We start from the raw sequence: 57,277 nt of genomic DNA on the forward strand, positions 1-57,277 counted from the left end.
GTTGCCAACATAACGATGTAAAGCATGTTTAGTCAAATCCATCGTCACCGTTGCTACCTTATCGAGAAAATAGCGATCATGACTTACAAGAATGAGGGCACCACTGTAATTAACCAAATAGTTTTCAAGCCAAGCAATCGTTTCGATATCAAGATGGTTTGTCGGCTCATCTAGCACGAGTAAATTTGGTTTTTCAAGAAGCATCTTTGCTAAAGCCAGACGAGTATTTTGTCCTCCTGACAAATCAGAAATCTTCACTCCCCACATACTTTCATCAAACTGGAAACCATTTAAAATTGTCCGAATATCAGACTCATAGGTAAAACCACCAGCTTGTCGAAATTCTTCTGATAACCGATCGTAGTCCGACATCAAACTCTCTAATTTCGAACCAGTAACTTCTCCCATTTGTTCTTCCATCTTACGCAAAGACTTTTCTGTTTGACGAAGTGTCTCAAAAACCTGTAGCATTTCATCATAAATACTCCGATCTGACTCAAATCGACTATCCTGTGCAAGATAAGACAAGGAAATATCCTTTTTTCGATTGACTTCTCCAGAAGTCGGCTCTTCTTCCCCAATAAGTATCTTTAATAAGGTTGACTTGCCAGCACCATTTTTCCCTACAAGGGCAATTCGATCACGTTCATCTACTTGTAAACTAATGTTATCAAAAAGAACCTCCCCAGAGAAAGAGCGTTCTATTTTATTTGTTTGTAAAATAATCATAATCTTATTTTACTATCTTTTTCATTATTTGACAATCGTAATGAAATCATTCACCTTTTAAATAACTTCACTAGCTTTTTTCACACCCGTGGTCTCAATTCTACCTAAGTTTCAAATTTCTTTTAACTTCACATTAAGACAAATCACAATAACAGGTTTAAACAAAAAAGTTGAAACATATTCGTTCGTCGCCCCACCTCCAAGGATAATTAGGAATCCTTTTGAGCTTAAAGGAGGATGGAGACACAGAAGACTCGTTTTACCAATTTTGATTTTCAACTTAATTCAGTAGTTTTGGCAATTCCTCACAATATTTAGCCTTTTACCTATTAATCAGCAGGACTAAACATTTTTCACCATTTTCCTCCATTATACCAATGACAGAATGTAAAGAAATGAAAGTATCTGACCTAGCCGACAATCAGTTTTAAGCTCCTCAAACTCCTTCTCATTAATCGGGTCTTCTTCCACATGCTATCCAACTCTTTCATTCAATCAAAATAAGATAAAAAAAGCAATGGAAGGAATTAAAAAACCAATCCATTACTCTTAAGATTTATCCCATTACTGTACTGCACGAGTCGATGGTGTCAAACCACGTTCTCCTGCTGATGAAGGCCCCTGCACATCTCCAACGAATAGACGAATTTGTGCTCTAAAGCGTTCCACTTCTGCACGGTCTTCCATAAAGTTAACAAATTCTTTCAAATTAGCATTTTTATATTCCCAGATTGGTTTAACACCCGCTGGAGTGACATCCGTACGTACGCTCCATTGGAAGATATTATTTTGTTGCGTTTCTTTATCAAGCAACCAATTTTCAAATAGTTTTGCACCTGCTGGGTGTTTAGCATCCTTCAAGATAGCCATGCGCTGCGCCCAAGCAACAAATCCTTCCTTCTCAGGAATGACCAAATGACTTTCCGCACTTTGATCTAAAAGTCCGGCTGTTCCAAGAGTCACAGCGTATTCACCTGCTCCAACTTTATCACCCGGTTCTTGAGTTCCTCGAACAAACTTCGGATCTTGTTTCATAAGATTTTCCATCCATTCCCAACCGTTTTTATCAATCATTTGCTTATACCAGAAGAGAACAGCATCATCATCGTTTGGATAGGTTGAAATCAATTTCCCTTTCAATTCAGAATTCAATAAATCTTTAGCTGTTTTAGGTTCAGATGTTGAACCAAGGGCCTTGGTGTTAACGACATTTCCAAAAGCTAGAACATAGCCACCAACCCAAGTACCATCAGGATCTTTAAAGTCTTTGTAAACTTTATCCCAACCAGCAGGTTTATAAGTTAATAGCTTGTTTTGTTTTTTCCAGTATGTGAAATCGTTCAGAGTTTGTAACTGAACAACATCAGCTACCACATTATTGGTGGCCATTTGATACTCCAAACGACCATTCTGAACCTTACTATAATCTGTAACAACTTCTAATTTCATCCCTGGGAAACGTTGCTCGAAAGCAGTCTTGGTGTCATCATTTTGCTCAGCAGTATCACCACCAGCATAATACACGACTGTTCCGCCCTCTTTAAGTGCTTCTTGATACAAGGTATTCAAACTCTTCGTTTCAACCTCAACCGTTTGACTAAAATTGGCTTTCTGTGAAGAAGAGGTACATGCCGCTAGAGCGACAACGGAAGCTAGTGTAACGACAGAAGTAGCAATCATTTTTGCTTTTTTTGAAAATTTCATTTTATTCTCTTTTCTATTTTTTATAATTCCAATTTGAATTATAAAAAATATTATAATCCCATTTAGAATTTTTGTCAATATTTTTGTTTCGGTAATTTAAAAAAATTGAAAAAAACCTCAACTTTAAGACAAAGTGAGGTTCCTCCTTCTATGATAAAACGCATATTATCAAGTTTTTTAATCACCCAATAATATGAGTTTTTGATTTTAGGAGCTTTTTATTCATCCTTTCCTAATTAAGCTCATCTTCTTAGGTCACATTACTTCATTTTAAACTATCCTTATTTCATAAGACTCTATGTGTGAATGACGAAAACTCTAATTTTCAGAGTTAGCGTTAGATAATTTACGAATCCCTCCGTCCACTTCTAACTCTAATTGCTTCGAGAAATAATCCATTACTTCCACAAAGTGAGCAGAATACTTTTCAGAAGTTTCTTTCAAAGCCTTATCTTCCATTTCGACATAAGGTGTTAATATGTTTTTCGCTTCATTACGTCCCTTATCAGTAAGAACAATTACTAGTTCTCTCCGTGTATTTGGAACCTTTTGCAACTCAATATAACCCTCTTCCTGCGCAATTTTAACCGCAGCATTTAAAGTCGATCGCGGTATCATCCAATCCTTGGATAATTGTTTTTGCGTATGAGCTTGATCATCGTCCAACATATACAAGAGCCATCCAAGTTTCCCTTTATCCCCCAAGGATTTTTGAATTTCTTCAAAAACATAAATCACACGATTGACTGATTTCATTAAACTACGAAAATTTTCTCTCATAAAAACTCCTTATAAAAATTCTTAAATATACTTTTAAAAAGTTTACTCTTTTTTGTATCTTTTGTCAATTTTTTTCTGATACGAGATTAAGTAAACAAATAGATTGGTCTAAAAAAACAAGCCATTAGTGAAATAACACTTTGGACTGCTTCATTTTTGTGAATAATTAACTTTTTGTTAACACTCTCCTTCCACTTCAAAAGATTTTCTTTTATTATTTGTTTTAGGAATACTAACATTTCATGTAACAGCTAATCAAAAAAGACAAGAACTATTTTAGAACTTGTCTTTTTCTATAAAATATGACTATTTAAGCGTAAAATATTTCACTTTCGTTATCCTAAGACCGTTTACAGAGAATTAAAACAGCCCATTTCGAACAATAGTAAAAATTTAGCCTCCTAAATAAGCTTTTCGAACTTCATCAGAAGCAAGTAACTCCTGACCAGTACCTGTAAGTACGACTTTCCCAGTCTCAAGAACATAGCCACGATCAGCGATTGCCAATGCCTTATTCGCATTTTGCTCGATGAGAAGTACTGTAGTTCCTTGTTTTTGAATATCTTGTATAATGTCAAAAATTTCTTGAATAAAGATTGGTGCAAGTCCCATTGACGGCTCATCTAGAAGCAATAGTTTAGGAGTAGACATCAGCGCCCGTCCCATAGCAAGCATTTGTTGCTCACCCCCAGAAAGAGTAGCCGCATCCTGATTTTTTCTTTCCTCCAAACGAGGGAAGCGAGAGAAAACTTTTTTCAAGTTCGCTTGATTTTCCTCTCTATCCTTTTTAAGAAAAGCACCCATTTCTAAGTTTTCCAACACCGTTAATCCTGGGAAAACATGACGTCCCTCTGGCACTTGAGATAGCCCTGCTGCTACAATTTTTTGCGCTGGAACTTTCTGAATTTCTTGATTTAAAAACTCAATCTTACCAGCACTTGGTCTCACCAATCCTGAAATAGTCCTTAAGATGGAAGTTTTTCCGGCACCATTTGCACCAATTAAGGTAACTACTTCGCCTTCGTTAACCTCAAAGTTCACATCACGTACCGCCTGAATCATGCCATAGTGAACGGATAGATTTTCAACTTTCAACATTGACATTAGGCTTCACCTCCTAGATAAGCTTCGATAACACGTTGGTTGTTTCGAATTTCCTCTGGATTTCCATGAGCAATCAAACGACCATATTCTAGTACATAAATTCGTTCAGTCACATCCATAACTAGACTCATATCATGCTCGATGAGCATAATTGTAATCTTAAATTCATTTTTTATGCGACGGATGAGTTGAGTTAGTTCAGCAGTTTCTTGTGGATTCATTCCTGCTGCAGGTTCATCAAGAAAGAGAATCTTCGGTTCAGTCGCTAAAGCACGGACAATTTCTAAATGACGTTGCTGCCCATAAGCAAGATTTTTAGCTAGTGTATTCGCTTCACCTTCAAGCCCAAAAATAGCAAGTAATTCTAAAGCCCTAGCTTTTAACTCATCCTCATTCTTATAGTAGGCTGGTAAACGGAAAAAACTTGCAAATAGATGTGGTTTGTGATGATTTCCAAAAGCAATCAAAACATTATCTAAAACAGTTAAATCCTTAAACAGACGAATATTTTGGAAAGTACGTCCTAGGCCAGCTGCAGCAATCTTATAAGGCGCTTTTCCATTAACTACTTGCCCATCTAATGTAATAGTTCCTTCACTTGGTTCATAGACACCTGTCAAAAGGTTAAAAAGTGTTGTTTTACCAGCTCCATTAGGTCCAATTAAACCAACTAATTCTCCTTCATTTAACTCCATTGTCACATCACCAACTGCCGTTAAACCACCAAAGTTTTTTGTTAAATTTTTTACATCAAGAAGTGCCATTATTTAGTCTCCTTCTTATCAAATAGTTTTTTCAGACTCAGTTCCCAAGTTCCTAATAAGCCACCTGGTCGGAATATCATCACTAAAATAAGTGCAAGGGAATAAATAATCATCCGAATACTTGAAAAATCCTGTAATACCATATTTAAAATTCCCAACACAACTGCAGCTAAAATGGTCCCTGTAATCGAGCCAAGTCCACCAAATACAACAATAATTAAGACATTGATTGTATTTGAATAAGAATAATCATTCGGAACAACTGAACCTATAAAACCTGCTTGAAGTGCTCCTGCAATCGCAGCTGTCATCGCACCAAAAACAAAAGCAATTACTTTCACTTTTGTAGTGTTCACCCCCATAGACTCCGCTGCAATTTCATCCTCACGAACAGATAAAGTAGCACGTCCCATAGGGCTTCTCAAAAAATTAACTGTAAAAATTGTAGTTACCACCGCAAAAAGATAAACCATTTGCCAGTTCGTAAAAGCAGGAATTCCTAAGATACCCGCTGCACCATTTGTTAAACTACCACCATTTACAATAAGAATACGGATAATCTCGGAAACACCTAGTGTAGCGATAGCCAAATAGTCCCCTTTTAAACGCAAAGTCGGTACACCCACTGCTAAGGCTACTGCTCCTGCAATTAGGGCGCCCAAAACCATCGCACCGAAAAATGCGCCATACGTTGGAGATTGTTGTCCTAAAATCGCTGCTGAATAAGCCCCTATTGCCATAAACCCAGCATGCCCTAGAGAGAACTGCCCTGAAAAACCAACAATAAGATTCAAACCAACCGCTAAAATAATGTTAATCCCAATTTGTTGAATAATTTGTACATAAAAGAGATTTAAAACACCTGCAGAAACTAGAATTGAAATCAGAGCATATCCTGAAATCAGAAGACCAGCCCAGATTAAATTAATTTTCAAATTTTTCTTCATTGTTTACACCTTCTCCTTCACATTTTTACCAAGAAGACCTGCTGGACGAATCAAGAGGATAACAATCAAGATAGCATAAACAATTGCATCACGAAAATCTGACAATCCAATCGCTGTAGCAAAAGTTTCTAACAGACCTATCACAAAACCACCTAAAGCAGCACCTGGAATAATACCAATTCCACCAAGAACTGCAGCAACAAAAGACTTAATTCCCGGTGTCATTCCCATAAGTGGTTCCAAAGAGTTATAGTAAAGGGCGATTAAGACACCTGCTGCACCTGCTAGAGCTGACCCTAAGGCAAAAGTGAAGCTAATGGTTCTGTTAACATTGATTCCCATCAGTTGAGCAGCATCACTATCCACTGACACCGCACGCATCGCTTTCCCCATCTTAGTTTTTTGAACGATAAACTGAAGAGCTATCATAAGCACCACCGAAATTCCTAAAATCATCAATTGAATATTAGAAACAGAAATAGGACCCAATGTATAGCGAACTGTTTGGATAACTTGAGGGAAAGGTCGCGTATTGGCTCCTACAAAGAAGACCATTCCATACTCCAAGAGGAATGAAACACCTATAGCTGTGATCAAGGCTGCAATACGAGTAGAGTTACGCAAAGGACGATAAGCCAAAAACTCAATCACAACCCCTAATAAAGCTGTACCAATCATAGCCAAAATAAGTGCTACAAAAAAATTCATTTGTAGTGAATTGATCAAGAAATAACCAATAAAAGCACCCATCATATAGATATCACCATGGGCAAAATTAATCAACTTAATAATCCCATAAACCATGGTATAGCCTAGTGCTAGAAGTGCATAAACACTTCCTAGAATTAAACCATTAACTAGCTGTTGTAGCATGTTGTACCACACTTTCTATTACGTAATAAAGGGGAGTGGGATAAAAATCGATAACTCTCAGAGTTCGATTTCCCCCTCACTCCCTATTTTTTTATGTTCAGGTTAAAAGAATCACAAAACTGTTTTGTTCTATCTATCAATCGCCAAGTGATCGAAACCATTTATTATGGTTGAACAGTTTCAGCAGCTTCAACGACACCATTATTCATTGTCATCATAAAGGCTGTCTTAACAGTGTTATGATTTTCATCGAAGCTTGTATCTCCTGTAACACCTTCAAAGTTCTTCGTTTTTGCAATATTGTCTTTGAGTTCTACAGAGTTTTTAGCTCCTTTTGCTGCTTGCGCAACAATGTTCACTGAATCATAAGCAAGAGCTGCAAAAGTTGATGGCTCTTCATTATATTTAGCACGGTATGCTTCAAGGAAGCTTTTCGCTTTTTCAGAAACATCTACAGTTGTTGAAAATCCAGAAATGAAGTAAATGTTTGAAGCTCTTTCTGCTGTTGCTTGCTGAACAAATTCTTCACCGTTAAATCCATCTCCACCAACGATTGGTTTATCAATTCCCATACCGCGTGCTTGGTTTACAATTTTTCCAGCTTCAGTATAGTAACCTGGAAGAACGATAGCATCAAAATCCTGATCTTTAATCTTAGTTAGAGCTGCTTGGAAATCAGTATCTTTCGATTGGAAAGTTTGTTCTGAGACAATCTCTCCCTTATAAGATGACTTAAAGGATTCTGCAATTCCTTTTGCATAGTCACTTGAATTATCATAATATAGAACAACTTTTTTCGCACTTAATTGATTAGTTACAAAGTTAGAAATAATCTTACCTTGGAAACTATCTTGGAAAGTAGCAATAAAGAGATACTCTTGACCTTTTGTCAATCCATCTTGAGTAGCACTTGGTGAAATTAAAGGAACACCCGCTTTAGTGGCATTGGCAACTGCCGCTGCTGTAGCACCAGATGTCGCTGGCCCTACAATTGCGTTAACTTGAGATTGTGTTACCAAGTTTGTTGAAACTGTTGCAGCTTCCGCAGTTTCTGATTTATTATCTTTATCAACAACTTCGATTTTTTTTCCATCGATACCACCAGCTTCGTTGATTTGATCAACAGCCAGTTGTGCTCCTTTTTGTTCTGAGATTCCATAAGAAGCTACTGCTCCTGTTTCCTCAAAGTTAAAACCAATTTTAATCGTATCTCCAATTGATGTACCAGTAGTGCTGGAGCTACCTGTAGAGACCTCTCCACAAGCTGCAAGAAAGGCTACACTTGCAAAAGTTAGCATTGAAAACGCAATTTTTTTCTTCATTTTTTCTCCTTAAATCTTTCTTAAAAAATATATATGTTAAGAATATACAAAATTATCTGACAATTGTCAAGCAACTTTGACTAATTTTCTAAAATTGTTGTTTCTTCCTGCTGTAAAATGCCAACAAAATGACACCCTAGCTCTTTTAGAGGAGAAAACATTACCTTCTTAACAAATTTTTCAGCCTGAAGTTTTTCAGCCGTTTTCTCTAACTGTTCTAAATTTAAATAGATTTGAATATAGCGATGTTTCTTTGAATGATAGACAATATCACCATAATGTTCTAGTTTTTTTCGGTCACGATTATAATAAAGATATACAATCAAACTTGCACGTTCCTGTTTTTCAAACATAATCTTCCTTCTAGCATGGCTAATTTTAGTCAATTCTTTTATACCAATGTAGTTTTTAGTTTCATCACTATAAAAAAAGAACTTGACTAGTTTTAATGATATTTTTCCATACGATTATACCAAATTTCTGACTAATTTTCCATAAGAAAAGAGCTGGTTTCCCAGCCCTATTCCTAGTTCACTAGCTCAGATTATTATTAGCCATAATTTCATCAATAAAACCATATTCTAGTGTTTCTTGAGCGCTCATCCAATTATCACGTTCAGCATCTGCATGAACTTTTTCAATAGATTGACCTGAGTTCTCTGCCAAGATTTTTTCTAAATTATTGCGTGTCTTAAGCAAATGTTCAGCTGCAATCGCCATATCCGTCTGCTGGGTTCCCCCACCTGTTCCACCCATTGGTTGGTGAATCATATATTCTGCATTTGGCAACATAAAACGTTTGCCTTTCGTACCACTCGATGCAATAATCGTCCCCATTGATGCTGCCATTCCCATAACAATGGTTTGAACATCAGATTTGATGAAGTTCATCGTGTCAACAATAGCAAGTCCAGCTGAAACGGATCCACCTGGGGTATTGACGTAAAGATAGATGTCTTTTGTATTATCTTGTGCATCTAGGAATAAAAGTTGAGCAATGATGGAATTCGCCATATTGTCTTCAACGGCCCCTGTTAGCATAATAATCCGATCTTTCAGCAAACGAGAGTAGATATCGTAGGAACGTTCTCCACGACTTGTCTGTTCTATAACTACTGGAATCATGTATATTCTCCTTTAAGTCTTAATAGGTGCAGAAGGAACTAAATCATCAACACTTCTGTCCCTTATTATATCTTATTGGTCAAAAAAGGTCAAATATTTGCTTCGTATTTAAATCGATAACATAAACAGTAAAACTTCATATCAAAATACAATAACCATTCATACCTTGACAACTTCTTATCAGGTAGCAAGCTTATTTTGTACCGAAAAGACGGTCACCAGCATCCCCCAAACCTGGAACAATATAGCCATGTTCATTCAATTTTTCATCAAGAGCAGCCGCAAAAATTGGTACATCTGGGTGAGATTTTTGAAAGGCAGCAACCCCTTCAGGAGCAGCAACCAAGCAGACAAATTTTATATTAGAAGCACCACGTTTTTTTAAGGAATCAACTGCCAAAATAGCAGAGCCACCAGTAGCTAACATCGGATCCACAACGAAGATTTGTCGTTGGTCGATATCTTCTGGCAATTTCACCAGATATTCAACTGGTTGCAAGGTTTCTTCGTCACGATACATCCCAATATGACCAACTTTTGCAGCTGGAACGAGACTTAAAAGACCATCGACCATTCCGATACCCGCTCGAAGAATTGGAACAATTGCCAATTTCTTCCCTGCAAGTTGTTTTTGTACAGTTTTTGTGATTGGGGTCTCAATTTCAACATCCTCTAGTGGCAAATCACGCAAAACTTCATAACCCATCAGCATTGCTATCTCATCGACTAATTCTCGAAAAGCCTTAGTTGAAGTATCTGTACGACGTAATATAGATAATTTGTGTTGAATCAGGGGATGTGAGATTACTTGAATGTTTTCCATTAGGGAACTCCTTTATTTAATATTTTCTCCTGGACAAGCATTTCAACTCCTGTTGTAAGATTGTCTCGAAGTAGTATCACTTCATTGTACCATAAGTAAGGAGAAAAGGCTTGCATCAACAAACCTTTTTTATTTTTTAGGAAAAGTCGTTATCAATCGGTGACAAATTTGCTCAACCAAACTCTTTGGAGCAGCAATATTTAAACGAGCATGTTGGCTTCCTTCTTTACCAAAATCCACTCCCTGATTGAGTATAATTTTAGCTTCATCATGTATCTTGTGATACAAGTCATCGTCAGACAAACCATAGGCAGAAAAATCAAGCCAGATTAAGTAGGTGCCTTGTGGTTTCATGACCTTTATGTCTGTCTTTTCCTCCAATACTGTCACAACATAGTTGATATTTTCTTCCAGAATTATTTTCAAATCCCTTAGCCACGGTTTTCCATTACGATATGCAGCCTCAGTCGCAATGAAACCAAGACCTGAAATTTCATGCTGATTATTAACCAGTTGCTGACGTTGGAAACCTTTTTTTAATTTAGCATTCTCAATAATTGCATAGGAGTTTTTCGTTCCAGCTATATTAAAAGTCTTTGTTGCACTCGTTAATATAATGGTAAATTCTTTAAATTCCGGTGCAATGGTGTTGAAAGAAATATGTTGATGACCAAATAAAGTCAAATCTTGATGAATTTCATCTGAAACCAGTAAGACATCATATTTTTGACAAAGACGACCAATTTTCTCCAGGGTTTCTTTATCCCAAACACGTCCACCAGGATTATGCGGATTGCATAAAACGTAAAGCTTGACATCATTCTCAACGATCTCTTTCTCAAGCTGTTCAAAATCAATCTCAAATAAGGCGTTTCGCTCAACTAATGAGTTGGTAATGAGTTTTCGTTTGTTTAACTTGATAGTGCGAGCAAAAGGTGGGTAAACAGGTGTGTTAATCAACACACTATCACCTTCCTCGGTATAAGCTTGAATGGCTGTCGAGATAGCTGGCACGACTCCTTCTATGAACACGAGTGCATCTTTTGGAAACTCGTAGCCATGTTCAGTTCTTTCCCAATCTATGACAGACTGATAGAGACCATCACTTGCATATGTGTAACCATACACCAACTGTTCTGCATAAGCTAACACTGCTTCACGCACTTCAGGTAGAACTTCAAAATCCATATCTGCTATCCAGGCAGGAATCAGTTCTCTATTTTTTTCCGTTTCTTGCCATTTATAAGTATGATGACCTAAACGATTAGGAAGCCGAGTAAAATTATAATCTGTCATTTTTAATCCTCCAAGGCTTGTTTTAAGTCTGCAATCAAATCCTCACTATCTTCAATTCCAACTGATAACCTTAGTAAATCGTCGGTCAAACCATAAGAATGACGAATCTCTGTAGGAATATCCGCATGTGTCTGTGTCGTTGGATAGGTAATTAAACTCTCTACACCACCTAAACTCTCCGCAAAAGTAAACACTTCTAATTTATTTAAAATTTGAGGAATGTTCCCTTCATCTTGAACTTTAAAAGAAATCATTCCTCCTTTCCCTGTGTAAAGAACTTCTTTAACTGCTGGTGAAGTTTTTAAAAATTCTACAACCCGAAGGGCATTCTCCGTTGAACGCTCCATACGAAGAGCTAAAGTCTTCAAACCACGAATCAATTGATAACTATCAAAAGGTGATAGAACAGCACCTGTCGTGTTAAGATTGTAAAATAACTGGTCATACAGTGCTTGGTCATCAGTTACTACGACACCTGCTAAAACATCATTGTGTCCAGCCAAGTATTTAGTAGCAGAGTGTAGAACGATATCAGCCCCTTGCTCGATTGGTCTTTGGTAAATAGGACTATAAAATGTGTTATCAACTACTACTTTTGCTCCCTTTTCATGAGCTAAAGTTGCCAACTTCTCAATATCAAACTCAAGCATGAGTGGATTGGTTGGGGTTTCGATATAGAGCACATCAATATCTTCTTGTAGATGTTGAAGTAGCTCTGCCTCGGTATTGGCGTAAGTAAAATGGAAACGTCCTTCCTCCTCTACCTTGTTAAACCAACGAAAAGAACCGCCATAGAGGTCACGTACTGCAAGAACTCTACTCCCTACAGGAAAAACACTAAAAGCCAGAACGATAGCTGACATCCCTGAACTGGTCGCAAGGGCAAATCGAGCACTCTCAATTGCTGCCAAAGTTTCCTCAGCTGTTACGCGAGTCGGATTTTTAGTACGGGTATAATCAAATCCTGTAGACTGTCCAAATTCCGGATGCTGATAGGTGGTTGAAAAATGAATCGGCGCCACTAGAGCACCTGTTATTTTATCTGTTTTAATCCCCGCTTGAGCTAAGATTGTGTTCAATTTGCGCTTGTCTACCATGTTTGAATGCCTCCTAAATCTAGAAATACTTGCTACTATTATACCACTCATTTTAGAAAAGTGATTTTCGATTTTTCAAGAGCTGGTTATAGTTTCAAACTATAATAAAAAACGATTTACTTCTCTAGTGGCAAAGTAAATCGAATTATACTAAGTGAAAACACACAGACAATCAATGAATTAATACGTCACAACACGTAACAATCCTTTATCGTACTCAGCGATAAAAATGTCTGATACAGTCTCATAACCATCCTTGGATAAGGTTTCAAGAAGCCACTCTTCGTCCTTTCCAATAGTATCTAAAACATCCTCTTGCACCACTCCATCTGTGATAAGTGGATACTTTGGATTTTCATCTCCCATTTGAACCACAATCAGTTGACCATTTTGCTCCAAAACTGCCCTTTTTACTAATTTCAACTGATAAATCCCTTGTCCCCGTAACTTTAAGGCGATATCTGCAGCTGTTAGACCTACTGAACGACAAGCTTCTGGATCAACCTTCCCATGCTGAATAAGAATGGTTGGTTTCCCATCGATCATCTTTTTAACCATGTGGTTATTTGTTTTTAGCCATTTAAGCAATAGTACAAAAATTGTCCACATTAAAAGGATAATACAATACTGCAAAATCGAGATAGACGGACTGTAAATAACTCCTCCAATAATTCCCCCTAGGACATAGTTCTGAACCTGATCACTAGCTGAATTCGGTGCCAAGTTCCCTTTCCCTGATACATTAATCACAAAAATAAGAGAAACTAGACCCAAAGCCAGTTTTATGGCAACATCTAAATAAGAAAGCGTCATTTTTCTACCTCCACTAGTTCAACATCTGATCGATAGAGTTCCATTTTTTCTAACATATAGGTATCCTGATCTGTACCACTAATCGCACGGTAGAACTGATCTTTTACTTTCACAATCGCGCCATCTGTTGCGGCAGAAGTATTGACATAGACTTCCTCTCTCTTAACCCCTAACTGTTCAGAGACTAGCTCAATAAAATGAAGTGAGGTCCGAAATTGATTATCTGAACTTTGATTTTTACTATAATCACCAATACTAATGAGTACTAACGTTAAAATGCCAAGACCTAGGATAATGACTAACTCCCTATATTTACTCTCTTTCTGAGCCTTATAGGACTTAAAAGCAAAAAATATGGTAATCAACAATAATATAACTAGCGTAACAAGCATAACCCAATTTTGCTGACTAATTTGACTCAATACATAGTCGTACGAGTAAAACTTCATTTTTCAACTCCTTCTAATTACTTTCTCTATTATAATGTCAATTTTATACATTTTCAAATCTTATCTAATCAGTTTACCTCATTTTTTGGTATAATATGGTCTAGAATAACTAAAAAAGGAAACATTATGAAACTCATTTCTTGGAATATCGATTCTCTCAACGCTGCATTAACAAGCGATTCAGCTCGTGCAAAGCTATCACAAGAAGTTTTAACGACCTTACAAGCAGAAAATGCGGATATCATTGCCATTCAGGAAACAAAATTATCTGCCAAAGGACCAACGAAAAAACACCTAGAGGTCTTAGCAGAACTCTTCCCTGGATATGAAAATACTTGGCGCTCCTCTGTAGAACCAGCCCGCAAAGGATATGCAGGAACCATGTTCCTCTACAAAAAAGAATTGACACCAAGGGTAACCTTCCCAGAAATCGGTGCCCCTTCTACCATGGACGTCGAGGGTCGGATTATTACCCTAGAATTTGATGACTTCTTTGTGACCCAGGTCTATACTCCGAATGCTGGAGATGGGCTCAAACGCTTGGAAGAACGCCAAATTTGGGATGCCAAATATGCAGACTACTTGACAGAACTAGACCAGCAAAAGCCTGTTCTGGCAACAGGAGACTACAACGTAGCCCACAAGGAAATCGACTTGGCCAATCCAGCTAGCAACCGTCGTTCCCCAGGCTTTACCGATGAAGAGCGCGCTGGCTTTACTAACTTGCTAGCCAAAGGATTCACTGATACCTTCCGCCACTTACATGGGGACCTTCCAGATCAATATACTTGGTGGGCACAACGTAGCAAGACATCTAAAATCAACAACACAGGCTGGAGAATCGACTACTGGCTCACTTCTAACCGCATTGCGGACAAAGTGACTAAATCAGCTATGATTGACTCAGGTGCCCGTCAAGACCATACACCAATTGTCATGGAGATTGATCTGTAAAAAGAATTTCTATTATACCTCCTCCAAACCAATTTTGAAATAGTTCAAATCATTACCACCCGTCTAACGGGTGATTTATACCAGGGCTATAAGCCCAAATTACCAGCCAGCGCCTAAAGACGCTGGCTTTCACGTTATTCAAGCCTCATTGCTCTTGACTCGTCACTTGCCTCTTAAAGAGGCTTTAGTATTACTTACCACTATCCCTAAAGGGATCCTCATATTCTTTTACACTCAAGAATCTAGTGCTATATCATGCTTTACTCGTTCTCAAATTTTTAGACTCGTGAAGAAATCATCCACTGGATAATTTTTCTTTTCCTTTCGCTTTACAATTGGCTTGAACACCTTTATTGTATCGCGTTTGGAGTTTTTTTGTCTTGCACCTAACGGAGCGAGACGGACTAATAGTCGCATGATAAAACTTTCGACAATAGTCAGAAAGCAGTGTCAATTAAAAATATTATATCTTTCGATAGATGGCTGATAGAGCAAAACCCAAACTTTAAAACGGACGATACTCATCAAAACACCCACAACAAGTATACCGACCGATCAATGACTACTTATATCAGAAATTATTTAGACCATCCTAGTGAAGATACCAATTTACCTTCTAGTAAAAGTCGTAATTCTCCAACACCAGAAGAAATTAGCCAATCAATAGAGAATGTGATGAAAATCTTAAAAAATAATTTTCAAGCAAAGAAATCAAAATAAGTAGAAACCTATAAACCTTACGAAAAACAACTCATGCCAATTAAACATGAGTTGCTTTTTACTCTATCTCACAACTATACTATATTTAAGCCTTAATATCACTTCGCCATTTTTTATAGGCTTCCTGTGCTGAGGTTGCCATAATAAACTTAAAAATCTCCTCATTTGAAAATAGTTTTTCAAATGTTCCCTCACTAGATTGAGAAAGGTTAATAATTAAATCCTCGAATTCTTTTGGAAATAGCGAGTTCTTAAACATCGCATAATCATTGCTTTTAGCTATCGAACGTTGGCGTTCACTTGGATTTTGAACGACTTGTTTGACAATCAAGTCCAAAATAACTTGGTCTTCTTCGGTAAATACATCTGGAAATTGTGAGTTGATTTTATTTAAAATTTCCGTCAACGTATCTTTTTCTTCTGGTGGTTTTACAGCAGGGTTGATACTTTTTTGCTGTTTATAAATCGAACCTTCCTTTTTAATCAAAAGAATAGATTCTTCATTATCCTTGACTAGCTTATAGTAATCCATGCGAACTTTATCTGAAATATCAACAACTTCTTGACTATTTGTCGGAAGTAAAGAAATCAAATAGTTGATAAAAATATACTCTGAAAGCAGTTCTTTATCAAATAAACGAACTAGCTGGGAAATGTAATTGTATTTTTCTCTAAAACCTCGCAAAAGAGTTCTAAACTCATATTTAACTGAATCTTCCAGTTGATTATATCTTCCAATTATAGATTGAAAACTATTAGCCAATCTCCCCAATAACTTCTCATCCTGTATATAGTTTGAGGATTGGTAAAGAGCGATAACTTTCTCAACATCATCAGTATTATATAGATGGTATTTCCTGATTTTTTCCTTAGCATCATACAGAAGATTTGGGTCAATAGCTTGGTCAAGGGTTGAAGATTCATAAAAAGGCTGAAAGGCTTCTTTAATGTCTTCGGCAGTATTTTTAAAATCAAGTACAAAAGTATCCGTTTTTCCTTGCATCGTTCGATTTAAACGTGAAAGAGTTTGAACAGCCTTAACGCCACGCAGTTTTTTATCAACAAACATGGTGTGAAGCTGTGGTTCATCAAAGCCAGTTTGGTATTTTTCTGCAACAATCAGCACATTATACTGAGAGCTAGCAAATACCTCTTTAAGCTGATTTTCTTTGATACCATTCATTTTAGGCTCAGTATATTCTTCTCCATCATCACTTACTTCACCTGAAAATGAAACCAAGGTATCCATATCCGTATAACCTTTTTCTCCAATGTAGCGTTTAAACTCTTTCATATAACGAACCGCTGCCAAGCGAGACGAAGTCACAACCATAGCCTTCCCTTTACCGCCAATCGCATGACGCGTTTTCTCTCTAAATAGCTCAACCATCACTTCTGTTTTTTGTGCTAAATTATAAGGATGTAGGTCAGCATATCGAGCAATGGCACGTTTAGCTTGTGAAGCTGGTAATTCAGGGTCATCTGGAACTAATTTCGAAATCTGATAAGCCGTATGATAGGTCATATAGTTCTGTAAAACATCCAAAATAAAACCTTCCTCAATCGCTTGACGCATCGAGTAGACATGATAAGGATGGAATGTTCCATCTGGCATTTGCTGACCAAATAATTCAAGTGTTTTTGCCTTTGGGGTTGCCGTGAAAGCGTAAAAAGAAATGTTACCGTGCCTTCCTTGTCCAAGCAGGGTGTCATTAAGTGCATCTTCCTTATCTCGTGCCTTACTTGCCTCCTCCTCGTCAAATTCTTCCCACTCTTTCAAAGCCTCCTCTCTATCTGATAAGGCTATTTTTAACTTTTGTGAAGCCGAGCCAGTCTGTGACGAATGGGCTTCATCGACAATAACCGCAAATCGTTTCCCAGCTGTCGATTCAACTTCTTGATAAATAACAGGGAATTTTTGCAAAGTAGTAATGATAATTTGCTTTCCATCATTGATAGCCTTTAGCAAATCTTTAGAAGATTTATTATCTCCAATCGTTTCCACCAAACCTGTCGTTGCATCAAAGGAAGTGATGGTTTGTTGCAATTGACGGTCTAAGACGGTCCTGTCTGTAACGATTATAATCGAATGAAAAATCGGCTGATTATCATCGTTGTGCAATTTTTGTAAATGGTAGGACAACCACGCAATGGAGTTTGATTTCCCTGAACCAGCCGAGTGTTGAATCAGAAAATGTTGACCAGAGCCTTTTTGCTTGGTATCCGCAACCAACTTTCGTACCACATCAAGCTGATGATAACGTGGGAAAATCAATGTCTGTTTTTCTACTGTTTTTCCGCTTGTATCCTTTTCATGCTTGACTTCTAAGTTGATAAAGCTTTGCAAAATATCCATCAGAGCATCTTTTTGTAGTACTTTTTCCCAGAGATAGGCGGTTGGGTAGCCTGATGGATTTTCTGGGTTACCAGCCCTACCAACATTCCCAGCTCCGTTTGATCCTTGATTAAAGGGCAAGAAAAAAGTTTTCTCCCCAGCTAGTTTGGTTGTCATCCATGCTTGGTTCAAGTCTACGGCGAAATAAACTAATATACGGTGATTAAACTGAAAAACTGTTTCTTTGGGGTCACGGTCAAACATAAACTGTTTTTTGGCGTGTTCAACGGATTGCCCCTTCAATTGATTTTTGAGTTCAAGTGCAACCAGCGGGATACCATTGATTGAGAGAACCATATCAAGGGTGTTATGATTATGGGGGCTATAGGCAAATTGCCTGATTACTTGCGTTTTATTGGCTTGATAAGCCTTGATAATGTCGTCATTTAAGGCAGATGAAGGGCGAAACTGAACTACCTTAAAATGAACCCCTCTGTCTTTAATCCCCTTTCGAAGAATATGCAAGATACCATGTTGAGAGACCTCCTGCTCAAAGCGTTTATAGAAACTTTCCACAGGGTCAGCTCCAACTATTTTTTCATATCTCGCCCACTTCTTTTCTTGGGTTTCTTTGACAAACTGAACAAGTGTTTCTAGCTCCAACCCCTTAGTTGCATCATAGCGCGACTCCTGAAAGGTCGTTTTTGTCCAACCTCCAGATGGTGAGGTCAGCCATGTTTCGATATCTTGCTCAAAGCGTTTTTCATTATCTTCCATATTATTCCTTATCTTCTTCATCGTTTTCCGATGAACTTTCTTGCTCATCATTTCCTAACACGCCTATCTGAGAGATAGTTGTATTTTGCATTATTTTTGATATACGTTCAGCATGAGAATTAGCAATCTCTGCCATAGTAGGTGCAATGGTTTTGGAAATATCTATTCTAGGAATAGTTATACTATTCATTGCCTTTGCTATTATTTCTCCTAACAGAATTGCATTGTGGACCGGTATTGTCTTTGTGTAGGCTTCAACCGCTTTTTGAAATTGTTTCGACATTTCAAGAAGTCCTTGTAGCGCAACAGTTGAAACCTTTGTATTTTGGTAAAATTTCCTTTCAAGTAGCTCAGCTTGGATTTCGTGAAATCTGTTAGCATAGGTTCGAACTTCATTTCTACAGAACTGTAAGTCCTTAAAACTCATTTCTTTATGATGGGCAACCTTGTTTCGAACATTTCGAATCTTCGTTATGACTTCTTCATCAATATCGTGCCTTGGTAATAAAGGTTTTATATTTATTTCCCACAGACTTCGAAATTCTATCTTTTCAGTTAGCTTTTGAAGTTTCTCGTATAGATTTCTATTTTTACTAATACCACAAAATTCATAGGAGTCCCCGACTGCTAACCAATCTTTCGCAAACAAAAATTTTTCTAGCTGGCTCAAATCCAAATCTTCAACATAATCATTTAGGGTTTGTTTTTTTCGTTCATCAGTGGCAGCGGTCACATCATAAAAATGGTAAATGAAGTAAAAAATTTTTCTTAAGTTGGTTTCATAATCAAGGAGAGTCGAGTAACATTTTTTCGCATAATAGGCTGATAAATCAGCAGAATATTGAGTTACTTCAAAATATTGACTCAAAATCCCACTTATCCTTGCTCGAAACTTATCATAGAAATACGCCTTTCTCCAATGAACATCAACCATTGCTTTTAATCGACAATGGAGGATATTATCTGATTTTCTAATGATTGTTTTAAATTGTAGCGGGTTATCCTCTGGGAAAGTACAAGCAAGCGTATTGGTCTGCTCTAATTGACTAATCTCACGATTATTTTCGAAGGATTTCCAAAATAACTGGCATAAATCTTCATCATTAGTTTTTGGTTTTAGCAATAGTTCAAAATCAACCTTCATCTTCTTCTACCTGCTTTTTGCCTGTTACATACTCATAAATCATCGACTTCTTATAGCTTTCGTATTCGGAAATAAGGTTTTCCTTTTCTGTTATAATAGCATCTATTTGGGCTGTTTTTAGGTCGAGGAAGTCGGCAATCATCTCGCCATCTTCAAAAGATAAATCTGGGATATAATAATTTTGAATAAATTGAGTAGAAATACGTTTCAAACCAGCTACACCAGTCATTGTTGATGAACCAATATTTATAAAATTACTATTTTGTAGATAATAAAACAAATATCTTGAACTGAACTCCCCCTTTTTTTCATTCCTGATGGTAAATATTTCTGATGTTCCGAAACCTATACCATTTAACAAATTTGAAACAATTGCAATGTTTCCATTCTCAAAAGAAGGACGAACCTTAGCTAGAACAATATCTCCATTTGCAAAATAATTATATTTTCCCCTCAATGAACCAATTTCTTGCTGTAAATCATTAATAGTATAGCCGTTTTTCAATCTGTCCATAGGTAGAAACGTAGCCAAGTCATCATTTGAAAAATTATCGTTGTATTGAGGGTTGATTTGCACAATATACTTTATTTTTGTATAATCCCACCCCTCTGGAATATCCCCTATCCAATCGATACCAGACGGCACCATCGTCACACTTGGGTCAAGTCCTTTTGTGACAATTTCTGTAATCAGCGATTGTTTATAGGCTTTTAACTCCTCGATGGATTTCTTACTATCACTGATAATCTCATCAATCAAAGTTATTTTTTGGTCGAGAAAGTTGGCAATTTTTTGTTGTTCGGAAATAGGAGGGATTGGAATTAACAACCGATTTAATTTCTCGGATGGGATTCTCATTCTTATAGTGTTTAATTTCCCATTACCCGACTCTTTAATCAAAATACCATTTCCTAATCCCAGCAAACTTCTTTGAAATTGTTCAGATTGAAAAAGGTAGCAATAATAGTTGATGTCATCTCTATCATTATCCGAGTAATAAGTATAATATACTGGACTTACTGCCCCTAACCAACTAGAAAGACCAACTGCACCAGCCAAAATATTCATACTATTCACGACAATATCGTTTGGTCGTGCTACTTTATAAGCAGATAAATCTTCTTTAGCCTTATTTCCTCCCCCTGTTTTTTCTGAGTATGGAAAAACTCCGTTTTCTACTGACAAAGATAGGATAAAATTCGTAATAATTGGGTCATTTTTTTCTTTACGTTCACTGAGTACATATTTCCATCGTCTTAATTCCCACTCCTCAGGAATCTCTCCTATCCATTCAACACCACTGTTTTTCATCTTTCTCATCACAAGTCCTCCAAGTCATTGCTACTCAGAGATTCGAAGTTTTTTACAATTTTCTCCTCTAAGGCTTTGATACGCTTTGCGATAACCTCTGATCTTTCTGGTGCTTGGTATTTATAAAACAAGCGTGTAAAGGGGATTTCATAGCCAATCTTGGTTTTCTTTTTATCCACCCAAGCGTCAGGATTAAAGGGTAGCACTTCTCGAGCTATATAGGAGTCAATATCCTCTGTCAGTGGGATATCCTCGGTATCTCGTTTGCTGGTGTCGGCTTCTACTTTCCTATTTTTCTTGCGGATGATTGTTCCATTTTCATCATAGAGAGGGGTTTCAACGGTCACTTTTTGATAACCAAAAAAGTCATTATCAAAGATTTTAGACTCTACCATGGTATCACCTTCGGTATAGGTTTTATTGGCAAATTCTCCGTAAGCCTGTACGATGAGTTCTCGCTGAGCTTTTTTGATATCCACCCTCTTATCACCGATATTTTTCCGCCGTTTGGCAAAAGCCTTGCTGGCATCCAGCAACTGCACTTTCCCATGACGCTCCTTAGCCTTATTTTTAGTGATAATCCAGATGTAGGTTGAAATTCCAGTATTATAAAACAAGTCTGTCGGTAGCTGAATAATCGCCTCCAACCAGTCGTTCATGATAACATGCTCACGGATTGCAGACTCCCCACCGCCAGCATTGCCAGAAAAGAGAGCCGAACCGTTATGAATAATTGCCATACGACCTGTATCTTTCAGCTTAGAAATGCCATTTAGCTGAAAAAGAAGCTGACCATCTGATATTTTGGGAAGCCCCACGCCAAAACGACCTTTTTCTCCTAATTCAGCCTCTTCTTTTACGGCATTTTGGTCTTTCTTCCAGTCAATACCAAATGGAGGGTTTGAAATCAAGTAGTCAAAGGTATAACCTGAAAAAGCATCCTTGGAAAGAGTAGAGCCCAAAGCCATATTATCAGGATTTCCACCTCGAATCATGGTGTCTGCCTTAGCAATTGCATAGGTCTCTGGGTTTATCTCTTGACCAAAGGTTGTAACGTCTGCATCGGCATCAAGATCTTTGATTCTCTCCATCATGGCTGAAAGCATCTGAGATGTTCCCATAGTCTGGTCGTAAATCGTCCGTACGATAGGCTTATCTGATGGATTTTCATCGATTAGGAGAATGTCTGTCATCAAGTAGATAATATCCCTACTGGTAAAGTGAGCCCCAGCATCCTCACCGTAACTCTCAGAAAATCGACGAACCAGCTCTTCAAAGATATACCCCATGTCCGTCGAAGTGACAGTATCCGCACCTAAATAGGCTTTCTGGCTGTTAAACTCTTGAATAACTGCAAACAAGGCATCGTTAGTTGCCATCTTTGAAATCTCTTTGTCGAACTCAAAATTGTCAAGAATGTCTCTAACATTTTCAGAAAAGCCATTAAGGAAGGCATTGAAATTGTCGTAGATATTTTCAGGATCGCTTAGCAGATTCTCAAAGGTAAAACGACTTGTATTGTAAAATTTATAACCAGAAGCATCTGTTAATTTTCTGTCTCTGATTTGCGTAACCTTGATATTTGTCACTGATTTCGCAACCTCAAGTACATCATCTCTTGTCGGTAGCAAGGTGTCGTGCAACCGTTTAATGACCGTCATCGGCAGAATAACCTTACCGTATTCATGTGGCTTATAAAGCCCTCGTAAAATATCAGCGATATTCCATATCAAAGAAGCCTTCTCTTTGATATTCGTCGCCATCCTTTCGTGGTGCATTTTTTCATTTGTTATCTGTTCTACCATACTTTATTCCTTCTTGAAATTTTTATGAAGGGCTGATGGGATTCCTTTATTATGAATATAATAAAGGAAGGGTACCCTTCCTTTATTATGAATATAATAAAGGAAGGGTACCCTTCGGGTTTCTTAAATTTTCTAGTTCTATTATAGCATATTTGAGGATATTTAAAAAAATCAGGACCACCCGTCAAACGGGTGGTTTGTACCAGGGCTATAAACCCAAATCACCAGCCGGCGCCTAAAGACGCTGGCTTTCACTTTGTTCAATCCTTATTTCATTTGACTCGTCACTTACCTCTTAAAGAGACTTTAGTATTACTTACCACTATCCCTAAAGGGATCCTCATATTCTTTTACACTCAAGAATCCAGTGCTATATCATGCTTTACTCGTTCTCAAATTTTTAGACTCGTGAAGAAATCATCCACTGGATAATTTTTCTTCTCCTTTCGCTTTACAATTGGCTTAAACACCTTTACTGTATTGCGTTTGGAGCTTTTTGTCTCGCACCTAACGGAGCGAGACGGACTAATAGTCGCATAATGAAAAGGACTTAGCATTTATTCTACACAAAGCTAAGTCCTTTACTTATATGATATGCTAAATTTATACATCTATTTCTGTTGACGCTACTATTAGTATAACTTACTAAAATCATACAGTTGCGGATAGTGATCGCACTCGGGATTTTTAGGATGGCAGATAGCTCGACCAAAGTATATCATAGCTTGATGTGCTGCTAACCACTTATCAGGTGGAAGAATTGAACAAACATAATCTTCCACTTCTCTAGGGGTAGCCGACTTCTTCACAATATCATGATGCTTGCAGATGCGCTCCACATGAGTATCGACAGCAAAAGCAGGAATCCCAAATCCTACACTCATAACGACATTTGCTGTCTTACGTCCTACGCCAGCTAAACTTTCCAGTTCCTTACGAGTATGAGGAACTTTTCCACCAAAGTCTACTACTAACTGTTGAGCACACTTTTTCATAAACTTAGCCTTATTTCGATAAAGACCCAATGTTGAGATATAGCTAGCTAAATCACTCTCCGAAGCTACTGCCATAGCTTCAGGGGTAGGATAAGCTTCAAATAGAGCTGGTGTTACTTTATTAACAGCCTTATCAGTTGTCTGAGCAGATAAAAGAACTGCAATTACTAATTCAAAATCATTTCGAAAATCAAGGCTAGGTTGAGCATCAGGAAAAAGAGCAATAATTTCTTCGATAACATACCTAGCACGTTTTTTTGATAATACCATAGTTTTTCTTTCTAAGATGAGGGTAAGTATATTATACCATGAAACAAAGATGACTCCTAGATTAATGAACTAAAATATCACTAACTAGATGACTAAAAAGGGGATTTTCAATCCCCTCTTTTTAATCTTAATCTATTTTTGACGAAGACGACTCCTTCTTCTTCCCTCTAACCAAATAATCAGGAATAAAATCCCTGCAGGTAAGAGACAAACGAACCAAATAGGAGAAAACGTAACTTGTGAACTTTCTGTCTTACTAGTACTGCTAACACTTGATGCACTCGAGTCAGCAGTTTTATCTCCTCCAAAATCAAAGATACCTTTTACTTCTTCTACTTCTTGACTGTTAGAGATTAAAGGCGACACTGTTTCAAGATTGTTTTCTACTTTTAATTGATTCCCTTCAACAGAAAAACCGACAGGCTGATCCTTCTTCACAACACCGTAAAAATCCTTATTTAACTTATACTTTTTCCCATTAATAGTATGCTCACCAGCAGTTAGTAATTTCTTATACTCATAATCACTATACATCTTTTCAATGAGAGCATTTCCAAAAGGATGTCGATAGTATTCCCCATCTTGATCCGACCAATCTCCAACTCCCATAATGATTGCAATCATCCTCTGTTCCCCACGTTTGATAGTGGCAATATAATTGAAAGCACCCTCCGGACTAGAGCCAGTCTTTAAACCATCTACCCCTTCGATTCCATACTTAGCTCCAGGAAGGGAATAGTTATAGGTTTCAAACGTTTCTTCATATGGAGTACCTGCCTTAACTGTCACAACAGGTTTGTTCGTATAATTCAGAATACCTGGATAATTTTTTACAAAGTTATAGGTTAAAATTGCCAAGTCACGTGCTGTTGTTTTGTTGGAGGAATAATTATCATAACGTTGTGGATTATAATATCCTTTAAAAGCTACAGCTGCAGCACCCGAAGCATTAAACCACTGGGTATTTGTCATCCCCAATTCTTGTGCTTTCTGATTCATACTGTCAAGCCAAGCATCAGGATCATAATTAGAAAGATAGTTTGCTAACATGATGGTAGTTGCATTTGAGGATGGTACGGCAGTCATTGTAATCAGCTCTGACACCGTGTAGTCAACCCCTGCAATGATTTTGTTATTGGAAATCTCATAAATCTTAGCTGTAGCCTGATCAGCTGGAGTCGCAGTAATCACCGTATCTTCACTTATCTTACCTTGATGAATCGCTTCAAATACCAAGTAAAGCGTCATTACCTTGCTCATAGAGGCAGGATCTCGAATTTCATCTGCATTATCCTGCCACAGCACATCTCCAGTATTGCCATCAATAAGAATGGATGACTTGGGACGATTGATTTCTTGAACATCTGTATAACCTGCCGCACGGGTAATGTCCATTAGTTCATCCGCTGAAACAAGAGATGGTTGAAGCAAACAACTAAAGATGATAGAATAAATTCCTATTAGATATATCAGCTTAGCAAATACTTTTTTATTCACAACAATTCTCCTAAAATGTACTCTCTTTTAGTATACCATAAATTCTATAATTACAAGCATGATTTCAGAAAAAGTAGGTAAATTCAGTCATTATTTTCTAAAAACAATACAAAACAGTCAGAAAATCACCTGCCTAATGGCAAGCGACTTTCTGACTATTTAATATCATCTGTAGCTACATCTTCACCAAACCATTTTTGAGAAATCTCTTGAAATTTACCAGTTTTATATAGCTCTTTAAAAGCTTCATTGATTTTACTTACAAGAGTTGTATCTGCTTTTCGAGCCCCAACAGCAAAGGATTCTGTATTAAATCCAGCAGAGAATACGTTATAATCGTTTAAGATGCCTTCTTGTTCTAGATAATAGTTGGCATAAACACGATCAATCAAAAGGGCGTCAATACGGTCATTTTGCAAATCAATCAAAGCTTCATTAAAGGTTTGATATTGAGTGGCTTCCTGATTTGCAACCTGATTCTTTAGGATATCTGGATTTGCTTCAAAATCTGAATAACCGGATGAACCAGCTTGAGCACCTAATTTTTTATCAGTCATGTCTTTAACACTTGAGATAGTTGAGGTTTTTTTACTAACTAAAACTTGCTCATTTTTCATATAGGTGTCAGTAAAAAGAACCTTTTCACGACGCTCATCTGTAGCAGAATAGCCATTCCATATCAAATCAATCGTTCCTTTGTTTAATTCAGACTCCTTCATATCCCAATCAATTGGTTGCCACTTGACTGTAATCCCATACTTCTCAAAGACTGCCGTAGCCAAATCAATATCAAAACCAGTATAAGAGCCATCCTTTTGCTCAAATCCCATGGGGACAAACGTGTTATCAAATCCAATTGTAATAGTTTTGTTTGTTTCATAATTCGACCAATTATCTGAACTCACATTACTAGCTGACTGACCACAGGCAACGAGAATCAGAGAACTTACAAAAGTTGCAATGATTAAACTTAATTTTTTCATCTGCATTTCCTCCTATTTAGGCTCTACTTTTAATAAAACATCCGCAATATTTTCTGCAAACTGCATATCATGAGTGACAACAATTTGCGTAATCCCTAATTCACGGTTAGCTAAAATTAGTTTTTCTACTTCAAGTCGGAGTTCTGGATCAAGTGCCGACGTCGGTTCATCATAGCCAATAATTTCTGGGTTAATCATCATGGCGCGCGCTAAAGCAACTCGTTGCTTTTGTCCTCCTGAAAGTGAGAATGGATAAGCAGAAGCATGTTCAGCTAGTCCCAAGCGTTCTAAAAGCACACTCGCCTTTTTTTCTGCTTCTTCTCTAGTTTGATGCATCGTTTTTGTTGGCGATAGGATTAAATTTTCAAGAACTGATAAATGTGGAAATAACTGAAAATCTTGAAAAACAAACCCTAATAAATTTCTCTTACCAAGTTCATCCAAAGCTAGCCTTTCACCATTATAGATAATTTCTCCCGAGTCAATACTCTCAAGACCAGCTAACATTCTAAGTAGTGTCGTTTTACCACCGCCAGATGGACCAACAATTACAAGAATTTTCTTTTCAGGGATAGTAAGGTTAAACTCAGATAAGATTTGTTTGTCACCAAATCGTTTACTAATATTTTTTAATTCTAACATAAGCAGCTCCTATTTATAGTAGCTAAATTTCTTTTCTACTTGCTTAGAAATAATGGTCACAAGTCCAATCATAATCAAATAGATAGCTCCAGCAATAAACATGGGGGCAAGACTAGCATCTCGATTAGCAGCCGTCCGACTAGCCAAAATCAAATCACTTACACCGAGGGCATAAACTAAGGAAGTATCTTTGACCAATGTCATCACTTCGTTAAATACACTTGGCAAAACTAGTTTTGTCACTTGCGGAAGAGTAATAAAACGAACTGTCTGCCAGGAAGTCAATTTTAAAACTTTAGCTGCTTCATATTGTCCCCTTGGGATTGCAGCGATTCCCCCACGAAAAATTTCAGCAAAGTAAGCCGCGTAATTTAGCGTAAAAGCAATAATTACCGCAGGCATTCGATCCAAACGAATGCCAACATTAGGCAGGACATAATAAATAAAAATGAGCTGGAGTAAGAGTGGAGTTCCCCTCATTATCCAGATGTAGATATGGATCAGCCAGTTTAGCGGCTTAAAATGGACTTGCATCAAAAAAGCTACCGCAATTCCTAAGGGAATCGACAGAATCAAAACCCAAGCAAATACCTGTAAAGTGATGCTCGCCCCGCTCAATAAACTAGGCAATATCTCAAAAACATAGGACATAGAGATCCCTCCTTAATATAAAATCCAGTCCAAGTCAGCAAAAACAATAAGAAAATCCCTTCTCATGTTGGAAACTTGTAGACTTAAAACTATTTCATGAGAATGAGGTGCAAATTCTCTGAAAAAGTTTGATTGCACTATCATATCAAAAATGGGGAAAGTTTTCAAGTATTTTTTTACTTATTATTCATAGTTTATGAAAATATATGCATCGTAAAGTGGGTTTAGGAACTGAACTATTTATCTTTTATTAAAACTAGGAGAAACCGTTTAATTTCTTGCATTTTCTCCCCTTTTTTTGTAAGATATAGACAAATCAAAATGACCGGGAGTTAGCTATGGCTTTTACAAATACAAGAGGACGTTATGCAAGCTTTGGAGTAGCTGCTTCCCTCTCTAGTGAAGTGATTGATGATATTTGGTATGTAATTGACAATTTTTTAAAAGGAGTGTTCCCATTACAACACTGTATTCGCTTTGAAATCCTCAATAATCACGGCACTGTCAGTCTACGTTTTTCTCAAGAACAGATGCAAACAAGCATTGGATTTGACTTCTCCCAACACTTCGACCCTTTTTACCCTATGGAAGTGTATGTCGTTGATCGACAAGGAAGGGAGACCGTACTTCTCCCTGATGAATATGAAATGTTCTAATAAGGTCAGGCTATGTTCTCTTTTATGTCACCAACAAAAAGAGGCTGGGACAATAGTCTTCAGCCTCCAAATATGCTCAGTAATAAACTAATAACGCAGGAGATGACTGGAGTCTTTCTTCGCTTTTCAAGATTGTAAGAACTCCTAAATATCCTTGCGGGGGTGGGACTAGGAACTAAAAATTTCATTTTTGAGTTCTGTCCCACTCCCTTAAACTTATAATCTATCAGTGAAAACTATCTTTTCGAGATTACAGCTTAGTAATTTCGCTCACCAAAAAGACCATCTGGTAAATCATGAAAAGATTTCCTAGTTTTAAAATTTTCAAACTTGCCAATTAAAAATTGGTAAGCATCTAGGCGACTTTCATAACGAAGCATCGCATCTCTCGCACGCTCGTCTTGATCTTCCTCGAAAACTTGTTTACTTTCCTTAAGGGCCATCTCATTAATCAGGATTTGGGCTTGAACCCAAGATTCAAAATCCTCCATAAATTCTTGTTCGTAACTCATCGTTTCTCCTTAAAAGTTTTATTTCATTATATCATACTTGTCCCAATTAAAAAACTCTCCTAAGCAGAGAGTTTTTTTATAAACATGGAAAACTTTACCGATTCTTTAGTTCAACATAACGTTTGTACCAAATATTGACATAAGCCTGAGAGAAAGGTCCCTTTTGATGGTTTATCCAATCTACCAATATCTTGACATTTTCTTTTAAAATATAGTCAATGTCTGCTGAGTATTTCATTTTTCGCTTATGGCGTTCATACTCTTCAACATCTAGCAAACGCTTCTCCCCATCAGCAAAAACCTTAACATCCAAGTCATAATCTATGTATTTAAGGGCTTCTGTATCCATATAGTAGGGACTAGCTAGATTACAATAGTAAGAGACTCCTCCATCTCGTATCATTGCAATAATATTGAACCAATATTTTTTATGAAAATAGACAATAGCGGGCTCACGTGTTACCCAACGGCGACCATCACTCTCAGTCACAAGAGTATGGTCATTGACGCCGATAATAGCATTTTCAGTAGTTTTTAGTACCATGGTGTCTCGCCATGTTCGGTGAAGACTCCCATCATGCTTATAACTTTGAATTGTAATAAAGTCGCCTTCTTTAGGTAATCTCATCACTTACCAACTTTCTACAATCAAGTTTATCTCTATTATTGTACCATAATTTTAACAATTTTCTTGATTTAAACTGTCAAAAATACGTGATTACGTTTTCACTATAAATAGTCTCTTAGCATTGTATCGATATCCGAAAAAGAGTAGCCTTTACGAGCAAGAGCTTGAATCAAGCGCTGTCTTAACTCATAGCCTTCATATTTCCTTGAATACTTTCGATACTGCTTCTCTAAGTCTTTTTCAAGCAGTTCCTGCGTGTTTTCTTCATCTTCCTCTATATCAAGTAAGTCAAAAGCTGCTCTCCCTTGAGAATATGAAAAACCTTTACTAGATAAGTTTTGAATTATTTTCCCTTCTAATGCTTTAGGTGGTAGTTTCCCTTTATACTTCCTTAGCAACTTTTCAGCCGTTCGTTGCGCAACTGGAGCTAAATCAAAGTCACTCAACACGTCTTCAATAAGCTTTGAATCAACTCCTTTTTGAATTAATTTTTGTTTTAAGGCATATGCCCCTTTGTCTCCAGACATCTGATTAGAATTAATGAAATTCCAGGTGTATTGCCGATCATCTAACCATTTATTTTCTTTCAAATCTGCGATAACTTGCGGTATAATCTCGTCTCTTATCTCATACTTTTGCAAATAGTCCTTAACTTCCTTGGTCGTTCTAGACTTAAAAGATAAATGATAAAGAGCAAGATTTTTCCCATAAGAAAATTGAGCAAAATGAGTTATTTTGTCCAATTCTTCTTGCGATATTTCCTTCTGTTTTGACAGCATAAAGCGCACAATGGTGTCTTCTGTGATATAAAGTCTGTCCGACTCATCCAATTCCATAAGATAGAGTCGTTTTTTCTTTTCAAGTTTTGTAATCTTCATCTTTCTGATTTCCTCTTTCAAGAATTATTCTATCATATTTTTCCGACATGAGCCAAATCCATGGTATAATGAAGGTATGAATCTAAAAGTAAAACAAAAAATCCCCTTAAAAATTAAACGAATGGGAATAAATGGGGAAGGCATTGGTTTTTATCACAAGACGCTTGTTTTTGTTCCAGGAGCCTTAAAAGGGGAGGAAATTTATTGTCAAGTTACAACTGTTAAACGGAATTTTGTTGAAGCAAAACTGCTAACCATCAATAAAAAATCAAAATTTCGAGTTGTTCCGGCTTGTACCATATATAATGACTGTGGAGGTTGTCAGATCATGCACCTTCATTATGATAAACAGCTAGAATTTAAAAGTGATTTACTTCACCAAGCTTTGAAAAAATTTGCTCCAGTTGGTTATGAGAATTACGAAATTCGACCAACCATCGGCATGAAAGAACCCAAATATTACCGAGCAAAACTACAATTTCAAACTCGAAAATTTAAAGGAAAAGTAAAAGCTGGTCTTTACGCTCAAAATTCCCACTATCTAGTCGAACTGAGAGATTGCCTAGTACAAGATCGAGATACTCAAAAAATTGCAAATCGGATTGCAGAACTACTAACTTATTATCAAATTCCAATTACGGATGAACGCAGAACTCTTGGAGTGCGTACAATTATGGTTCGCAAAGCTAGGCAATCTGGGCAAGTACAGATGATTATCATCACGAACCGCCAGCTTAACCTAACTAATCTTGTCAAAGATTTGGTAGAAGAATTCCCAGAGATTGTTACTGTTGCGACTAATTTAAATACGGCGAAAACGAGTGACATATACGGGGAAAAAACACAGATTATATGGGGAACTCCTAGCATCCTTGAAGGTGTATTAGATTATGAATTTTCACTTTCACCACGCGCCTTTTATCAATTAAATCCTGAACAAACAGAAATACTTTATAGTGAGGCTATCAAGGCTCTTGATGTCAATCCTAATGATCACCTGATTGATGCCTATTGTGGCGTTGGAACCATTGGCTTTGCTTTTGCCAAGAAAGTAAAAAGCCTCAGAGGGATGGATATCATCCCTGAAGCTATTGAGGATGCTAAACGAAACGCAATCCGTATGGGTTTTAATAACACCTACTACGAAGCTGGAACAGCCGAAGAAATCATCCCTCGCTGGTATCGTGAAGGATATCGTGCAGATGCTCTTATCGTCGACCCTCCACGAACAGGTCTTGACGACAGACTACTCGATACGATTGTCAAATATGCTCCAGACAAGATGGTGTATGTCTCCTGTAATGTTTCTACGCTTGCACGTGACCTCGTTAAATTGACTAAGGTCTATGACGTGGTTTATATCCAGTCTGTGGATATGTTTCCACATACAGCAAGAACTGAAGCGGTTGTAAAACTTGTAAAAAAATTTAATGCTTCCATAAAATAAGCACGATTCAATCTTACAGATTGAATCGTGCTTATTTGTCTTTTTACTGTTTATTCATCAACATAATCTGTCTGTTTGCTATTTAACCAAGCATAAGGTAATCCAATAAGAATCCCACCACCTATAAGATTGCCCAAGAAAGTAACTCCCCAATGCCGCAAAATGTTTAAAAAATCAAAATGAGCCACTTGATCCGCTACAACACTAAATTTCACAATTGAAAATGAAGCAAAATTGGCCGCCAAGTGTTCATTTGTCAAGAAAACAAACATGTAGATAGCAGATAGAACCAAACAAAGTTTAGCAGTTCCATCTTTAACTAAAATGAATGATAAAATGGCAATATTAACAAAGATATTAGCAATAATCCCCTCTAATAATACCAGATCATTCGTTCGCGCTAGTTTCGTTTCAACAACCCCCACAATAAAACTATCATGGCTTAACGTGGCATAGGCAGCTGAATTTGCAAATGCCCAGCCAACGATAAGAGTTCCAACTAGATTGAAAAAAGTACAAAATAGTAAAATAGAGAGACTTTTCTTCCAAGATATTTTCTTTAAATAGCTACCAGCTGTCAAAAACATCATATTAGAGGTTACTAATTCAGCATTTAAAAATACAATATAAGCTAATCCCCAAGCAAATATAAAAGGAAATAAAAATCGTCCAAAACCAGGTACAATTTTGTTAATCAAATCTGCTGCAATAGCACCCGCACCAGTGCTAAAAGTCAGAAATGCCCCCGCAAAAATAGATCTCAGAGCGTATTTTCCTTTACTCTGGTCAAATAAAGCTTCTTTCTTTAAGCAAGCAGCTTCTATTTTACTAATAAATGTAGATTGTGGCATCATAACTCCTTTTCTAACTGTTTTTTAAAATCATATGTTACACTTTCTAATCTGTATCTAGTATAGCAAAATTTACACCATTTTGAAAGCGGTTTTATAATTTTTAGAAAACTTTCTTTTCAATAATGTAATGAAAGGTTCTATAAAATAAACAGAAGAAACTAGAAGAAAACCGTCTGCTAAAAAAACTTCACATCTCACCAATCAACCACATTTAGTACAATTATCACTATTATTGATAAAAGCATAGACTGGACAATTTTCGCCCAGCCTACTTAAATCATATACTCTAAATCATAGCTTGCATCTGATAAAAGGCGAGCTAAAAACTGTTGTGTCCGTTTCTCTCTTGGTCTTGTAAAGATATCATCCGGTTTACCTTCTTCGACAACTTGCCCCCCATCCATAAAAACAACATGGTTAGCCACATCCCTAGCAAAACTCATCTCATGTGTGACAACTACCATAGTGGTTCCTTCATTAGCCAATTGTTTCATCACATCTAGTACATCTCCTACTAACTCAGGATCAAGTGCTGAAGTTGGTTCATCCAACAGAATGACTTCTGGTTTTACTGCAATAGCTCTTGCTAATCCAATACGTTGTTGTTGTCCTCCTGATAATTGAGAAGGATAGTAATCCTTATAATCAAGGAGCCCCACTTTCTCTAGTGCCGACTGGGCAATCTGCAATGCTTGATCTTTCGGTACTTTCCTTGCAACTACTAGTCCTTCTAAAATATTCTCCAAAGCTGTTTTATTCGCAAATAGGTTATAATGTTGAAAAACAAAAGCAGTTTTCTTTCGTATATCTAAAATTTGTTTTTTATTCAAATTAGCTAAATCATATTTCTCATCTGCTAAAGTTAGTTGCCCACTATTTGCTTTTTCTAAATGGTTAAGACAGCGAAGAAAAGTTGTTTTTCCTGATCCAGATGGACCCAGAATCACGACAACATCTCCTTGCTTTACAGTTAAATTGACATCCACTAAAACTTGGTGATCTCCGAATGTCTTTGATATATGTTTCGCTTCTAACATAGCACTTCCTTTCAAAATAATACCTAGTTTAAAAATTTCTGAATCTATCGTCTTTTTAAAGAACTAATTTTAGGATGTTTTCTTTTCAAAATGAAAATATTTTTCTAATAGATGAAACCCCAGCTGAATCAAACCACATAGAATGAGGTAGAGGATAAAGATAACAAAATAAGACTCAAAATATTGATATCCGTAAGAGGCCTCCACGCGAGCAATGGCTGTAATATCCTTAATTGTCATGACAAAGACTAATGAGGTTCCTTTGACGATATTGATTACTAGATTACAAATATTTGGCAAGGCAAAACGAAGTGCTTGAGGAAAAATAATTCGCACATAAGCTTGTCTTGTCGTTAGACCGATGGCTTGCGCCGCTTCCAATTGTCCCTTATCAACTGTTAAAAGAGCTGAACGCAATATTTCTGATAAGGTACCTGTCGTCATTAAACTATAGATAATAAAGGCATAATACAAAGGATTAAAGGTAAATACATCAATTCCACTTCCGATACTTTTAAAAAACTGATTGAGCAGACTAGGAAAAAGACTGTAAAAGAAAAGTATCAATAAAATAGGTGGTGTTGCTCGGATAAAAGCGAGATACACAACTGAGAAGGTCTTAACACCTCGTACTTTATAAATTTGTCCCAAAGCCAAAAAGAGAGCTGGAAAAAAACTTAATCCCAATGCAACGAACAGAATAGAGAGTGTTACGGGTATCCCTTGCACTGTTTTCATAAAGGTTTCTAAGATATAAGAAAAATCCATTTTTTACCTCTCTTTCACAGTCAAAGATTGTTCTATCAATCGAGCAGAAATCGATAATATCAGGGCAACTCCCCAATAAATCAAAGCAACTGCAGTATAGGTTTCTAGAGAATAATTTCCCATATTTCTGCTTATGAGAAGATTTCCAGCTCCCATAACATCAATAAACCCAATCGTGTAAGCAAGTGCTGCATCTCTCATAAGGTTCAGTACAGCAGTCGTCATATTCGGAAGAGCTACTCGAAAAGCTTGTGGTGCAGTAATTCGCCAAAAAGTCTGCTCAGGTGTTAGTCCGATACTCAATCCTGCTTCAATCTGTCCTTTTGGAATGGAGACATAGGCTGCTTTAAATACCTCTGATATCAAAGCGGCAAATAATAAAACCATTGTTAGCAATACAAAAAATAACTTCGGCCAACCATTGATATCCAAACCTAGCCACCAGTTGAGAAACTCTGGAACGCCATAAAAAACCAAAAATAGCAGTACAATCGGCGGGGTACAGCGTAAAATGAACACATAGATACGAGCTATATTTGCCAAGTTTTTTTCCTCAGATAACTGTGCCCATGCTAGCAAACCTCCTAAAAGAGATCCCAAAAGAGTCGTTAGAGAGAGAACAATAATCGTCATGGGAAGTGCACTCGCTATATTCGGTAACATATCAAATACTTTAGAAATATCGTAATTGACCATGAATCCTCCTTTTCAAATAATCTTCAATTAAAGTGAAAGCAGAGCACAGAAATATGTGTGCCCTTCTTTCTTCTAAGTGTAGTTTCCATGTTATATATTAGATGAATAGTTTTACTTACTTATTTATCTATGTAACTAAAGACATCCTCACCAAAGAATTTTTCAGAAATTTTGGCCAATGTTCCATCTTCTTGCAATTCTTTTATAGCCTTTTCGTACTCTTTCGCAAATGCCTCATTCTTTTCGGAACGATTTAGAAGTGGATACGTCGGAATTCCTTTATAAGGGAACCAAGAAAGTTGATCAGCATATTGATGATACGAACCATCTTCTGCTGTCACCGCTTTTTCAAAAGAAAGTTTGATGTCAAAGTAAGCATCATACCGTTTTTCTAAAACCCATGCATAAGCATCTGCGACTTTAAAGGATTCCGCTGCTGTTAATTCAATCGGATTGTCCTTGTTTTTGTCATTATACTCTGAAATAACCGTCCACTGAGCATTTTGTGGTGAAATTGGAACCAATTTTCCTTTTTCTTTTGCAAAATCTGAAATATCTTTGTACTTAGTGGCATCTTCCTTACGAATGGTAAATCCAATAATACTTGCCCCAATAGGTGACTCTGGTATTATGAATTTTTTAGCTCTCTCCTCTGTGTACCATGCCCCCTTAGTTCCAATATCATACTTACCAGACTCTAAGCCAATCAATAGGTCATCATCACTTGTTCCTGTGTATTCAAACTGATACTGAGGAAGTTTCTCATCAATCGCTTTTAAAACCTCTACCTCATAACCGGTTGAATTTCCTTTTTCATCCACATAGTCATAAGGAACATAGTTTTGCGTATGGGCAACTTTTAATGTTGTTACAGTTTTTTCACTACTAATTGTTGTTTCTGCCTTTGAGTTACTCGTCAAACTCCGTCCTAAAACTGTTGCTCCCACAAGAGCTGCAATGGCTACACCACCAATAATCCATGTTTTCTTACTCATATTTTTTCTCCTCATTTAAAATCTAGCTGCTTCTCGTACCCATTGAATTCGTTCATGATCAATATCACTTGGAATAGTACAATCTGCTCCCAAGACTAAACCAACCCTTCCTGACTCCTCAAGCAAACGTTTCACTTCGTTTTGAATATCCTCTTTGCTAGCTGAGTACAAGAGTCCATCTTTACCATTCTCAAAACCACCTAAGACCGTACGACCTTTAAAAATCTCCCGTCCTTGAGAAAGACTAATTCCCTCTGGACCAACAGCCCAGTTGAAAACTTGAGCAGGATAGTCTGCGAACAAATGCACATCATTTCGAGCTCCCTCATAGCCACAAATATGTAAAATATTAATTCCACCAGCTTGATTCGCAGCTTCTAAAACCGTTAATTCACTTGGAGCAACGATTTGTTTGTAGTCCTCAAAAGATACTCGTGAATCTTGAATACTTTGTACACTTAGATAAATCCCATCAGCCCCACCTTCCGTAATCACACGACGACTTAGACTTGCAATATCTTGGGCAATAACCGATAATACATGTTTTAGAACTTCTGGATATTCCACTACTTGATCTGCTATTAAATCATCACCACCAGCTACTTTCCCAATCAACCATTTTAAATAGGTGACAGGTGCAAAGATATTATAGATAGCAACGATATCTTCTGGAAAGTTTGCAATCAAATCTTTTACCAACTCAACTTGGTCCGTTATCCAAGGATGATCCTCTCCCAATGGCTCTAGACTGGATAACTCACTAAAAGATTGGAAATTTTTTAGTAGAGCTTGTGGATAGCCAAAGTATCCATCACTCATCAGTTTGACAAAATCTGGTTTCACATCTGCAATAAAATCCTTATGACCTTGTCGGTTTTTCTCGATGATCTCTGGATTTTCAAAACCTGCAAGCCATTCTCTTTCTTCTGTAAAGTGGTGCCAAAATCCCACTGGCACACGATCAACCTCTTCACCACGGAAGGCTTTTAATACTAATTCTCTCTTTTCTGACATCTTTATCTCCTTTATTTTTCTAACAATAAATTGGCTAAATCACTGTTTTGCATATAAACAAGTGTTTCTTTTGATATTTCCTCTAACTGCTTAACATCCTCGCTGATTTCAGGTGCTAAAGTAGTAGCTGAGCTACTTTGAAATCCCAACCCCAAACTAATTATCAGACTAGTCAGTACGCCAGTCACAATAAGAACCACTTTACTTTTCATCATTTACTCCTATAAAATAGCCGCTTGTCGGATCCATTCTAATCGTTCTAGTTGAAAGTCGTCTGGAACCGTACAATCAGCTCCCAAAATAAGATTTCTACTTCCTGCTTTGGAAATCAAGTGCTTGGTCTCCTGAACCAGCTCCTCGCGGTTACCAGTATTTAACAAACTTGATTGGGTATTTTCAAATCCCCCCAGAACAGTCTTCCCATGAAAAAGCTGGCGACCTTCTTCTAATGAGACGTTTTCATGATGTGTCGCCCAATTAAAAACTTGTGCTGGGTAATGACTAAATAAGGCTAAATCATTACTTGCCCCTTCAAAACCACAAATGTGAAGAATATTGTTTCCTCCTACTTCATTAGCTGCCTCCAAGACAACTAAGTTACTTGGTTCAATCACTTTCTGGTAATCTATCGCACTAACTCTCTCATCTTGAACCGCTTGTGTGCTAAAATAAATACCATCTAAGTCTGTTTCTTCTAACAAGCGTTTTACCAAAATAGCAATGTCACCAGCAATGACCTCCAAGGCTGCTTTTAACTTGACTGGATTTTCTAACAAGAAATCGGCTAATTCCTTGTCTCCTCTTCCATGTTGACTTCTAAACCACCGTTTCAAATAAGAAGCTGGAGCAAAGATATTGTAAAATGATGCTAAATCTTCGGGAAAGCTAGCTAAAATTGCCTGAACAATTTCAATCTGTTGTTCAATCCAAGGATGATTCTCTCCGATAGACTGAAGTGCATCAAAATCTGAAACAGAATAAATATTTTCTGGAACTAAATCACTCGGATATTTAAAAAAACCATCACTCATAATTTTTACAAAATCCGGTCGTCCTTCCTCAACATAACGTCGATGCCCTTCTAAAGATTTTTGAAAAATTCGTGGATTATTTAATCCCTGTCCTTTTTCCTCCAAGGTTACAAAATGAAACCAAAATCCAACAGGAACTCGTGGAACATCCTCACCACGAATTGCACGTAAAACTAATTCTCTTTTTGTCATCCAAACCTCCTTACAAGAAATTGTAAAATTGATTGACACTATGATAACAAAAGTTCAAATCTCTGTGAAATATATATTGATTATCAGATTGATTAAATTTATTTATACGAAGATATCCAACAATTGTTCAAATCCCTTGAGAAATAAGGAATCAGAAGATTTCAAGTTTATTTATTACAAGAGCATTTTTTCCACTTTGTTTTTTCTTATCACACTGATAAAAAACTTTTAAGATAACAAAAAAAGTCATCAAAAGATGACTTTTTTGTTATCGAGAAGTAAATAGAACTAATTTACTTGTTTATTTTTGTACTCACTTTTTATTAATTGTTTTCTTCGGTTGTTCTTGATGATTGAGAGGATGATTCACTAGAATTTACTTGCTCACTAGAAGAGGAACTACTACTTGAGCGAGTAGATGATCTACTTGAACTACTACTTTCCGTTGTCACCTCAGGGACATAGACGTAGAGAACGACTCGTCCAGTTTTTAGGTCCAAATTATCGCCCTCATTCGGACTCTGCCGAACAATCGTATTTTCCTGTGCATCACTTGGTGCAGTAGTTACAATACGGCGTTCAATATTTGCACTGTTAACCCCTAATACTGAAATGAGGTGATTGTAAGCAAACTCATAGGTAGAACCGATATAACTTGGCATCTCTGTTGTCGTAACAGCCTTTGCAACCTTTAATGTAATAGTCCGTTTTGCTGCTAAGTCGTATGTCGAGCCTGCTTCTGGTGACTGTCCGATAACGGTTCCTTCAGTATAGTCCGCGGTTTCAACAATTTCCGTTTTAATACTGCTTTCAGGAACAGCATGATTATTGGTTAAATCTCTGATAGCGTCTGAAACAGTGTCACCAGTGTAATCAAGCATCACAAACGAAGCTTTACCACTGGAAACAATCAATTTCACACTGCTTCCTTCCCGAAGTTGAGAACCTCCTGTTGGGTCTGTACGAATGACATTTCCTTTGTCTACATCATTACTGGCTTCCTCAATGACATCTCCAACAGACAAACCTACAGCCTCGATACTCGAACGGGCTTGAGCTAAGGTTTGTCCTGTAACATCTGGAACAGATTGTGTAGAGGGACTATTATATAGGAGGGTGATAAAAGCAATCATGACCAAAACAATCGCACCAAATAGTACCTTGTAACGCGTCCTTAGTTTTCGACGTTTCGGCTTTTTCACTGTCGCCCCTAGTTCTGGCTCTTCAAACTGAATCGGAGCTGTTCGTTGTGGGCTCGGCTTCACTGGTGCTGGAACGATTTTTTCAACCCCTTGCACCTGTGATAAGGGGGCGGTTATTCCTTTAGGGAGAGTTTTGGTATCAATCTTATCTTCTCCAAAAAACAACTTGGCTTCATTACGTCTCTCTGGCGATAAACTTGAAGCCAAATCAGTGTACATCTCCCCAACTGTCTTATAACGATCTGTTAACTTTTTAGCAGTTGCCTTAAGGACAATATTTTCCAAAGACTGTGGAACATTTGGATTTTCCTCTATAATTGAAGGTAGGGGTTTCTGAAAATGCTGCAAGGCGATTGTCACCGCACTATCCCCGTCATAGGGGATATGTCCTGTCAACATCTCATAAAAAATAATCCCCATAGCATAAATATCACTTTGGATTGTCGCTTTTGAACCACGAGCTTGTTCAGGAGAAAGATAATGAACTGAGCCAAGCATAGAATTTGTCTGAGTCAAACTAGTTTCTGCGAAAGCTACTGCAATCCCAAAATCTGTTACCTTAGCTGAACCACTTGGAGTTAAAATAACATTTTGTGGTTTCAGATCACGATGGACAATTCCTCTTGCATGTGCGAGTCGCATAGCCAAGAGGATTTCTCCCATGATACGAACAGCTTCACGATTTGATAAGGGAGCATGTTGTTTAATATACTCCTTTAAATCCTGTCCAGCCACGTATTCCATCGCAAGGTACTGCTGCCCATCTTCTTCGCCAATATCTGTAATGCGAACGATATGAGGGTGGTCTAAATCTGCCATCGCCTTTGCTTCACGCTGAAAGCGTGCTACAGCGACCGGATCCGTTTGAAAATTTGTTCTCAGAACCTTTACAGCCACCTCTTCGCCATCCAAAATCAGATCTTTGGCCAGATAGACATCTGCCATCCCACCACGACCAATTTGTTTGACAATTTTATATCGTCCGGCAAAAATCTTGCCGATTTGGATCATGCTACATCCTCCTGCACATGAACAAGAGCAACTGTGATATTATCCAGTCCACCTGCTTTATTTGCAAACCGAATCAAGGTTGCTGCCTTTTCAGAAAGAGTAATTTCACTGGTTATAATATCATAAATTTCACTTTGAGCTACCATGTTAGACAAACCATCGCTATTGATTACTAGATAGTCTCCAACTTCTAGTTGGATTAAACCTAAGTCAGCCTCTACTTCATGAGCTTGCCCAATTGATTGGGTAATGATGTTGCGTTGAGGGTGTCTTTCTGCTTCCTCTGGACTAATCTGCCCCGCTTTCAATAATTCATTTACCAAGGAATGATCACTCGTCAACTGCTGAATCTGCTCACCACGCACTAAATGAATACGGGAATCCCCTACATGAGCATAAAGAGCTTGGTTGTCAATCAGCACGACAACTTCAATCGTTGTCCCCATACCCTGGTACTCCTCACTCTGACCAAGATGGCTGATTTTTTGATTTTCTTCTTGTAAGTGATAGTTAACCCATTCACGTACTTGGTTTAAATTATCAATCTGAGTATCCACCCAAGCAGCCCCTAAATCCGTCACGGCCATCTCGCTAGCGATATTTCCCGCTCGATGCCCCCCCATTCCATCTGCTAGAATAATCATCTGTTTTCCAGCTCGGTTGACAAAATGGTTAACGTAGTCTTGATTATTGGTTCGTTTCTGACCAACATCTGTTAATAATGCAATTTCAATTTTTGTTCCTGACAAAATCTGTTTCCTCCTCTGTCTTGGAAATCGTGATGACTCAGTAAAACAACTTTCATACTACTAGTCTCATCACTATCCCCTAGGATTTTTTTCTGAACTGACTGATGAAAAAGCCATCCGTCTGATAGAGTTCAGGAGTTATTAAGATGCAACCATCTACTAGAATATCTGTTTTTTCATGACTGAGAGGAACTTGCTCAAAATCTGGATGTGCTTCCAAAAATTTAGCTACTACTTCCTGATTTTCCTCAGGCACGATGGTGCACGTACTATAGGTTATTATACCACCTTTTACTAGGATTTGACAAACGCTGTTTAGAATTTTCAATTGAATTTCCTGAAGAGATTGAAAATCACCCATTTCTTTATTGTATTTTAAGTCTGGTTTCCGTCGAATCAATCCAATCCCTGAGCAAGGGGCATCTACTAAAATCTTATCAAAACTATTTTTAGGAAAGACTTCATGAACTCGGCTAGCATCTAATACCTGCAAATTCACTCGATCCAACACTCCTAGACGTTCTGCATTTTCAGCAATCAAATTTAGTTTATGCTCATATAAATCCAAGGCTGTAACAGTCCCCCTTGTCAGAAGGGAGGCGATATGTGTTGTTTTTCCACCTGGAGCAGCACAAGCATCCAATATCCGTTCATTTCCTTTAATGGCTAAGGTTGGAGCAACTAACTGGCTGGACTCATCCTGTATCGTCAAAAGTCCTTCTTTGAAAAATCTTGTTCCAGCAAAATAACCCTGTTCTTTCACTAATGCCGTTTGAGCTAATTCTGAATTACTAGCCGCAATTGCTTCTCTTAACTCATCCTTTTTAGTTAGATCTGTCACACGAACGGAAGCTTTATTTTTTAAGAAAAGAGATTCAAACATCTTAACTGCACGTTCCTCACCATAGACTTCAACCAATTTTTTTACTAGCCAAACTGGTAGAGAATACTGGATAGAAAACCGTTTATGCTTCCGTTTGATTCCTTCAATATCTGGGACTCCTTCCCTAAGGATTCGTCTCAAGATGGCATTAACAAACCTCTCCGAGTGGAGCTTGCGGCTTTTTGCTATGGCCGCTGCTTCATGAACTACTGCATGATTTGGAACTTTATCCAAATAAAGAAGTTGATACAAACTCATCTCAAGCAAGATATAAAGCCAACCATCTAACTTATCACGATCTTCGATAAAATGGGATAAATACCAGTCCAGCGTTCGTTTTCGGCTAAGTGTTCCATAGACAATTTCTGTGACTAATCCTTTGTCTATCTTAGATAAATTCCCTTGAGAAAGTGATTGATTCAGTACGATATTGGAATAGCCACCTTCTAGAAAAACTTTTTCAAGAATCATTAAAGCTAAACGACGCGCATTCTGTTGATTAGTTTCCAAATGTATCTCCTACTACCAGGTTGCGACCTGTTCCGTTTAAGAAATCCGCGATAGCCATTTTAGGTTTTCCAGCAGGTTGTACAGTTAACAGTCGGACAGCTCCTTCTCCTGTAGCCACAACTAATTCTTTCTTACTAATTGAAAGGATAGTCCCTGCCGGACCAGAAGCTTCTACTTCCTGAACGTCATAGATTTTAAACCGTTGCCCATCAAATAGAGTATGAGCAATTGGCCACGGATTGAGTCCTCGAATATGGTTAAACACATCTCGAGCCGACTTCGTCCAATCAATTCGTTCTTCCTCAGATGAAATATTAGGAGAAAAACTTACGTAACGAACATCTTGAGCTTCCGGTTTAATCTCACCTGCTAAGTAGGCAGGTAAACTATCTAATAGTAAATCACGACCAACTAAGGCCAACTTAGCAAATAAAGTCCCTACATTATCTGTATCTTCTATCGGAATAGACCGTTTGGAAATCATGTCTCCTGCATCCATCTCTTTGACCATTTCCATAATGGTCACCCCTGCTTCCTTATCTCCATTCATAAGAGCATAGTGAATTGGAGCTCCTCCACGATATTTCGGAAGTAACGAAGCATGAACATTTACTGCAAAATCCATTGCTTCTAAAAGTCGGCTTGGCAAAAATTGACCAAAAGCTGCCGTCACAATTCCATCCGCCCCTAACTGAAGTAATTGCTCAAGCACGGGACTTTTAGACAATTTTTCTGGTTGATAAACAGGGATTCCTGCCTTGAGAGCTAATTCTTTAACTGGCGTCATCCGAATTTCTTTTTTCGGCCGACTGCACGATCTGGTTGAGTTACTACCGCTAAAACAGTATACCTGTTGTCAGCCAATAAACCTTCTAAAACAGTCGCTGAAAAATCAGGCGTTCCCATAAAAATAATCTTTGTCATAGTTCCTCTTCTTAATTAAAATTTTGTGGTTCATTATCAATAATTAATCGCAAGTCCTTATTTTCCACTTGCTGCGTCAGATCCAAAACCTTATTGAGTGCTGTTTCCAACTGATTTTCAAAACGATACTTTAGTAAAATCTGGTAATGATACAAGTTATGGGTACGAGCGATCGGTCTTGGTGTAGGACCTAAAATCTTTACCTGATCCGTTAATTCTTCTTTTAGTAATTGCAAGATTTGATAAGATTTTTTTAGAACAAATTCCTCTTGCTTATGTGATAAGGTAATCCCTACTGTATAGTAAAAGGGAGGGTAACCCAAGGTCCGACGAAGATTCATCTCATAAGTATAAAATCCCTCATAATCCTGTTGCTTAGCAAATCGGATAGCATAATGGTTGGGATTATAGGTTTGAATATAAACCTTTCCTTCTTTATCTGCCCGACCAGCTCGACCCGCTACCTGTGTCAACAGCTGAAAAGTTCGTTCTGAAGAACGAAAATCTGGCAGATTTAAAGCCGTATCTGCATTTAACACTCCAACTAAGGTTACATTTGGAAAATCTAAACCCTTAGCAATCATCTGAGTCCCTAGTAAAATATCTGCTTTTCCTGCACCAAAGTCTGTCAAAAGCCTTTCATGGCTCCCTTTTTTCCGAGTAGTATCTACATCCATTCTCAAAATTTTTGCTTCAGGAAAGAGTAGGGCTAACTCATCAGCAGCCTTCTGGGTACCTGTTCCATAATAGCGAATGCTTTTACTCTTGCAGTTAGGGCAATGTCTGGGGATTCCCTTATTAAAGCCACAATAATGGCAATTCATTGTCTTTGTATCCATGTGCAAGGTCAAGGAAATATCACAGTTAGGACAGGTGTCGACTGTTCCACACTCCCTACACATCACAAAACTAGAATAGCCACGCCGATTTAGCATTAATACAATTTGTTCTTTTTTTCTAAACGCTCTCGGATAGCCTCGACTAAAACAGGTGTGAAATTGCTTGCCTCCTGCTGACCAATATAGTCTCGAAAATCAACCACTTCAACAGGAGGGATTTTGGCCAGAGGATTGGCTCTTTGAGTCAATTCCAAAAACTGATAAACGCCTCGACTAGCCCTGGCACGGCTTTCCAAACTCGGAGTGGCAGACCCTAAAACCAATACAGCATGATTATAGCGTGCCCTGAGTATGGCGACATCTCTAGCGTGGTAGCGAGGGCTAGAATCCTGCTTATAACTGGCCTCATGTTCCTCATCTATCATAATAGCCCCAATATTTTTTAAAGGAGCAAAAATAGCTGATCGTGCTCCGACAACCACTTTCGCTTGTCCCTGTTCAATCTTTCGCCACTGATCGTATTTTTCTCCTTCAGACAAGCCTGAGTGAAGGATAGCGACTTGATTTCCAAAACGAGCGATAAAACGGTTGGTTACCTGTGGGGTTAGGGAAATCTCAGGAACCAACATGATAGCCGTCTTCCCTCTTTTTAAGGCTTCCTCAATCACCTGCAAGTAAACCTCTGTTTTACCACTGCCAGTCACCCCTTCTAGTAGAAATGGATGACTTTCTTTGCCGATTTGTTTTGTAATCGCTTCAACTGCTTGAGCCTGCTGGAAATTTAACTCTAAAGAATGACTCTTTATAACCTGATTAAAATAATCTTGAGCTCGATCTACTTCTCGCTCTTCAATCTCGAGTATTCCTTTTTCTATAAAGAACTTCACAACAGGTGCACTGAAGGATTTTCTCAGATTTTTTAGCAGCCCCTCTTTTGTATTTTCTAATAAAAATTTCTTTAAGGCCTGCTGTTTTAAAGCACGGTTAGAGGGTGCAAAAGCGATTAATTTATCCAAAGAAATACTATACCAGCTTTCAAATTTAACATGCTTCTTGTCACTTGCTTTGTACTCAATGTTGAGTTTATCAGAACGAGCTAAACGCATCATTTTCGCTTGTTCTTGCACATCTAAACTAGAAAAATGAAGACTGGTTTTACTTCCAAAGATAGCCAAACGATCTGTTTCACTCAGTTGATCAGTGGGATAGAGAATCTTATCATAGCTTGAATTTAGCAAACTCGGTAGCATAGCCTTTAATATAGAAATTTTATACGCAAAAACCGTATGCCTCATCTGATCTGCAAGAGCAAGTTGCTCTTCATTAAGAACTGGTCGATAATCCAAAACTTCAACCACTTCTTTCAGACCCGTTTTTTCTTTTTTATCGGAGACTCCAACCACAATCCCCTGAATCAATCGATTTCCCTTACCAAAAGGAACATGCACGCGCATCCCTTTTTCTACTATCCCCTCAAATTCAGAAGGGATAGCGTAAGAATACGGTTGATCCGTCTGCATCAAAGGAACATCAACAATTATATCTGCAATCACACTCTCACCTCCTCCATGTTCCATTCTTCCCGGTAACAAAATAAGATTGAGTCACCCCCAACCTTATATTTTTTCGCCTTCTTCTTTTTCTTTAGCAATTTGTTCCTTGATCTTGCGTTCCTCTTCTTCCTTACGTAAACGTTCACGCTCAGCACGGACACGAATAATTTCACGCTTCATTTCTGGGTCAGGATGGATTGTGACATTACCAGACTCAATCTCCTCTAGAGCCCGTAAAGTTGACTTTTCAGATTGAAACTCTTGAGTAGCTTTAGCACCTGCCTCCAATTCATGGGCACGTTTCGCTTCAAGAATAACAAGAGAATACTTTGATGGTACTTGGTCCAGCAAAGTGTCAATAGAAGGTTTTAACATCATAATTTTTCTACCACATTTCTAATCTTAGCGTTGAACTGCCTCAACTTTTGGCAGCATTTCTTGGTAATGACCGATAATCCGATCGACACGGAAGTGCTCTGCTTCAATCACACGTTTGACACGATCAGCTGCAAGAGGAACTTCGTCGTTGACAATGGCATAGTCATATTCTCGCATCAGAGCAATTTCTTCTTTTGCTTTTTCAATTCGTTGCGCAATGACTTCAGGGCTATCTGTTCCCCTCCCGACTAGACGATCTTGTAATTCTTCTAAATCAGGTGGTGTCAGGAAGATAAAAACTGCATCTGGAACTTTTTTCTTCACTTGAAGAGCACCTTGAACTTCAATCTCAAGAAAACATCAATCCCTTTATCGAGCGTTTCATTCACATAAGTCAGTGGAGTACCATAGTAGTTACCAACGTACTCTGCATACTCAAGCATCTGCCCTTGGCGAATCAATTCCTCAAACTGTTCCCGACTACGGAAAAAATAATCAACTCCATCCACTTCACCGGGACGTTGTGCTCTGGTAGTCATGGACACCGAATATTGAAATTGGTTATTAGAACTTTCAAAAATCTCACGTCGAACAGTTCCCTTTCCTACTCCTGACGGTCCAGAAAAGACGATTAATAAGCCTCGTTCCTGCATGTTTTCTCCTTCAATGTCTTTCCCACTAGTATAGCAAAAATGAGTTGATTTTTCAACTCATTTTAACTTATTTTCAAATAGAGAATGATTCTTTCTGCGATTTAGCATAAAAAGATTGTCTCATTCCTTCTTTCTATGTTAGATGGATTTAACCGCCGCGATAGCTGCTTCAAAATCAGGCTCTGAATTGATATTTTCAACATACTCAGTATAAGTTACTTGATTTTCCTTATCTAAAACTAGCACAGCCCGAGCCAGTAAATGCCACTCCTCTATCAACAGTGCATAGTCACGTCCAAACGAATGGTCAAAATAATCCGATAACATGTAGGCATTCTCTAACCCTTGAGCCCCACACCAACGCTTCTGAGCAAAGGGTAAATCCATCGAAATCGTGATTACAACTGTATCATCTAGTTCAGAAAGTTCCTGATTAAAATATCGAGTCTGAGTCGAGCAGATTCCTGTGTCAATAGATGGTACAACACTAATGACCTTCTTTTTCCCATCGAAATCCTCTAAAGACTTCCATGTTAAATCCGGAGCAAGTAATCTAAAATCATGCGCTCGGTCGCCCACTTGTAACTGCTGACCTAAAAAATGAACAGGTTCTCCTAAAAATGTTGTCATATGATTTCTCCTTTTTAAAAAGTATTCCTAGATTATTATACTGTTTTTGGAGAGATTTTTCGACAGATTTGCTTAAAAATAGAATCGTCAAACTCTTACGAGATTGAAAAGCCAAGAAAGAGCCCAATCCTCTACTGCTTTATGAGTTTATTACGGAACCCATTTAGAGGCTGAAAACTATTGTCCCAGCCTCGTTCGAACGTTTTTAGTCAAACCTTGTAGCCAGTGCTCCCATTGGATCCCACGGTGCTAGGACAATTGGTTCTGCTTCATAGGCTGCTAATTCTTCTGATGTTAAGAATTCTTTCCGAACGACGATTTGGTAGGTATATTCATCCATCCATGCATCAGAAGCTACAAAATAGCCATCAGTCCCAACCTTATCGCCCCAAGAGTTTTCAACCTTCCATTTGAGCGACTGACCAGTATCGTCTAAATCCACTCCTGTCAAGACCATGGCATGCGTCATGAGACTTTCTGCATAGTCCAAACGACCTGCCTTATCTTGTGTCAAAGAAATATCCATTCCTGCTTCAAAGTCATAAACATCTGTTGCCAAGATTCCCGCTTTACGGTTGCTGACTTGGCCTACATCTGAACCAAACCAGACGGTTTCTCCGGCCTTCATTTGTGCAATGGCTAGTTCTTTAAGACGTTCCATCGGTACGTTGAGATAACGCACTTCACGGCTACCAACAACATTGCCCAGCATCTCAACTGTATAAGACTTTCCATACGGTTTATCTGCTGTTGGAGCATTGATAATAGAGACGTAATCGTCTAACTGCAGGTCTACATATTTTTTGTAGAAGCTTTGTGGAGTTAAGCCACTTTCGCTATGGAATTGGTTGTCCTTATCACGGTATGAAAAGTCAAATTCACGCGGAGGCAATCCTAAAGACATAGCCAAGAAGTTAAAGATTTCTTGCAACAAGGCTTGTTTCTTGCTTACAACTGCCTCATTATCTGCGCCTGAGTGAATCAAATCACGCAAGATTTGCGCATCTTGACGCAAGAGTTTATTGAGGTAGGTGTTCAATTCCCGGCTATTGCTTGAAGAAATCGATTCTGGATAAACTGATTTTGGAACCACTCCGTATTTCTCAAAGAGGGATACCACCATATCCCATTGACCGCCATCTTGTTGTGGGGTTTGTAGGAGAAAAGCCACCTTACGGCTGGTTAATTCTTTGTCTGCTGTCGCAATCACTTGCTCCAAAAACCAGTTTGATTTTTCATACTTATCCCAAAAGAAAGTATGTGCTTGGGACAATTCAAAATTCTCCAATTGAAAACTTGAAATCATCTTATGACGGAAGGTATTTAAAGCCGCAAACATCCAACAACGCCCAGATGCTTTTTGGTTTGTCACCTTATCCTTGGTCAAATCAAGTGAAAAAACTGGTGTATTTTCTACTGCACTCTTGCGCGTTTCAAGCGATGCATGAATCCCATTGTGGGTAACAGCATTTTCAAGAGCCGCATATTTCACATTTGCTTTATAATTGGCATAGAGCTGGTCTGTAAATTCTTTCGTTAATTCTGACATAGCAATCTCCTTTTTTTCTTACCTACTATTATAATCCTTTGTGCAGAATCTTCAAGTAAAAATTGCTTAGAAAAAGACAGATAAAACTGTCCTTCTTTTTTTAGCTTTTCACAATATTGTATGGTGAGACTACGAAATCGAACTCTTCGAGTTACCGATTTCTGTCTAGTATTAATAGAAAAATTCTATCTGTCTCTACCTTATCCATGAGCTGTTCAATTATACATTGACGCAGTAGCTGGCTGATTTGAACGGAGCTCTTTGAGCACCTTTCAAATCTAGACAGCCTTGCGGGGGTGAGACTACGAAATCGAACTCTACGAGTTACCGATTTCTGTCTCACTCCCAAAAATGATCAAATACTGTGATTGGCAAGTGGCGTTTGTGTTGGCCTTTGTGCCACCAGTTTTCAATAGTCGCTTGAGCTTCTGGGCTGATTGTTTTTCCTTCTAGGTAATCATCAATCTCTTCATAAGTGACTCCAAGTGCGACTTCGTCGGCGAGGCCTGGTTTGTCTTCTTCTAGGTCTGCGGTTGGAACTTTTTCATAAAGGGCTGGGTCTGCGCCAAGCTCCTTCAAGAGTTGTTTACCTTGGCGTTTGTTGAGGCGGAAAAGGGGTAAAATATCTGCACCACCGTCACCAAACTTAGTAAAGAAACCTGTGATATTTTCCGCAGCATGGTCTGTCCCAATGACCGCTCCGTTATGAGCACCTGCAAGGGCATACTGGGCAATCATACGGCAACGTGCCTTGATATTACCCTTGTTGAAGTCTGAAACAGAACTACCTGTCGCTTGGACTGCTGCGGCCATGGCATCTGCTGCTTCCTTGATATTCACAACCAAGCTGACATCAGGTTGGATAAAGGCAAGGGCTTTTTGAGCATCAGCTTCGTCAGCCTGAACCCCATAGGGCAGGCGGACAGCAATAAATTTGTAGATGTCATCAGCCGTTTCTGCTCGCATCTCTTCCATAGCGAGCTGCGCCAAGCGTCCGGCCAAGGTCGAATCCTGACCTCCTGAAATACCTAGGACGAAGGTTTTTAAAAAGGGATGCTTCTTGAGGTAACTTTTCAAAAAATCGATGGAACGGCGAATTTCTTCCTGCGCATCAATGATGGGCTTGACCCCTAATTCTCGGATAATGTCTTCTTGTAAACTCATGCTTCGTCTCCTTCTCCAAAAGCTTGGTTGCGCATCTGGTCAATCAAGTCCATCTTGTCCTGCCACACATCCCGCGCCAAATCGACTGGGTAATGTTGCGGATTGAGCACGCGCTTGTACTCGTCCCAGAGCTTGTCAAATTCCTTGCGGGCATAGGCTTGGATTTGAGGCAAACTTGGCAATTCATAGACCAAATTCCCATCCTTGAAAATATCCACTAAAAGTGGAACAGCATCAAAATCACGAACGGTTTTCTTGATATAGGTATAGGTCGGGTGGAACATCTTGATTTCTGTCATGTCGCTCACATCCACACCATCATAAGTGATGTAGTCACCTTCTGACTTGCCTTTTTCACGACTGGTGATGCGCCACACCTGCTTCTTACCTGGGGTTGATACTTTTTCTGCATTGTTAGACAGTTTAATGGTATTGCGCATCTTCCCATTTTCATCTTCGATAGCCACAATCTTGTAAACAGCCCCAAGTGCAGGCTGGTCGTAAGCCGTGATCAACTTGGTTCCCACGCCCCAGACATCAATCTTGGCCTTTTGCATCTTGAGGTTGAGGATGGTATTTTCATCCAGGTCATTGGAAGCATAAATCTTGGCATCTGGAAAACCAGCTTCGTCCAGTTGCTGACGAACTTTTTTGGAAATATAGGAAAGGTCTCCAGAGTCAATCCGAACGCCTAAAAAGTTAATCTGATCTCCTAACTCACGCGCCACCTGAATGGCAGCAGGAACCCCAATACGAAGGGTATCGTAGGTATCGACCAGAAAGACACAGTCATGGTGGGTCGAAGCATAGGCTTTAAAAGCCTGATAGTCATTACCATAGACCTGAACCAAGGCATGGGCATGGGTTCCTAGGACAGGAATGTCAAAGAGTTTTCCTGCTCGCACGTTGCTAGTTCCATTGGCACCACCAATCACTGCTGCTCGTGTTCCCCAGATAGCTGCATCCATTTCTTGCGCCCGACGTGTCCCGAACTCCATCAAGGGTTCATTCTCAATGACCGAACGAATACGTGCTGCCTTGGTCGCTATCAAGGTTTGAAAGTTAACAATGTTTAGGAGAGCCGTTTCAACCAATTGACATTGGGCAAGAGGGCCTTCAACTTGAACAATCGGCTCATTGGCAAAAACCAAATCCCCTTCCTGGGCAGAACGAACCGTCAACTCCAACTTAAAATTGCGGAGGTAGTCTAAGAACGCCCCATAATAACCAAGCGACTCCAAGTAAGCAATATCGCTGTCTGAAAATCGTAAATTCTCAAGGTAGTTCACAATTCTTTCCAAACCTGCAAAAACGGCATAGCCATTTTTAAAAGGTTGCTGACGGAAATAAACTTCAAAAACCGCCCGTTTATTGTGAATGCCTTGGTCAAAGTAAACCTGCATCATGTTGATCTGGTACAAGTCCGTGTGCAAGGTCAAGCTATCATCTGGGTACATAGTCGTTCCTTCTTCCCTCTTTTGCTGTTGAAACTATCTTCAACGATTTATAAAATCTGATAAATTAGTACCATTATACCACATTTGCAAGGGATTGAGAAAAATGGAACAAGCTAATCCGTGCTCTCTAGTTCATCCATATCTTGATCAAACTTTTTTTGAGCCCATTCGCCATAACTTTTAAGCCCGAGATTGCCGATAAAGACCCAAGGAAGGTAAATCAGATAAGTAATAACCCAAGCAGACAAATATTTAACATTCAAAGGATTGTGCTGATAAATTTCGATATTGAATTGATAATTCTGCAACATCAAAAGAGTCGTAATAGCGAGAGTTACCAGCAAACACCCTCCAATCGTAAAATGAAAACGACTATAGTAGGTGACTCCAAGTTGTCGTGCACGATTGAAAAAATAAAAGGTCCCTATAATGATTGTGATAAGAAGCATACTAGGATTAAAAAGGCTTGGTGCCAATACCGCCACCAAATAACTGAACAGAATGAGCCCGATAAACACATAAAAAGACTCTGTCCCAGCTTTGTTGATCAGTTGTTCTTCTCTTTCGTCTAGTAATTGATAATAAAAAAATCTATTTTTCATCTTCTTCCTCCCAAAATAATTGATCTAAAGTTTTGCCTAAACATCTGCAAATGGACTGACAGAGCGAGAGACTAGGATTATATTTTCCAGCTTCAATCAAGCCTATAGTTTGCCTAGTAACACCCACAGCTTCTGCCAAATCCCCTTGTGTCAAGTCAAGCTCCACCCGAGCTAGTTTTAATTTTAAATTTTTAGCCACTAGCGTCCTCCTTATAGTTTTAATACTCATCTACTCTTAAAAAATATAAAACCAACACAAGCTGTCAGCTATTATTATAAGCTCATTAATTATCACTCCAATATTATCTTCAGCTTAAAATCAGTATGTTGGATTATTTGAAATAAACTCCCTAGCTGGCTACTTGATTTTTTGTTTAGTATTAGCTTTAGTAGGATCTTTTAAACGAGTTTTGATTGCTTGTATTTCTTGTTTAGTTGATTTCATATCACTATTATATAATGCTTTTGGAAATGAGTCTAGTGTAAGACAAAAACGTATGCATAGCAAGATGACTGATTTTTTTGCTGGATTTTAAGTCTGCAAAATAATACTAAACGAAACTAAAATGAATACTCCTTGCTTTTCTTGAGAGTGAACAAGTACAATAAAATGATTGTAGTGATTACCACAAGATACTGACTAATAGACATCGTATTTGAAGCCACAAATACAGGTAAAGAATAAAAAGGAAGAAGTTCAATTGCTTTGATAAACAAATCATTACTAGTATTGATTATAATCGTATTTAATATATTAGGGACAAAGAGTAGTAAAGCTACTAAAATACCAAATACCAAGCCACTTTTCAATTTGTATAAATAGAAAATGTAAGATAATAGAAAATAAAATAGGACTAACAAAATTGTATTGACTACAATGACTGCTATAAAATCTAATCCTAAAGCACCTGGAACACCCAATTTACTTACGATGACTAGTAGCACAATGCCATTCAAAGCATAAATAATGGAAACTGAGATGGCATATAGAAAATTGGACAAGACGTAAATCATCCGATTTTTCTGTTGATTATAAAATAAACTTATCGTATTGTGGGAAAAATCCCTGCTAATAATTCGGTTAGCATGTATAACAGCCATTAACATACCGAGCATAGCATAAAAGTTTGAAATATGCTTAATACCAAGCGATGTCCCTTGAGTCTTTAGAATAAAGAATGTAACCAATATCGGCGGTATAAACGAGATAATCAAACCAAGATATATTACGCCTGATGAATATAAATCCCTTATATTTTCCTTAAGAAAATTCAATTTATTTAATTTCATGATTATAACCTTCCTTTATTTTGAACGATTTAGATAAATATCTTTAAGCGTCTCTTTTTTAGTTTCAAAATCAACTACTTTAATAGAGTTTTCGTTAAAAAATTTAAAAAGCTCACTACTTTGAATATTCCCAGACATAGTAATTCTCAGTCCCTCTTCCTGAACAATATCCCCAAATTCTTGTTTGGTAATGAAAATGTCTCTATCTGTAGCTGATGAAAAAGCTATCTCAAACAAGCAATTATGACTATCTTTTCCTACTTTTTGAAATGTCAAAAGCCCATTCTCCAAGAAAAGAACCCTTTCACAAATTTCTTCAATATCTTCTAATTTATGACTCGATATTAAAATTCCCACATTTTCATGTAAAGCTAAATTTTTTAGAATCGCTAAAACTATTTGTGAAGATTCAATATCTAAACCATTAGTCGGTTCATCTAAAATTAATATATCAGGTTCCGTAACAAGAGTTAGAAGCAAAGCTAATTTTTGTTTTGTACCCAAAGAATAGGTCTTTACTTTTTTATTAATAGACTGAGTCAAATCTAACTCTTGGATCAAACTTCCAAATCTTTCTTGATTGTAGTCAACACCATATAAATTTGACAAATATTTTAAATTCTCTAAACCTGTTTTAGATAAAAATAATTTTGGCTCTTCGATTAAATACCCAACATTATCACTACTTATAATATTCCCTGAAGTCGGTTGGTTATTCTGAACAAGAATTTTCATCAATGTACTCTTGCCAACTCCGTTTCTCCCTACTAGACCAACAATTTCACCCTTATTAAGTGCAAAATTTATATCTTTGAGAATGATTGAATGACCATAATGCTTACTTACATTTATAACTTCCATTTTTCAATTCCTCCATTAATATTCTTGTTTTTCTCTTTGATTCCCATTAATTTTAAAAAGTTGCGCTTCTTTTTAACATCATTATACCATATATCTAACTTAATGCAATATATAACTGTCATTTTGTAAGATTTTATTAACAAAAAAACTCTCTATCATAAAAAATAGAGAGTGTTGCCTTTAACTATAGGATTTTAAAATATCGACGACATCACTTCTTTTCTTGACCTGATAGGCCTTGATGCCCAATTTCTCAGCTGCATTTGTATTGTCCTCCATATCGTTTAGAAAGACACAAGTGGCAGGATCTAAGCAGTATTTACCAATGATTTCCTCAAACATTGCTAAATCAGACTTGATAGCTTTTATATCACAGGATAGGACAAAGCCATCTATTTCGCCACCCAGCCGATGGCATCGCTAGGTGGGTTTTCGGTATCCATCCAAATGAACTCAATTCCGATCTCGCCGTTTGTAAACTTGGTCAGGCGAATCCCGTTGATTTCCAGCTCGTTCAAACGCAGTCCGGTTAAGACCTCTCGTTCTTTTAACTGGAAGACACCCCGTAAGATCCAGTTACCAAGGATTTCTTGTTTGTCAGTAGATTGGATAGCCTTGCCAGCTTCTTGGTTGATATAGGCATTGATAACATCGCCAGAAGATAAAAATCGTAACTTAAAGGTTCTTTCTTCCTTGGACAGAGCTAGTTTTTTAGTACCAGGTTCAAAACTTCCGAATCCTGGACCAAAGAAGTCTGCTCTTTGGTCATGAAAGTTCTTAGAATCAGGTAAAGGAATATAAACTTCACTAACAGGACGATAAACCAGTTGTTCAATTTCTTTGGCAAGTTTTGCATTCCCGGTCTTATGGACAAAATGAATCAAATCCTCACGAGTAGCTTTCATCTGAGCCTTTTCGGCCTTGCTGGTCCATTTTTTCAAGAGAATTTCCTCTAGAGAGAAGGTCACGAAGGCTAATTCTTCTGGAGCCAGACTATCTTTAAATTTTTCCTGAAGCTTTATTATTCGTGGCAGACGGTCTTTTTTGGCTAATTTCGAGCCACCGTTAAAGGCATTGAAACCAGAGTTTTCTTCTACATTTCCATGTTTGTCTGTGATTACCCAAGACACTGTTTCTAGGACATCGGATTGTTCCTTTTCAGCTGTCAGTAAATGAAGATTTTCAAAAAGAGAAAAAGGATCTTCGATGTAATGGACATCCCAAGTATCTACCACAATGTCTTTATTGTTAAAAGTCATGTGAAGCTGGCTGTCAGCTGCTGTATACTTGTAGTGGTGCTGTCCATCTGTAAATCGGAAATTAGTTGGATTGTTTTTGGTAGTTGAGCCTTCAATGACTAGATTATCAATATCGACTGGTAAATAAGACGTTTCCCCCACAAAAATCTTAGGTTTTTCACCCTTGGGAGTCGGCATCAGCACATGGTATACTGTTTCTACATTGACCGAATCCGAGCTAACGCCCTTGATTTGTGCCTTTGAGGATTCAATTCGTTGATTGCGGAGAGTCGCAATCTTTCTCGCCAACTCTTCATAACGTGGATAGTTTTCCTTATCTGCTGTCACCTTATTCGGTGAAATCTCCGCATAAAACTTTATCTCACTCAACAAGTCCGTCCAAGACTGGGAATCTTTCTTGAATTGGGCGATTTTACAAATGGAGAATCTATTAGTACAAATCCTCTAAGCTTCTATATTCAATGATTTCATTTTTTATAATATTCTTTTTAAACTCAAAATGCTTTAATGGATTATCGACTAACACTAACTTTGGAATATCATCAAGGTTTGTAACCAAGGATAAAATAAAATCCGATTGAAACTCTTTGGCTTTTTCAAATTCTTTGACAGTCAAACGCACACGTCCCTTAGATTTTCGGATACCTTTTACTTCGGCAAGGTAGGAATGCTCTTGAACATCTACTTGGAAATCATATCCATCACCATAAAGACGGGCATCGGTCAATTGCCCACCTTGGAATTTTTTTTCTTTATCAAAATGAAGGATAAAATAATTCTCTGCTTCCATTCCAGTTTCTTGTAGGCGTTTGAATTTCGTCCGAACAATTGGCTTTTCAATGATGGTTTTGCCTGTTTTCTTCCCTTCACTTGCAAGCAACATTTTGACTATTTCTGCGAAACTGTGAACATCCTCACTCCCAAACATCATGTCAATTAAATCTTTTCTAAAACGGTAGACTTCAGCTTTTTGCCACCAACCTTTTCGATTGTTATTAAAATAGGGGTCGAATAAATCCATTCTATTTTTAACTACCCCAGTTGTTTCTGCGATTCCTAAAGAAACTATATAACGATAAAACTCGGATTTACTAGAGCATTGAAACTCTTTTATAAATAGTTTATCAAACTTGGCTGAACTGCA

At 37.9% G+C, this 57,277-nt stretch carries 53 protein-coding genes and 4 pseudogenes; 4 read left to right on the forward strand and 53 right to left on the reverse strand.

What is annotated here, in order from left to right; translation table 11 throughout:
* The 15 genes from STRDD10_RS05820 to STRDD10_RS05890 form a co-directional block, all read right to left on the reverse strand.
* Window positions 1-729, reverse strand: a 729-nt coding sequence (locus STRDD10_RS05820) for an ABC-F family ATP-binding cassette domain-containing protein (RefSeq protein WP_156468615.1), incomplete at its 3' end; no start/stop codon positions are given.
* 564 nt (window positions 730-1,293) lie between these two features.
* A complete protein-coding gene (locus STRDD10_RS05825; protein WP_082782057.1) occupies window positions 1,294-2,433 on the reverse strand; it encodes an ABC transporter substrate-binding protein in 1,140 nt (379 codons plus the stop codon).
* 318 nt (window positions 2,434-2,751) lie between these two features.
* Complete coding sequence (locus STRDD10_RS05830; RefSeq protein ID WP_061415482.1) at window positions 2,752-3,213, reverse strand: MarR family winged helix-turn-helix transcriptional regulator; 462 nt, start codon at window positions 3,211-3,213, stop codon at window positions 2,752-2,754.
* A gap of 393 nt (window positions 3,214-3,606) precedes the next feature.
* Entirely contained in the window at window positions 3,607-4,317 is a 711-nt protein-coding gene (locus STRDD10_RS05835; RefSeq protein WP_067193882.1) for an ABC transporter ATP-binding protein, read from the reverse strand.
* Window positions 4,317-5,081: an ABC transporter ATP-binding protein gene (locus STRDD10_RS05840; RefSeq protein ID WP_067193884.1), complete on the reverse strand. Its 765-nt coding sequence runs from the start codon at window positions 5,079-5,081 to the stop codon at window positions 4,317-4,319. Before STRDD10_RS05840 ends, STRDD10_RS05835 begins: the two co-directional genes overlap by 1 nt.
* On the reverse strand, window positions 5,081-6,028 hold the full coding sequence (locus STRDD10_RS05845; RefSeq protein ID WP_067193885.1) for a branched-chain amino acid ABC transporter permease: 948 nt from the start codon (window positions 6,026-6,028) through the stop codon (window positions 5,081-5,083). The genes STRDD10_RS05840 and STRDD10_RS05845 overlap by 1 nt, the downstream gene beginning before the upstream one ends.
* Before the next feature lie 3 nt (window positions 6,029-6,031).
* The gene (locus STRDD10_RS05850; RefSeq protein WP_067193887.1) at window positions 6,032-6,901 is read right to left on the reverse strand and encodes a branched-chain amino acid ABC transporter permease; all 870 of its coding nucleotides are present in this window, start codon (window positions 6,899-6,901) and stop codon (window positions 6,032-6,034) included.
* Window positions 6,902-7,065: 164 nt separating this feature from the next.
* A complete protein-coding gene (locus tag STRDD10_RS05855) occupies window positions 7,066-8,223 on the reverse strand; it encodes an ABC transporter substrate-binding protein (protein WP_067193888.1) in 1,158 nt (385 codons plus the stop codon).
* Between the two features lie 80 nt (window positions 8,224-8,303).
* Complete coding sequence (locus tag STRDD10_RS05860) at window positions 8,304-8,576, reverse strand: DUF2129 domain-containing protein (protein WP_067193890.1); 273 nt, start codon at window positions 8,574-8,576, stop codon at window positions 8,304-8,306.
* A 181-nt stretch (window positions 8,577-8,757) separates the two neighbouring features.
* Complete coding sequence (clpP, locus tag STRDD10_RS05865; RefSeq protein WP_067193892.1) at window positions 8,758-9,348, reverse strand: ATP-dependent Clp protease proteolytic subunit ClpP; 591 nt, start codon at window positions 9,346-9,348, stop codon at window positions 8,758-8,760.
* A 193-nt stretch (window positions 9,349-9,541) separates the two neighbouring features.
* Window positions 9,542-10,171, reverse strand: a complete 630-nt coding sequence (gene upp / locus STRDD10_RS05870) for a uracil phosphoribosyltransferase (RefSeq protein ID WP_067193893.1) — start codon at window positions 10,169-10,171, stop codon at window positions 9,542-9,544.
* Between the two features lie 129 nt (window positions 10,172-10,300).
* On the reverse strand, window positions 10,301-11,467 hold the full coding sequence (locus STRDD10_RS05875) for a MalY/PatB family protein (protein WP_067193895.1): 1,167 nt from the start codon (window positions 11,465-11,467) through the stop codon (window positions 10,301-10,303).
* Window positions 11,468-11,469: 2 nt separating this feature from the next.
* Window positions 11,470-12,564 (reverse strand): cystathionine gamma-synthase, encoded by a 1,095-nt coding sequence (locus STRDD10_RS05880; protein WP_067193896.1) that lies wholly within the window; start codon window positions 12,562-12,564, stop codon window positions 11,470-11,472.
* Window positions 12,565-12,744: 180 nt separating this feature from the next.
* The gene (locus STRDD10_RS05885; RefSeq protein WP_067193898.1) at window positions 12,745-13,377 is read right to left on the reverse strand and encodes a DUF421 domain-containing protein; all 633 of its coding nucleotides are present in this window, start codon (window positions 13,375-13,377) and stop codon (window positions 12,745-12,747) included.
* Window positions 13,374-13,826 (reverse strand): DUF3290 family protein, encoded by a 453-nt coding sequence (locus tag STRDD10_RS05890; RefSeq protein ID WP_067193900.1) that lies wholly within the window; start codon window positions 13,824-13,826, stop codon window positions 13,374-13,376. The genes STRDD10_RS05885 and STRDD10_RS05890 overlap by 4 nt, the downstream gene beginning before the upstream one ends.
* A 126-nt stretch (window positions 13,827-13,952) precedes the next feature.
* Between STRDD10_RS05890 and STRDD10_RS05895 the strand changes: the two genes are divergently transcribed.
* The gene (locus STRDD10_RS05895) at window positions 13,953-14,780 is read left to right on the forward strand and encodes an exodeoxyribonuclease III (RefSeq protein ID WP_067193901.1); all 828 of its coding nucleotides are present in this window, start codon (window positions 13,953-13,955) and stop codon (window positions 14,778-14,780) included.
* 447 nt (window positions 14,781-15,227) lie between these two features.
* The gene (locus STRDD10_RS11550; RefSeq protein ID WP_156468610.1) at window positions 15,228-15,500 is read left to right on the forward strand and encodes a hypothetical protein; all 273 of its coding nucleotides are present in this window, start codon (window positions 15,228-15,230) and stop codon (window positions 15,498-15,500) included.
* Between the two features lie 85 nt (window positions 15,501-15,585).
* On the opposite strand, the gene STRDD10_RS05900 is transcribed toward STRDD10_RS11550, so the two are convergent.
* The 9 genes from STRDD10_RS05900 to STRDD10_RS05940 all read right to left on the reverse strand — a co-directional run bounded on the left by STRDD10_RS05900 (window position 15,586) and on the right by STRDD10_RS05940 (window position 27,911).
* A complete protein-coding gene (locus tag STRDD10_RS05900) occupies window positions 15,586-18,612 on the reverse strand; it encodes a type I restriction endonuclease subunit R (protein WP_067193903.1) in 3,027 nt (1,008 codons plus the stop codon).
* Window position 18,613: 1 nt separating this feature from the next.
* Complete coding sequence (locus tag STRDD10_RS05905) at window positions 18,614-19,756, reverse strand: HEPN domain-containing protein (RefSeq protein ID WP_067193905.1); 1,143 nt, start codon at window positions 19,754-19,756, stop codon at window positions 18,614-18,616.
* Window positions 19,746-21,077 carry a restriction endonuclease subunit S gene (locus tag STRDD10_RS05910; protein ID WP_067193907.1) on the reverse strand — a complete coding sequence of 444 codons (1,332 nt, stop codon included), beginning with the start codon at window positions 21,075-21,077 and terminating at the stop codon, window positions 19,746-19,748. Before STRDD10_RS05910 ends, STRDD10_RS05905 begins: the two co-directional genes overlap by 11 nt.
* Window positions 21,077-22,873, reverse strand: coding sequence for a type I restriction-modification system subunit M (locus STRDD10_RS05915; protein WP_067193908.1), 1,797 nt, complete (start codon window positions 22,871-22,873; stop codon window positions 21,077-21,079). Before STRDD10_RS05915 ends, STRDD10_RS05910 begins: the two co-directional genes overlap by 1 nt.
* 632 nt (window positions 22,874-23,505) lie before the next feature.
* Window positions 23,506-24,138, reverse strand: a complete 633-nt coding sequence (nth, locus tag STRDD10_RS05920; RefSeq protein ID WP_067193910.1) for an endonuclease III — start codon at window positions 24,136-24,138, stop codon at window positions 23,506-23,508.
* A gap of 132 nt (window positions 24,139-24,270) precedes the next feature.
* On the reverse strand, window positions 24,271-25,608 hold the full coding sequence (locus STRDD10_RS05925) for a DUF1958 domain-containing protein (RefSeq protein WP_443031092.1): 1,338 nt from the start codon (window positions 25,606-25,608) through the stop codon (window positions 24,271-24,273).
* Window positions 25,609-25,790: 182 nt separating this feature from the next.
* On the reverse strand, window positions 25,791-26,618 hold the full coding sequence (locus STRDD10_RS05930) for an amino acid ABC transporter substrate-binding protein (RefSeq protein WP_067193912.1): 828 nt from the start codon (window positions 26,616-26,618) through the stop codon (window positions 25,791-25,793).
* A gap of 12 nt (window positions 26,619-26,630) precedes the next feature.
* On the reverse strand, window positions 26,631-27,260 hold the full coding sequence (locus tag STRDD10_RS05935) for an amino acid ABC transporter ATP-binding protein (RefSeq protein WP_067193914.1): 630 nt from the start codon (window positions 27,258-27,260) through the stop codon (window positions 26,631-26,633).
* A gap of 9 nt (window positions 27,261-27,269) precedes the next feature.
* On the reverse strand, window positions 27,270-27,911 hold the full coding sequence (locus STRDD10_RS05940) for an amino acid ABC transporter permease (protein ID WP_067193916.1): 642 nt from the start codon (window positions 27,909-27,911) through the stop codon (window positions 27,270-27,272).
* Between the two features lie 338 nt (window positions 27,912-28,249).
* Here STRDD10_RS05940 and STRDD10_RS05945 point away from each other — a divergent pair, with 338 nt between their 5' ends.
* Window positions 28,250-28,567 (forward strand): DUF960 domain-containing protein, encoded by a 318-nt coding sequence (locus tag STRDD10_RS05945; protein ID WP_067193917.1) that lies wholly within the window; start codon window positions 28,250-28,252, stop codon window positions 28,565-28,567.
* Between the two features lie 257 nt (window positions 28,568-28,824).
* Here the strand turns inward: STRDD10_RS05945 and STRDD10_RS05950 are convergent, their stop codons facing one another.
* The 3 genes from STRDD10_RS05950 to recX all read right to left on the reverse strand — a co-directional run bounded on the left by STRDD10_RS05950 (window position 28,825) and on the right by recX (window position 30,585).
* Window positions 28,825-29,079: a DUF1912 family protein gene (locus STRDD10_RS05950; protein ID WP_067193919.1), complete on the reverse strand. Its 255-nt coding sequence runs from the start codon at window positions 29,077-29,079 to the stop codon at window positions 28,825-28,827.
* 94 nt (window positions 29,080-29,173) lie between these two features.
* Window positions 29,174-29,707 (reverse strand): nucleoside tri-diphosphate phosphatase, encoded by a 534-nt coding sequence (gene ntdP, locus STRDD10_RS05955; RefSeq protein ID WP_067193920.1) that lies wholly within the window; start codon window positions 29,705-29,707, stop codon window positions 29,174-29,176.
* Between the two features lie 101 nt (window positions 29,708-29,808).
* On the reverse strand, window positions 29,809-30,585 hold the full coding sequence (recX, locus tag STRDD10_RS05960) for a recombination regulator RecX (RefSeq protein WP_067193922.1): 777 nt from the start codon (window positions 30,583-30,585) through the stop codon (window positions 29,809-29,811).
* 76 nt (window positions 30,586-30,661) lie between these two features.
* On the opposite strand from recX, the gene rlmD reads away from it, so the two are divergent.
* Window positions 30,662-32,032, forward strand: a complete 1,371-nt coding sequence (gene rlmD / locus STRDD10_RS05965) for a 23S rRNA (uracil(1939)-C(5))-methyltransferase RlmD (protein ID WP_067193923.1) — start codon at window positions 30,662-30,664, stop codon at window positions 32,030-32,032.
* 50 nt (window positions 32,033-32,082) lie between these two features.
* Here rlmD and STRDD10_RS05970 read toward each other — a convergent pair whose 3' ends face one another.
* The 26 genes and pseudogenes from STRDD10_RS05970 to STRDD10_RS10865 form a co-directional block, all read right to left on the reverse strand.
* Window positions 32,083-32,883 (reverse strand): formate/nitrite transporter family protein, encoded by an 801-nt coding sequence (locus tag STRDD10_RS05970; protein WP_067193925.1) that lies wholly within the window; start codon window positions 32,881-32,883, stop codon window positions 32,083-32,085.
* A gap of 275 nt (window positions 32,884-33,158) precedes the next feature.
* Window positions 33,159-33,923 (reverse strand): amino acid ABC transporter ATP-binding protein, encoded by a 765-nt coding sequence (locus tag STRDD10_RS05975; protein ID WP_067193927.1) that lies wholly within the window; start codon window positions 33,921-33,923, stop codon window positions 33,159-33,161.
* Between the two features lie 69 nt (window positions 33,924-33,992).
* The gene (locus STRDD10_RS05980) at window positions 33,993-34,691 is read right to left on the reverse strand and encodes an amino acid ABC transporter permease (RefSeq protein WP_067193929.1); all 699 of its coding nucleotides are present in this window, start codon (window positions 34,689-34,691) and stop codon (window positions 33,993-33,995) included.
* A gap of 3 nt (window positions 34,692-34,694) precedes the next feature.
* Window positions 34,695-35,387 (reverse strand): amino acid ABC transporter permease, encoded by a 693-nt coding sequence (locus STRDD10_RS05985; protein WP_067193931.1) that lies wholly within the window; start codon window positions 35,385-35,387, stop codon window positions 34,695-34,697.
* Between the two features lie 119 nt (window positions 35,388-35,506).
* The gene (locus STRDD10_RS05990; protein WP_067193932.1) at window positions 35,507-36,382 is read right to left on the reverse strand and encodes a transporter substrate-binding domain-containing protein; all 876 of its coding nucleotides are present in this window, start codon (window positions 36,380-36,382) and stop codon (window positions 35,507-35,509) included.
* A gap of 15 nt (window positions 36,383-36,397) precedes the next feature.
* Window positions 36,398-37,396 carry a uroporphyrinogen decarboxylase family protein gene (locus tag STRDD10_RS05995; RefSeq protein ID WP_067193934.1) on the reverse strand — a complete coding sequence of 333 codons (999 nt, stop codon included), beginning with the start codon at window positions 37,394-37,396 and terminating at the stop codon, window positions 36,398-36,400.
* An 11-nt stretch (window positions 37,397-37,407) separates the two neighbouring features.
* On the reverse strand, window positions 37,408-37,608 hold the full coding sequence (locus STRDD10_RS06000; RefSeq protein WP_067193936.1) for a hypothetical protein: 201 nt from the start codon (window positions 37,606-37,608) through the stop codon (window positions 37,408-37,410).
* Window positions 37,609-37,617: 9 nt separating this feature from the next.
* On the reverse strand, window positions 37,618-38,619 hold the full coding sequence (locus STRDD10_RS06005) for a uroporphyrinogen decarboxylase family protein (RefSeq protein WP_067193938.1): 1,002 nt from the start codon (window positions 38,617-38,619) through the stop codon (window positions 37,618-37,620).
* A 323-nt stretch (window positions 38,620-38,942) separates the two neighbouring features.
* Window positions 38,943-40,832 carry a Stk1 family PASTA domain-containing Ser/Thr kinase gene (gene pknB / locus STRDD10_RS06010; protein WP_067193940.1) on the reverse strand — a complete coding sequence of 630 codons (1,890 nt, stop codon included), beginning with the start codon at window positions 40,830-40,832 and terminating at the stop codon, window positions 38,943-38,945.
* A complete protein-coding gene (locus tag STRDD10_RS06015; protein ID WP_067194081.1) occupies window positions 40,829-41,566 on the reverse strand; it encodes a Stp1/IreP family PP2C-type Ser/Thr phosphatase in 738 nt (245 codons plus the stop codon). The genes pknB and STRDD10_RS06015 overlap by 4 nt, the downstream gene beginning before the upstream one ends.
* Before the next feature lie 94 nt (window positions 41,567-41,660).
* Window positions 41,661-42,974 carry a 16S rRNA (cytosine(967)-C(5))-methyltransferase RsmB gene (rsmB, locus tag STRDD10_RS06020; protein ID WP_067193941.1) on the reverse strand — a complete coding sequence of 438 codons (1,314 nt, stop codon included), beginning with the start codon at window positions 42,972-42,974 and terminating at the stop codon, window positions 41,661-41,663.
* A pseudogene (gene fmt, locus STRDD10_RS06025) lies at window positions 42,964-43,898 on the reverse strand (methionyl-tRNA formyltransferase). Before fmt ends, rsmB begins: the two are co-directional and overlap by 11 nt.
* A gap of 11 nt (window positions 43,899-43,909) precedes the next feature.
* Window positions 43,910-46,314: pseudogene (locus STRDD10_RS06030) on the reverse strand (primosomal protein N').
* Window positions 46,315-46,353: 39 nt separating this feature from the next.
* Window positions 46,354-46,668 carry a DNA-directed RNA polymerase subunit omega gene (gene rpoZ / locus STRDD10_RS06035; RefSeq protein ID WP_067193943.1) on the reverse strand — a complete coding sequence of 105 codons (315 nt, stop codon included), beginning with the start codon at window positions 46,666-46,668 and terminating at the stop codon, window positions 46,354-46,356.
* Between the two features lie 24 nt (window positions 46,669-46,692).
* Window positions 46,693-47,321 (reverse strand): annotated as a pseudogene (gmk, locus tag STRDD10_RS06040) (guanylate kinase).
* A 138-nt stretch (window positions 47,322-47,459) separates the two neighbouring features.
* Window positions 47,460-47,951: a thiol peroxidase gene (tpx, locus tag STRDD10_RS06045; RefSeq protein ID WP_067193945.1), complete on the reverse strand. Its 492-nt coding sequence runs from the start codon at window positions 47,949-47,951 to the stop codon at window positions 47,460-47,462.
* A gap of 205 nt (window positions 47,952-48,156) precedes the next feature.
* Window positions 48,157-49,500, reverse strand: coding sequence for an aminopeptidase C (pepC, locus tag STRDD10_RS06050; RefSeq protein ID WP_067193947.1), 1,344 nt, complete (start codon window positions 49,498-49,500; stop codon window positions 48,157-48,159).
* Window positions 49,501-49,839: 339 nt separating this feature from the next.
* Window positions 49,840-50,664: an ammonia-dependent NAD(+) synthetase gene (gene nadE / locus STRDD10_RS06055; protein WP_067193949.1), complete on the reverse strand. Its 825-nt coding sequence runs from the start codon at window positions 50,662-50,664 to the stop codon at window positions 49,840-49,842.
* Entirely contained in the window at window positions 50,661-52,121 is a 1,461-nt protein-coding gene (locus STRDD10_RS06060) for a nicotinate phosphoribosyltransferase (protein ID WP_067193950.1), read from the reverse strand. Before STRDD10_RS06060 ends, nadE begins: the two co-directional genes overlap by 4 nt.
* 113 nt (window positions 52,122-52,234) lie before the next feature.
* The gene (locus STRDD10_RS06065; protein ID WP_067193952.1) at window positions 52,235-52,723 is read right to left on the reverse strand and encodes a DUF6773 family protein; all 489 of its coding nucleotides are present in this window, start codon (window positions 52,721-52,723) and stop codon (window positions 52,235-52,237) included.
* Entirely contained in the window at window positions 52,713-52,922 is a 210-nt protein-coding gene (locus STRDD10_RS06070; RefSeq protein ID WP_001107495.1) for a helix-turn-helix transcriptional regulator, read from the reverse strand. The genes STRDD10_RS06065 and STRDD10_RS06070 overlap by 11 nt, the downstream gene beginning before the upstream one ends.
* 362 nt (window positions 52,923-53,284) lie before the next feature.
* On the reverse strand, window positions 53,285-54,013 hold the full coding sequence (locus tag STRDD10_RS06075) for an ABC transporter permease (protein WP_067193954.1): 729 nt from the start codon (window positions 54,011-54,013) through the stop codon (window positions 53,285-53,287).
* Window positions 54,014-54,028: 15 nt separating this feature from the next.
* Window positions 54,029-54,874, reverse strand: a complete 846-nt coding sequence (locus tag STRDD10_RS06080; protein ID WP_082782058.1) for an ABC transporter ATP-binding protein — start codon at window positions 54,872-54,874, stop codon at window positions 54,029-54,031.
* 180 nt (window positions 54,875-55,054) lie between these two features.
* The gene (locus STRDD10_RS11135) at window positions 55,055-55,216 is read right to left on the reverse strand and encodes an HAD family hydrolase (protein WP_197458307.1); all 162 of its coding nucleotides are present in this window, start codon (window positions 55,214-55,216) and stop codon (window positions 55,055-55,057) included.
* A 50-nt stretch (window positions 55,217-55,266) separates the two neighbouring features.
* Window positions 55,267-56,547, reverse strand: a pseudogene (locus STRDD10_RS06085) (hypothetical protein); the annotation flags it as partial.
* Window positions 56,548-56,563: 16 nt separating this feature from the next.
* A partial coding sequence (locus tag STRDD10_RS10865; RefSeq protein WP_156468616.1) for a protein NO VEIN domain-containing protein occupies window positions 56,564-57,277 on the reverse strand: 714 nt, incomplete at its 5' end.

This window comes from Streptococcus sp. DD10 (assembly GCF_001578805.1).
GTDB lineage: Bacteria > Bacillota > Bacilli > Lactobacillales > Streptococcaceae > Streptococcus.

What these genes read in the sequence shown, in the direction of transcription:
- STRDD10_RS05825 (WP_082782057.1), bottom strand. Translation starts at nt 2,433, where the DNA reads ATGAAATTTTCAAAAAAAGCAAAAATGATTGCTACTTCTGTCGTTACA.
- STRDD10_RS05830 (WP_061415482.1), bottom strand. Translation starts at nt 3,213, where the DNA reads ATGAGAGAAAATTTTCGTAGTTTAATGAAATCAGTCAATCGTGTGATT.
- STRDD10_RS05835 (WP_067193882.1), bottom strand. Translation starts at nt 4,317, where the DNA reads ATGTCAATGTTGAAAGTTGAAAATCTATCCGTTCACTATGGCATGATT.
- STRDD10_RS05840 (WP_067193884.1), bottom strand. Translation starts at nt 5,081, where the DNA reads ATGGCACTTCTTGATGTAAAAAATTTAACAAAAAACTTTGGTGGTTTA.
- STRDD10_RS05845 (WP_067193885.1), bottom strand. Translation starts at nt 6,028, where the DNA reads ATGAAGAAAAATTTGAAAATTAATTTAATCTGGGCTGGTCTTCTGATT.
- STRDD10_RS05850 (WP_067193887.1), bottom strand. Translation starts at nt 6,901, where the DNA reads ATGCTACAACAGCTAGTTAATGGTTTAATTCTAGGAAGTGTTTATGCA.
- STRDD10_RS05855 (WP_067193888.1), bottom strand. Translation starts at nt 8,223, where the DNA reads ATGAAGAAAAAAATTGCGTTTTCAATGCTAACTTTTGCAAGTGTAGCC.
- STRDD10_RS05860 (WP_067193890.1), bottom strand. Translation starts at nt 8,576, where the DNA reads ATGTTTGAAAAACAGGAACGTGCAAGTTTGATTGTATATCTTTATTAT.
- clpP (WP_067193892.1), bottom strand. Translation starts at nt 9,348, where the DNA reads ATGATTCCAGTAGTTATAGAACAGACAAGTCGTGGAGAACGTTCCTAC.
- upp (WP_067193893.1), bottom strand. Translation starts at nt 10,171, where the DNA reads ATGGAAAACATTCAAGTAATCTCACATCCCCTGATTCAACACAAATTA.
- STRDD10_RS05875 (WP_067193895.1), bottom strand. Translation starts at nt 11,467, where the DNA reads ATGACAGATTATAATTTTACTCGGCTTCCTAATCGTTTAGGTCATCAT.
- STRDD10_RS05880 (WP_067193896.1), bottom strand. Translation starts at nt 12,564, where the DNA reads ATGGTAGACAAGCGCAAATTGAACACAATCTTAGCTCAAGCGGGGATT.
- STRDD10_RS05885 (WP_067193898.1), bottom strand. Translation starts at nt 13,377, where the DNA reads ATGACGCTTTCTTATTTAGATGTTGCCATAAAACTGGCTTTGGGTCTA.
- STRDD10_RS05890 (WP_067193900.1), bottom strand. Translation starts at nt 13,826, where the DNA reads ATGAAGTTTTACTCGTACGACTATGTATTGAGTCAAATTAGTCAGCAA.
- STRDD10_RS05895 (WP_067193901.1), top strand. Translation starts at nt 13,953, where the DNA reads ATGAAACTCATTTCTTGGAATATCGATTCTCTCAACGCTGCATTAACA.
- STRDD10_RS05900 (WP_067193903.1), bottom strand. Translation starts at nt 18,612, where the DNA reads ATGGAAGATAATGAAAAACGCTTTGAGCAAGATATCGAAACATGGCTG.
- STRDD10_RS05905 (WP_067193905.1), bottom strand. Translation starts at nt 19,756, where the DNA reads ATGAAGGTTGATTTTGAACTATTGCTAAAACCAAAAACTAATGATGAA.
- STRDD10_RS05910 (WP_067193907.1), bottom strand. Translation starts at nt 21,077, where the DNA reads ATGAGAAAGATGAAAAACAGTGGTGTTGAATGGATAGGAGAGATTCCT.
- STRDD10_RS05915 (WP_067193908.1), bottom strand. Translation starts at nt 22,873, where the DNA reads ATGGTAGAACAGATAACAAATGAAAAAATGCACCACGAAAGGATGGCG.
- nth (WP_067193910.1), bottom strand. Translation starts at nt 24,138, where the DNA reads ATGGTATTATCAAAAAAACGTGCTAGGTATGTTATCGAAGAAATTATT.
- STRDD10_RS05930 (WP_067193912.1), bottom strand. Translation starts at nt 26,618, where the DNA reads ATGAAAAAATTAAGTTTAATCATTGCAACTTTTGTAAGTTCTCTGATT.
- STRDD10_RS05935 (WP_067193914.1), bottom strand. Translation starts at nt 27,260, where the DNA reads ATGTTAGAATTAAAAAATATTAGTAAACGATTTGGTGACAAACAAATC.
- STRDD10_RS05940 (WP_067193916.1), bottom strand. Translation starts at nt 27,911, where the DNA reads ATGTCCTATGTTTTTGAGATATTGCCTAGTTTATTGAGCGGGGCGAGC.
- STRDD10_RS05945 (WP_067193917.1), top strand. Translation starts at nt 28,250, where the DNA reads ATGGCTTTTACAAATACAAGAGGACGTTATGCAAGCTTTGGAGTAGCT.
- STRDD10_RS05950 (WP_067193919.1), bottom strand. Translation starts at nt 29,079, where the DNA reads ATGAGTTACGAACAAGAATTTATGGAGGATTTTGAATCTTGGGTTCAA.
- ntdP (WP_067193920.1), bottom strand. Translation starts at nt 29,707, where the DNA reads ATGAGATTACCTAAAGAAGGCGACTTTATTACAATTCAAAGTTATAAG.
- recX (WP_067193922.1), bottom strand. Translation starts at nt 30,585, where the DNA reads ATGAAGATTACAAAACTTGAAAAGAAAAAACGACTCTATCTTATGGAA.
- rlmD (WP_067193923.1), top strand. Translation starts at nt 30,662, where the DNA reads ATGAATCTAAAAGTAAAACAAAAAATCCCCTTAAAAATTAAACGAATG.
- STRDD10_RS05970 (WP_067193925.1), bottom strand. Translation starts at nt 32,883, where the DNA reads ATGCCACAATCTACATTTATTAGTAAAATAGAAGCTGCTTGCTTAAAG.
- STRDD10_RS05975 (WP_067193927.1), bottom strand. Translation starts at nt 33,923, where the DNA reads ATGTTAGAAGCGAAACATATATCAAAGACATTCGGAGATCACCAAGTT.
- STRDD10_RS05980 (WP_067193929.1), bottom strand. Translation starts at nt 34,691, where the DNA reads ATGGATTTTTCTTATATCTTAGAAACCTTTATGAAAACAGTGCAAGGG.
- STRDD10_RS05985 (WP_067193931.1), bottom strand. Translation starts at nt 35,387, where the DNA reads ATGGTCAATTACGATATTTCTAAAGTATTTGATATGTTACCGAATATA.
- STRDD10_RS05990 (WP_067193932.1), bottom strand. Translation starts at nt 36,382, where the DNA reads ATGAGTAAGAAAACATGGATTATTGGTGGTGTAGCCATTGCAGCTCTT.
- STRDD10_RS05995 (WP_067193934.1), bottom strand. Translation starts at nt 37,396, where the DNA reads ATGTCAGAAAAGAGAGAATTAGTATTAAAAGCCTTCCGTGGTGAAGAG.
- STRDD10_RS06000 (WP_067193936.1), bottom strand. Translation starts at nt 37,608, where the DNA reads ATGAAAAGTAAAGTGGTTCTTATTGTGACTGGCGTACTGACTAGTCTG.
- STRDD10_RS06005 (WP_067193938.1), bottom strand. Translation starts at nt 38,619, where the DNA reads ATGACAAAAAGAGAATTAGTTTTACGTGCAATTCGTGGTGAGGATGTT.
- pknB (WP_067193940.1), bottom strand. Translation starts at nt 40,832, where the DNA reads ATGATCCAAATCGGCAAGATTTTTGCCGGACGATATAAAATTGTCAAA.
- rpoZ (WP_067193943.1), bottom strand. Translation starts at nt 46,668, where the DNA reads ATGATGTTAAAACCTTCTATTGACACTTTGCTGGACCAAGTACCATCA.
- tpx (WP_067193945.1), bottom strand. Translation starts at nt 47,951, where the DNA reads ATGACAACATTTTTAGGAGAACCTGTTCATTTTTTAGGTCAGCAGTTA.
- pepC (WP_067193947.1), bottom strand. Translation starts at nt 49,500, where the DNA reads ATGTCAGAATTAACGAAAGAATTTACAGACCAGCTCTATGCCAATTAT.
- nadE (WP_067193949.1), bottom strand. Translation starts at nt 50,664, where the DNA reads ATGAGTTTACAAGAAGACATTATCCGAGAATTAGGGGTCAAGCCCATC.
- STRDD10_RS06060 (WP_067193950.1), bottom strand. Translation starts at nt 52,121, where the DNA reads ATGTACCCAGATGATAGCTTGACCTTGCACACGGACTTGTACCAGATC.
- STRDD10_RS06065 (WP_067193952.1), bottom strand. Translation starts at nt 52,723, where the DNA reads ATGAAAAATAGATTTTTTTATTATCAATTACTAGACGAAAGAGAAGAA.
- STRDD10_RS06075 (WP_067193954.1), bottom strand. Translation starts at nt 54,013, where the DNA reads ATGAAATTAAATAAATTGAATTTTCTTAAGGAAAATATAAGGGATTTA.
- STRDD10_RS06080 (WP_082782058.1), bottom strand. Translation starts at nt 54,874, where the DNA reads ATGGAAGTTATAAATGTAAGTAAGCATTATGGTCATTCAATCATTCTC.
- STRDD10_RS11135 (WP_197458307.1), bottom strand. Translation starts at nt 55,216, where the DNA reads ATGTTTGAGGAAATCATTGGTAAATACTGCTTAGATCCTGCCACTTGT.